53 protein-coding genes and 2 pseudogenes (2 of these 55 running past the window's edge) are annotated in these 55,557 nt (G+C 68.9%); 28 read left to right on the top strand and 27 right to left on the bottom strand.

Annotated features, from left to right (window positions below):
- Together AC1RQF_RS12000 and AC1RQF_RS11995 are read right to left on the bottom strand one after the other, a co-directional pair.
- On the bottom strand, window positions 1-153 hold the beginning of the coding sequence (locus AC1RQF_RS12000) for a pyridoxal phosphate-dependent decarboxylase family protein (protein ID WP_273997981.1). It extends 1,254 nt beyond the left edge of the window; the window shows 153 of its 1,407 coding nt (coding positions 1-153); its start codon is at window positions 151-153; its stop codon lies off the left edge, out of view.
- A gap of 128 nt (window positions 154-281) precedes the next feature.
- The gene (locus AC1RQF_RS11995) at window positions 282-1,136 is read right to left on the bottom strand and encodes a helix-turn-helix transcriptional regulator (RefSeq protein WP_273997983.1); all 855 of its coding nucleotides are present in this window, start codon (window positions 1,134-1,136) and stop codon (window positions 282-284) included.
- Between the two features lie 160 nt (window positions 1,137-1,296).
- On the opposite strand from AC1RQF_RS11995, the gene AC1RQF_RS11990 reads away from it, so the two are divergent.
- Together AC1RQF_RS11990 and asnB are read left to right on the top strand one after the other, a co-directional pair.
- Window positions 1,297-2,130, top strand: a complete 834-nt coding sequence (locus tag AC1RQF_RS11990; RefSeq protein WP_273997985.1) for an autoinducer binding domain-containing protein — start codon at window positions 1,297-1,299, stop codon at window positions 2,128-2,130.
- Window positions 2,131-2,348: 218 nt separating this feature from the next.
- Window positions 2,349-4,316, top strand: a complete 1,968-nt coding sequence (gene asnB / locus AC1RQF_RS11985; RefSeq protein WP_492872121.1) for an asparagine synthase (glutamine-hydrolyzing) — start codon at window positions 2,349-2,351, stop codon at window positions 4,314-4,316.
- Between the two features lie 250 nt (window positions 4,317-4,566).
- Here asnB and AC1RQF_RS11980 read toward each other — a convergent pair whose 3' ends face one another.
- The 4 genes from AC1RQF_RS11980 to AC1RQF_RS11965 all read right to left on the bottom strand — a co-directional run bounded on the left by AC1RQF_RS11980 (window position 4,567) and on the right by AC1RQF_RS11965 (window position 11,328).
- Complete coding sequence (locus tag AC1RQF_RS11980) at window positions 4,567-5,874, bottom strand: carbohydrate-binding protein (protein ID WP_273997987.1); 1,308 nt, start codon at window positions 5,872-5,874, stop codon at window positions 4,567-4,569.
- 2,091 nt (window positions 5,875-7,965) lie between these two features.
- Complete coding sequence (locus AC1RQF_RS11975; protein ID WP_273997988.1) at window positions 7,966-8,364, bottom strand: winged helix-turn-helix domain-containing protein; 399 nt, start codon at window positions 8,362-8,364, stop codon at window positions 7,966-7,968.
- Window positions 8,365-8,673: 309 nt separating this feature from the next.
- Window positions 8,674-10,863 (bottom strand): xanthine dehydrogenase family protein molybdopterin-binding subunit, encoded by a 2,190-nt coding sequence (locus AC1RQF_RS11970; RefSeq protein ID WP_492872120.1) that lies wholly within the window; start codon window positions 10,861-10,863, stop codon window positions 8,674-8,676.
- Window positions 10,864-10,866: 3 nt separating this feature from the next.
- Window positions 10,867-11,328 (bottom strand): (2Fe-2S)-binding protein, encoded by a 462-nt coding sequence (locus AC1RQF_RS11965; RefSeq protein WP_273997990.1) that lies wholly within the window; start codon window positions 11,326-11,328, stop codon window positions 10,867-10,869.
- Window positions 11,329-11,513: 185 nt separating this feature from the next.
- Here AC1RQF_RS11965 and AC1RQF_RS11960 point away from each other — a divergent pair, with 185 nt between their 5' ends.
- Together AC1RQF_RS11960 and AC1RQF_RS11955 are read left to right on the top strand one after the other, a co-directional pair.
- The gene (locus AC1RQF_RS11960) at window positions 11,514-12,455 is read left to right on the top strand and encodes an AraC family transcriptional regulator (RefSeq protein WP_273997992.1); all 942 of its coding nucleotides are present in this window, start codon (window positions 11,514-11,516) and stop codon (window positions 12,453-12,455) included.
- Between the two features lie 4 nt (window positions 12,456-12,459).
- Complete coding sequence (locus AC1RQF_RS11955; RefSeq protein WP_492872119.1) at window positions 12,460-13,026, top strand: GNAT family N-acetyltransferase; 567 nt, start codon at window positions 12,460-12,462, stop codon at window positions 13,024-13,026.
- Window positions 13,027-13,051: 25 nt separating this feature from the next.
- Here AC1RQF_RS11955 and AC1RQF_RS11950 read toward each other — a convergent pair whose 3' ends face one another.
- On the bottom strand, window positions 13,052-13,591 hold the full coding sequence (locus AC1RQF_RS11950) for an RICIN domain-containing protein (RefSeq protein ID WP_492872136.1): 540 nt from the start codon (window positions 13,589-13,591) through the stop codon (window positions 13,052-13,054).
- On the opposite strand from AC1RQF_RS11950, the pseudogene AC1RQF_RS11945 reads away from it, so the two are divergent.
- Window positions 13,496-13,708 (top strand): annotated as a pseudogene (locus tag AC1RQF_RS11945) (VOC family protein); the annotation flags it as partial. The gene AC1RQF_RS11950 and the pseudogene AC1RQF_RS11945 sit on opposite strands and share 96 nt — an antisense overlap.
- 201 nt (window positions 13,709-13,909) lie before the next feature.
- Here the strand turns inward: AC1RQF_RS11945 and AC1RQF_RS11940 are convergent.
- Window positions 13,910-14,329 (bottom strand): cupin domain-containing protein, encoded by a 420-nt coding sequence (locus AC1RQF_RS11940; RefSeq protein ID WP_492872118.1) that lies wholly within the window; start codon window positions 14,327-14,329, stop codon window positions 13,910-13,912.
- A gap of 564 nt (window positions 14,330-14,893) precedes the next feature.
- Window positions 14,894-15,250, bottom strand: a complete 357-nt coding sequence (locus AC1RQF_RS11935) for a DUF3564 family protein (RefSeq protein ID WP_273997997.1) — start codon at window positions 15,248-15,250, stop codon at window positions 14,894-14,896.
- 192 nt (window positions 15,251-15,442) lie between these two features.
- Here AC1RQF_RS11935 and AC1RQF_RS11930 point away from each other — a divergent pair, with 192 nt between their 5' ends.
- Window positions 15,443-16,924 carry a sugar ABC transporter ATP-binding protein gene (locus tag AC1RQF_RS11930; RefSeq protein ID WP_273997999.1) on the top strand — a complete coding sequence of 494 codons (1,482 nt, stop codon included), beginning with the start codon at window positions 15,443-15,445 and terminating at the stop codon, window positions 16,922-16,924.
- Between the two features lie 120 nt (window positions 16,925-17,044).
- A complete protein-coding gene (locus tag AC1RQF_RS11925; protein WP_273998000.1) occupies window positions 17,045-17,191 on the top strand; it encodes a hypothetical protein in 147 nt (48 codons plus the stop codon).
- A gap of 332 nt (window positions 17,192-17,523) precedes the next feature.
- Here the strand turns inward: AC1RQF_RS11925 and AC1RQF_RS11920 are convergent, their stop codons facing one another.
- Entirely contained in the window at window positions 17,524-17,904 is a 381-nt protein-coding gene (locus tag AC1RQF_RS11920) for a hypothetical protein (RefSeq protein WP_273998001.1), read from the bottom strand.
- A gap of 477 nt (window positions 17,905-18,381) precedes the next feature.
- On the opposite strand from AC1RQF_RS11920, the gene AC1RQF_RS11915 reads away from it, so the two are divergent.
- Window positions 18,382-18,519, top strand: a complete 138-nt coding sequence (locus tag AC1RQF_RS11915; RefSeq protein WP_273998003.1) for an HHHH-motif protein — start codon at window positions 18,382-18,384, stop codon at window positions 18,517-18,519.
- Window positions 18,520-18,524: 5 nt separating this feature from the next.
- Here AC1RQF_RS11915 and AC1RQF_RS11910 read toward each other — a convergent pair whose 3' ends face one another.
- Both AC1RQF_RS11910 and AC1RQF_RS11905 read right to left on the bottom strand, forming a co-directional pair.
- Window positions 18,525-18,854, bottom strand: a complete 330-nt coding sequence (locus AC1RQF_RS11910; protein WP_492872117.1) for a hypothetical protein — start codon at window positions 18,852-18,854, stop codon at window positions 18,525-18,527.
- On the bottom strand, window positions 18,833-19,855 hold the full coding sequence (locus tag AC1RQF_RS11905; protein ID WP_273998007.1) for a fatty acid desaturase: 1,023 nt from the start codon (window positions 19,853-19,855) through the stop codon (window positions 18,833-18,835). The genes AC1RQF_RS11910 and AC1RQF_RS11905 overlap by 22 nt, the downstream gene beginning before the upstream one ends.
- Window positions 19,856-20,655: 800 nt before the next feature.
- On the opposite strand from AC1RQF_RS11905, the gene AC1RQF_RS11900 reads away from it, so the two are divergent.
- The 6 genes from AC1RQF_RS11900 (at window position 20,656) to AC1RQF_RS11875 (ending at window position 27,731) form a co-directional block, all read left to right on the top strand.
- Complete coding sequence (locus AC1RQF_RS11900) at window positions 20,656-21,480, top strand: phosphate/phosphite/phosphonate ABC transporter substrate-binding protein (protein WP_273998008.1); 825 nt, start codon at window positions 20,656-20,658, stop codon at window positions 21,478-21,480.
- A gap of 112 nt (window positions 21,481-21,592) precedes the next feature.
- On the top strand, window positions 21,593-22,633 hold the full coding sequence (locus AC1RQF_RS11895) for an ABC transporter permease (RefSeq protein WP_492872115.1): 1,041 nt from the start codon (window positions 21,593-21,595) through the stop codon (window positions 22,631-22,633).
- A 116-nt stretch (window positions 22,634-22,749) separates the two neighbouring features.
- A complete protein-coding gene (locus AC1RQF_RS11890; RefSeq protein ID WP_273998012.1) occupies window positions 22,750-23,982 on the top strand; it encodes an SfnB family sulfur acquisition oxidoreductase in 1,233 nt (410 codons plus the stop codon).
- Between the two features lie 4 nt (window positions 23,983-23,986).
- Window positions 23,987-25,201: an SfnB family sulfur acquisition oxidoreductase gene (locus AC1RQF_RS11885; RefSeq protein ID WP_492872114.1), complete on the top strand. Its 1,215-nt coding sequence runs from the start codon at window positions 23,987-23,989 to the stop codon at window positions 25,199-25,201.
- 34 nt (window positions 25,202-25,235) lie between these two features.
- The gene (locus tag AC1RQF_RS11880; protein WP_492872113.1) at window positions 25,236-26,633 is read left to right on the top strand and encodes an LLM class flavin-dependent oxidoreductase; all 1,398 of its coding nucleotides are present in this window, start codon (window positions 25,236-25,238) and stop codon (window positions 26,631-26,633) included.
- A gap of 51 nt (window positions 26,634-26,684) precedes the next feature.
- A complete protein-coding gene (locus tag AC1RQF_RS11875; protein ID WP_273998014.1) occupies window positions 26,685-27,731 on the top strand; it encodes a substrate-binding domain-containing protein in 1,047 nt (348 codons plus the stop codon).
- Window positions 27,732-27,785: 54 nt separating this feature from the next.
- Here AC1RQF_RS11875 and AC1RQF_RS11870 read toward each other — a convergent pair whose 3' ends face one another.
- The gene (locus AC1RQF_RS11870) at window positions 27,786-29,117 is read right to left on the bottom strand and encodes an ATP-binding protein (protein WP_492872112.1); all 1,332 of its coding nucleotides are present in this window, start codon (window positions 29,115-29,117) and stop codon (window positions 27,786-27,788) included.
- On the bottom strand, window positions 29,118-29,846 hold the full coding sequence (locus AC1RQF_RS11865) for a response regulator (RefSeq protein WP_273998018.1): 729 nt from the start codon (window positions 29,844-29,846) through the stop codon (window positions 29,118-29,120).
- A gap of 257 nt (window positions 29,847-30,103) precedes the next feature.
- On the opposite strand from AC1RQF_RS11865, the gene AC1RQF_RS11860 reads away from it, so the two are divergent.
- Both AC1RQF_RS11860 and AC1RQF_RS11855 read left to right on the top strand, forming a co-directional pair.
- Window positions 30,104-30,832, top strand: a complete 729-nt coding sequence (locus tag AC1RQF_RS11860; RefSeq protein WP_492872111.1) for a MipA/OmpV family protein — start codon at window positions 30,104-30,106, stop codon at window positions 30,830-30,832.
- Window positions 30,833-30,851: 19 nt separating this feature from the next.
- Window positions 30,852-32,033, top strand: a complete 1,182-nt coding sequence (locus AC1RQF_RS11855) for an SDR family oxidoreductase (protein WP_492872110.1) — start codon at window positions 30,852-30,854, stop codon at window positions 32,031-32,033.
- A gap of 19 nt (window positions 32,034-32,052) precedes the next feature.
- Here the strand turns inward: AC1RQF_RS11855 and hpaR are convergent, their stop codons facing one another.
- On the bottom strand, window positions 32,053-32,496 hold the full coding sequence (gene hpaR / locus AC1RQF_RS11850) for a homoprotocatechuate degradation operon regulator HpaR (RefSeq protein WP_273998021.1): 444 nt from the start codon (window positions 32,494-32,496) through the stop codon (window positions 32,053-32,055).
- A 160-nt stretch (window positions 32,497-32,656) separates the two neighbouring features.
- On the opposite strand from hpaR, the gene AC1RQF_RS11845 reads away from it, so the two are divergent.
- The 7 genes from AC1RQF_RS11845 to hpaI all read left to right on the top strand — a co-directional run bounded on the left by AC1RQF_RS11845 (window position 32,657) and on the right by hpaI (window position 38,564).
- Window positions 32,657-33,346 (top strand): fumarylacetoacetate hydrolase family protein, encoded by a 690-nt coding sequence (locus AC1RQF_RS11845; protein WP_273998022.1) that lies wholly within the window; start codon window positions 32,657-32,659, stop codon window positions 33,344-33,346.
- A complete protein-coding gene (locus AC1RQF_RS11840) occupies window positions 33,343-34,107 on the top strand; it encodes a fumarylacetoacetate hydrolase family protein (protein WP_492872109.1) in 765 nt (254 codons plus the stop codon). The genes AC1RQF_RS11845 and AC1RQF_RS11840 overlap by 4 nt, the downstream gene beginning before the upstream one ends.
- A 23-nt stretch (window positions 34,108-34,130) precedes the next feature.
- The gene (gene hpaE, locus AC1RQF_RS11835) at window positions 34,131-35,594 is read left to right on the top strand and encodes a 5-carboxymethyl-2-hydroxymuconate semialdehyde dehydrogenase (RefSeq protein WP_273998024.1); all 1,464 of its coding nucleotides are present in this window, start codon (window positions 34,131-34,133) and stop codon (window positions 35,592-35,594) included.
- 65 nt (window positions 35,595-35,659) lie between these two features.
- Entirely contained in the window at window positions 35,660-36,508 is an 849-nt protein-coding gene (hpaD, locus tag AC1RQF_RS11830) for a 3,4-dihydroxyphenylacetate 2,3-dioxygenase (protein WP_273998025.1), read from the top strand.
- A gap of 27 nt (window positions 36,509-36,535) precedes the next feature.
- A complete protein-coding gene (locus AC1RQF_RS11825; RefSeq protein WP_273998026.1) occupies window positions 36,536-36,928 on the top strand; it encodes a 5-carboxymethyl-2-hydroxymuconate Delta-isomerase in 393 nt (130 codons plus the stop codon).
- A gap of 18 nt (window positions 36,929-36,946) precedes the next feature.
- Complete coding sequence (hpaH, locus tag AC1RQF_RS11820; RefSeq protein ID WP_273998027.1) at window positions 36,947-37,750, top strand: 2-oxo-hept-4-ene-1,7-dioate hydratase; 804 nt, start codon at window positions 36,947-36,949, stop codon at window positions 37,748-37,750.
- 10 nt (window positions 37,751-37,760) lie between these two features.
- Window positions 37,761-38,564: a 4-hydroxy-2-oxoheptanedioate aldolase gene (gene hpaI, locus AC1RQF_RS11815; protein ID WP_273998028.1), complete on the top strand. Its 804-nt coding sequence runs from the start codon at window positions 37,761-37,763 to the stop codon at window positions 38,562-38,564.
- Between the two features lie 413 nt (window positions 38,565-38,977).
- Here the strand turns inward: hpaI and AC1RQF_RS11810 are convergent, their stop codons facing one another.
- The 3 genes from AC1RQF_RS11810 to AC1RQF_RS11800 all read right to left on the bottom strand — a co-directional run bounded on the left by AC1RQF_RS11810 (window position 38,978) and on the right by AC1RQF_RS11800 (window position 41,813).
- Window positions 38,978-40,396: an MFS transporter gene (locus AC1RQF_RS11810; RefSeq protein WP_492872108.1), complete on the bottom strand. Its 1,419-nt coding sequence runs from the start codon at window positions 40,394-40,396 to the stop codon at window positions 38,978-38,980.
- A gap of 219 nt (window positions 40,397-40,615) precedes the next feature.
- Entirely contained in the window at window positions 40,616-41,581 is a 966-nt protein-coding gene (locus AC1RQF_RS11805) for an alpha/beta hydrolase (RefSeq protein ID WP_492872107.1), read from the bottom strand.
- A gap of 58 nt (window positions 41,582-41,639) precedes the next feature.
- Window positions 41,640-41,813, bottom strand: coding sequence for a hypothetical protein (locus AC1RQF_RS11800; RefSeq protein ID WP_273998033.1), 174 nt, complete (start codon window positions 41,811-41,813; stop codon window positions 41,640-41,642).
- Between the two features lie 451 nt (window positions 41,814-42,264).
- Here AC1RQF_RS11800 and AC1RQF_RS11795 point away from each other — a divergent pair, with 451 nt between their 5' ends.
- Together AC1RQF_RS11795 and AC1RQF_RS11790 are read left to right on the top strand one after the other, a co-directional pair.
- Complete coding sequence (locus AC1RQF_RS11795) at window positions 42,265-43,383, top strand: branched-chain amino acid ABC transporter substrate-binding protein (RefSeq protein WP_443111499.1); 1,119 nt, start codon at window positions 42,265-42,267, stop codon at window positions 43,381-43,383.
- Between the two features lie 94 nt (window positions 43,384-43,477).
- Complete coding sequence (locus AC1RQF_RS11790) at window positions 43,478-43,981, top strand: hypothetical protein (RefSeq protein ID WP_492872106.1); 504 nt, start codon at window positions 43,478-43,480, stop codon at window positions 43,979-43,981.
- Between the two features lie 57 nt (window positions 43,982-44,038).
- Here the strand turns inward: AC1RQF_RS11790 and AC1RQF_RS11785 are convergent, their stop codons facing one another.
- On the bottom strand, window positions 44,039-44,809 hold the full coding sequence (locus tag AC1RQF_RS11785; protein ID WP_273998037.1) for a class I SAM-dependent methyltransferase: 771 nt from the start codon (window positions 44,807-44,809) through the stop codon (window positions 44,039-44,041).
- A 294-nt stretch (window positions 44,810-45,103) separates the two neighbouring features.
- Here AC1RQF_RS11785 and AC1RQF_RS11780 point away from each other — a divergent pair, with 294 nt between their 5' ends.
- The gene (locus AC1RQF_RS11780; protein WP_492872105.1) at window positions 45,104-45,433 is read left to right on the top strand and encodes a hypothetical protein; all 330 of its coding nucleotides are present in this window, start codon (window positions 45,104-45,106) and stop codon (window positions 45,431-45,433) included.
- Window positions 45,434-45,442: 9 nt separating this feature from the next.
- On the opposite strand, the gene AC1RQF_RS11775 is transcribed toward AC1RQF_RS11780, so the two are convergent.
- From AC1RQF_RS11775 to AC1RQF_RS11755, 5 genes are all read right to left on the bottom strand, one after another.
- Window positions 45,443-46,366, bottom strand: coding sequence for an SAM-dependent methyltransferase (locus tag AC1RQF_RS11775; RefSeq protein ID WP_492872104.1), 924 nt, complete (start codon window positions 46,364-46,366; stop codon window positions 45,443-45,445).
- Between the two features lie 266 nt (window positions 46,367-46,632).
- A complete protein-coding gene (locus tag AC1RQF_RS11770; RefSeq protein ID WP_492872103.1) occupies window positions 46,633-47,706 on the bottom strand; it encodes a porin in 1,074 nt (357 codons plus the stop codon).
- Window positions 47,707-47,804: 98 nt separating this feature from the next.
- A complete protein-coding gene (locus AC1RQF_RS11765; protein WP_273998041.1) occupies window positions 47,805-48,872 on the bottom strand; it encodes an ABC transporter ATP-binding protein in 1,068 nt (355 codons plus the stop codon).
- Complete coding sequence (locus AC1RQF_RS11760; protein ID WP_273998042.1) at window positions 48,865-50,631, bottom strand: ABC transporter permease; 1,767 nt, start codon at window positions 50,629-50,631, stop codon at window positions 48,865-48,867. The genes AC1RQF_RS11765 and AC1RQF_RS11760 overlap by 8 nt, the downstream gene beginning before the upstream one ends.
- An 86-nt stretch (window positions 50,632-50,717) precedes the next feature.
- Window positions 50,718-51,806 (bottom strand): ABC transporter substrate-binding protein, encoded by a 1,089-nt coding sequence (locus AC1RQF_RS11755; protein ID WP_273998043.1) that lies wholly within the window; start codon window positions 51,804-51,806, stop codon window positions 50,718-50,720.
- 125 nt (window positions 51,807-51,931) lie between these two features.
- Between AC1RQF_RS11755 and AC1RQF_RS11750 the strand changes: the two genes are divergently transcribed.
- On the top strand, window positions 51,932-52,603 hold the full coding sequence (locus AC1RQF_RS11750) for a response regulator (RefSeq protein WP_273998044.1): 672 nt from the start codon (window positions 51,932-51,934) through the stop codon (window positions 52,601-52,603).
- Window positions 52,600-54,021: a sensor histidine kinase gene (locus tag AC1RQF_RS11745; protein WP_492872102.1), complete on the top strand. Its 1,422-nt coding sequence runs from the start codon at window positions 52,600-52,602 to the stop codon at window positions 54,019-54,021. The genes AC1RQF_RS11750 and AC1RQF_RS11745 overlap by 4 nt, the downstream gene beginning before the upstream one ends.
- Before the next feature lie 91 nt (window positions 54,022-54,112).
- Here the strand turns inward: AC1RQF_RS11745 and AC1RQF_RS11740 are convergent, their stop codons facing one another.
- The 3 genes and pseudogenes from AC1RQF_RS11740 to AC1RQF_RS11730 form a co-directional block, all read right to left on the bottom strand.
- Window positions 54,113-54,982 (bottom strand): MOSC domain-containing protein, encoded by an 870-nt coding sequence (locus tag AC1RQF_RS11740; RefSeq protein WP_273998046.1) that lies wholly within the window; start codon window positions 54,980-54,982, stop codon window positions 54,113-54,115.
- A gap of 139 nt (window positions 54,983-55,121) precedes the next feature.
- Window positions 55,122-55,484: a glyoxalase superfamily protein gene (locus AC1RQF_RS11735; RefSeq protein WP_273998320.1), complete on the bottom strand. Its 363-nt coding sequence runs from the start codon at window positions 55,482-55,484 to the stop codon at window positions 55,122-55,124.
- An 18-nt stretch (window positions 55,485-55,502) separates the two neighbouring features.
- A pseudogene (locus AC1RQF_RS11730) lies at window positions 55,503-55,557 on the bottom strand (glyoxalase superfamily protein) (its annotated part continues 140 nt past the right edge of the window); the annotation flags it as partial.

Here is a 55,557-nt window from a genome sequence, read left to right as displayed (position 1 = left end):
GCCCTGTTCGGGGAGCGGCGCGGGTTGCGCGGCCGGCGGCGCGAGCGCCGCGGGGCGGCGGTCGAGCCCCGCGAGCGTGGCGAGCGCGTGCGCGCGCACCTGCTCAAGCAGCGTATCGAGGTCGGCGAGATCGGAAGCGAGTGTCGGGTGCATGTCGGGAGCCGGAGGTGACGGAGGAGTGGGCGCGTGCAGCAGGCGCGTGCGACGGCGCGCGCTCGCCGGATCCGCCAGCTTAGATCGTGTGGTTGCAAATTGCAACTTGATGCCGCGAGAGGCGCCGCTCAGATCAGGCCGAGCTTCGAGGTCAGGTAGGTCAGCTGGATCCGGTTCGCGACGCCGAAGCGTTTGCGCAGCTTGCGCAGGTGGTAGTCGACGTTGTGCGCGCTGGTGTCGAGCCGCCGACCGATCTCCTTGTCGGACGCGCCCTCGGCGATGCCGAGCAACAGTTCGCGCTCGAATGCGCTCAGGCGGTCGGCGGCTCGCGTGCGCGAGGCGGCGATCAGGTGCGAGGACGCGAAGCGATGCACGGAGAGACCGATCGACAGCGTCTGTTCGAGCGTCGCCGGCGAGATCCAGTCGCGCGAGCGGCGCGGCGCGGTGAAGCTCATGAAGGCATGCAGGCGCGTGCCGGGCACCGGCATCGCATACATCACGCCGCTGCACAGCGCGTCGTCGCGCAGGGTGCGCAGGAAGCCGTCGACGCATTCCGCGTCGGCCTGCGCCGCATGGCGCAGCTGTTGCAGATCCCAGACGATCGGGACGTTCGACAGGCGCGCGAGCGCGGTGCGTGGATCGACGTCATGATGCCGGTGCCGCACGTAGTCGCCGCGATAGGTGGCCGGCGTGAACGCTTCATGCAGATACAGCCCGTCGACGCGCTCCTGCGCGTATTCGAGCGCGAAGTACGCGAAGGTCGCGAAGCCGGTCAGGTGCAGCAGGCTGGTGACGATCCGGCCGCGCTCCGCCGCGCCCTGCGCGCGCGCGAGCATGTCGGCGACGCCGAGCCGGGGGGCGTGGCAGGGCGCGGGTTCGGGCGCCGGCTCGCGCTCGCGCGCGTCGCGGCACCAGACGACTTCGATCGGCGCGGCGGCGGCGGGCGCGGCCGTGGCGGGTTCACGCAGGACGACATCGGACATCGGAGGCAGCCTCTGGGTGCGGCAGGGTTGTACAAACACGCGGGCTTGCGCGTAATATCCGGTAATACTAACTGCGCACGCCGCCGCCGCGAAGCGTGCGCCAAAAACCATGCGCATGACGGGGTTCTTGAACACATTGGTATCGGGAACGCACTCGTCCATGACTGCTCCAGACAGCCTGCCTGTTGTCGAATGGTTTTCCCTGGCCGATCTCGCGGCGTGCCGCGCGCCGGCCGCCGGGCCCGCCTCGGAGGCGCCGGCCGTTCTTACCGGGCCCCGTTCCGTCTTCGGTCAATCCGACTGCTTCGGCTATGCGCTCGCCGACACGCCCGACCGGCTGCGCCGCGCAGGCTTCGCCACGCTCGGCTACAGCGCCTACGACATGATCGGCCGGCGCGTGCTCGGCGCCTACGTGCTGAGCGCGTTCGCGCCGGCGTCGTTTGCGCGCGCCTACCTGGCGCAAGGGCTCCACGACGCGGATGCGCGCTTCGCCGAGTTGCGGCGCAGCGGTTTTCCGGTTGCCTGGCGGCTCGACGCGCTCGAGGCCGAGGCGCGGCGCGAGGCGGACCCGCGCGCGCGTTCGCTCGCCGCGCTGCTGCGCGCGCATGCGATGCACAGCGGCGTGATGTTCAGCCTGGCCGAGCCGCGCCTCGGCCTGCGCATCGTCGTGAACCTCGATTCGCCCCTGCCCGACGCCGACTGGATCGACGATCGCGTGGTCGGCGGCGCGCTCGCCTTGAGCCTCGGCGTGCATCGCGCGGCGCAGCCCTGGCTCGACGCGCGGATCGGCGCGCGCCGGCCGGCCGCGCTCGAGGCGGAGCAGGCGGGCGTGCTCGAACGGCTGGTGCGCGGCCTGTCCGATCAGGAGATCGCCGACGCGATGCGCATGTCCACGCATCGCGTCGGCGCGCAGATCCGCATGCTCGAAAAGCTGTTCAACGCGCGCAACCGCGCGCAGCTTGCCTATCTCGCCGCACGGCGGATGCATGGGTGAACGGTGCGCGCGCAGCGTAATAGTCGCGGGCTTTGTGTCTCTCGGCGGGCTGGATGCGAATATTTTTCAGGTAAAAAAAGGGGGGCTGGCCGACCCGAATAATTGACGATTATTTTCTTCTTACCATGCTGTCAGCCTGCGGGCCTCGGCCCGTCCGCGTGGCCGACGCCTGCTTCCCCGACCAGAACGACGCATACCAACCGAACGGGATATTCGTCATGTGCGGAATCAGCGGCTTTCTGAGCCCTGTGGCATTCGACCCGGAGACAGCGCGCGCGACCCTCGCGCGGATGACGGACAGCCTCGCGCACCGTGGGCCCGACGATGCGGGCGCGTGGCTCGACGCGGACGCGGGCATCGCGCTCGGCCATCGGCGCCTGTCGATCGTCGATCTGTCCGCGCACGGACACCAGCCGATGGTGTCGGCGTGCGGGCGCTATGTGATGATCTTCAACGGCGAGATCTACAACTTCGATGCGCTGCGCGAGGAGCTGGTGCACGCGGGCGCGGCCCCGGACTGGCGCGGTCATTCGGATAGCGAAGTGTTGCTCGCGGCCTTTTCCGCGTGGGGCGTCGAGCCGACCCTGACGCGCGCGCTCGGGATGTTCGCGCTCGCCCTGTGGGACCGGCGCGCGCGCGTGTTGACGCTCGCGCGCGATCGCATCGGCGAGAAGCCGCTGTACTACGGCAGGATCGGCGGCGCGCTCGCGTTCGGCTCGGAGCTGAAGGCGCTGCGCGGCATGCCCGGCTTCGAGCGCGTCGGGATCGATCGCGACGCGCTGTGCCTGTACCTGCGGCACGCGAGCGTGCCCGCGCCCCACACCATCTACGAGGGCGTGCGCAAGCTGCCGCCCGGCGCGTATCTGCAATTCGAGCACGCGGCGCACGATCCCGCGCCGCGCGAATACTGGTCGCTCGACCAGGTGATCGCGGCAGGCCGCGCGGCGCCGTTCGACGGCGACGCCAACGCGGCGGTCACGCGCCTCGACCGCGTATTGCGCGACGCGCTGACCGGGCAGATGCGCGCCGATGTGCCGTTGGGCGCGTTCCTGTCGGGCGGCGTCGATTCGTCGGTGATCGTCGCGCTGATGCAGACCCAGGCCGCGCAGCCGGTGCAGACCTTCACGATCGGCTTCCACGAGTCGGGCTACGACGAGGCGGGCTATGCGAAGGCGGTCGCGCGTCATCTCGGCACGCGCCATACCGAGCTGTACGTGACGCCCGCGCATGCGCTCGAGATCGTGCCGCGCCTGCCCACGATCTACGACGAGCCGTTCGCGGACGCCTCGCAGATCCCGACTTTCCTGGTCGCCGAGATGACGCGGCGGCACGTGACGGTGAGCCTGTCCGGCGACGGCGGCGACGAACTGTTCGGCGGCTACCCGCGCTATTACCTGACGCCGCGCCTGTGGCAGCGGCTGCGCCGCGTGCCGGTGGCCGTGCGCGCGCGGATCGCGGCGGCGCTGCATGCCTTGCGTCCCGACCACGCGGACCAGCTCGCCGCGCTCGCGCAGGGCGCGTGGAGCGGGGCGGCGCGCCGCGAACTCGCGCCGCGCGTCGGCGACCGCCTGCACAAGCTCGCGAACGTGATGACCGCGGACAGCCCGATCGCGCTGTACCGGATGCTGATGTCGTCGGTGCATCACCCCGAGCGTCTCACGCTCGCGGGCCGCGAGCCGCCGACGCTGCTCGACACGCCGTCCGCATGGCCCGGCGGGCTCACGTTCGCCGAGCAGGCGATGGCGGTCGATACGCGCACCTATCTGCCGAGCGACATCCTCGCGAAGGTCGATCGCGCGGCGATGGCCGTGAGCCTGGAGACGCGCATGCCGTTCCTCGACCGCCACGTGATCGAATTCGTCTGGCGCCTGCCGCCCGCGCTGCGCATGCCGGACGGCGAGAGCAAGGGCTTGCTGAAGAAGCTGCTGTACCGCTACGTGCCGCGCCCGCTGATCGAGCGGCCGAAGCAGGGCTTCTGCGCGCCGGTGGGCGATTGGCTGCGCGGCGAATTGCGCGACTGGGCGGCGGAACTGCTGCGGCCGGGGCGTTTGCGCGAGGAGGGCTTCTTCGACGCGGCGCGGGTCGAGCGCCTGTGGCGGCAGCATCAGGCGGGCTTGATGAATCGCCAGCATCCGTTGTGGACGGTGCTGATGTTCCAGGCGTGGCTCGACGCGCAGCGCGCGTAGCAGGGAGCGCCTCGGGAAGCGGAGTGGATGGTCGGCAAGGCGCCGCACGCGGTCTCGCGAGACGCGGCCCGGGCGCTGGGATGGCGGGCCGCGAGCGAAGCACGGTCGTCTTCGCCGGATTTGCGTCGGCGCCGGCCCCGCATGCGCGACGATCGGCGCGCCGTCGAGGCGGGCCGGGGCGTCACCCCCGGCCCGCGGACGAACGTACCGGATGCGTCAGGCCCGGCCCGGCCGCATCCGGCGCGCGACGTCAGTTGGTGCTGCTGCTGAGACCCGTGGCGAACCGGAGGCTGTAGCCCAGCGCGCCCACGCCGCCGATCGAATTGCAGGTCGGCGAGGCCGCGCCGGGTCCGCAATCGGCGTCGCGATCGAACGACCAGAAGTGCACGCCGGCCAGCTTGTTCTGGTTCACGAACGCGGACAGCGCATCCGCATCCGAGAGCGTGAACGACTCGCCCGCCGTGTCGTTGCCGCCGATCATCGGCGTGACCTCGATCTGGTTGTACGGCACGCCCCAGTGATCATGCAGGTTCATCGCGGCCTGGATCGCCGATTGGCCCATCTGGCAGGTGCCGCCCGAGACCACGCAGTTGCCCGGCGTGGCCGAACCGTAATCCATCGTCATCAGGTTGATGGTGTAGTTCGTCAGCCCGTAGGTCTTGATCGCCGACATGACCCAGTCGCCGTACACGTTGAAGCTGTCCGGCGCGCTGGCCCCCCACGACGTTGCCTGCGTCGCCGAGCCCGGTGCGGGCGCGAGCGTCGCGAGCGTGAAGCTGAAGCGCAGGTTCGGGTATTGCTTCTGGGCCGCCACGACGCGCTGCACGAGGTCGTTGATGATCTGCTGGGTCTGGCCGCCCTCGATGTCGAAGTCGATGCCGACCAGGTTCTTCGACGCATAGCGATTGATGAAGGTCGAGAAGCCCGCGTCGCTGCCGCACGTGAACATCCCCGCCGCGCCGCCCGTCGAGATCACATAGTTGACGTTCGCCGCGCTGAACTGCGCGAGGTTGGCGGAGGCGAGCGCCGCGCCGCCGACGCCGGCCCAGTTCTCGCTGCCGCACTCGCCGGTCGCGAACGCGAGCGTGAGGGTGCGCACGCCCGACGGCAGCACGGAGAGCACGGGGCTCAGCGTACCGGTCACGTTCGTCGAGATCGCGTTGGTGTTCCAGTTCATCGAGATCGACGTGTCCTTGTACGGGCTGTAAATAAAGCCGGACGCTGTTCCGGTTCCGCTGCCCGGCGGGTTGGTGGGCGGATTCGTGGGCGGGTTGGTCGGCGGATTGCCGGGCGCGGAACCGATCAGTGTCCACAGTGTGGTCATGGTCGGATTCCAGCCGGTTGCGGAGTAGTCGGTCTGGCTGACGGTGGCCTGGTATTGGTTGCCGTTGTAGGTCACGACGGTGCCCGCGGCGTAGTAGGTATCGGGGGCCCAGGCGGCGACGGCGGCTGTCGCCGATTCACTGGTCATGCCGAGTACAAGCGAAATCGCGGTGACGCCCAAGACGGCTTGCAGCATGGTTGCAGCTTTTTTTTTCCAGTTCTTCTTGATATGCACGGTGCGCTCCATGTTGTTGGGTTTCTATGAGTGTGAACGTCTCGACCATTGTCGCGTGCCTCCTTCGCGCACGATCCGCGCGAAACGGCAGCGACCCATCCAATATCGAGGATTCCCGATCGATTCGAAAGCTGGAAGCGTTGTCAGGTCGGTTGCGTCGAGCGAAGCAATGCTCTGGCGCGGAGCAATGTGACGCGTGGCGGCGATGCGTCCGCGCGTGCGTCATATCGGTTGAACGACGAGGCGAAATCGCGCGCATTGTTGATGAACGGAAAATACCAAAGCGCGCGTGTGCGCGAGCCGGCCGTCATGTCGCGGGCATTTGTTCGCACATCGAGGCGTGCGATCGGATGAATGGAGCGGGACGTGATGCGTGGATCACGCTGCGTATGAGAGAGGCACGATGCAGACGACGGAGATCGCGATGCACGCTGTTGTCGGTCGCGCGCATCGTGATTGGATGGGAAGCGTCAAGACGCGTGTGTGCGAGCCGGACTTCATGTCGCGGGCATTTGTTCGCACATCGAGGCGTGCGGTCGGATGAATGGCGCGGGACGTGATGCGTGGACCACGCCGCGCGCGCGAGAGGTATGGCGCAGACGATGGAGATCGCAACGCACGCTGTTGCCGGTCGCACGTTCGGCATGTCGTGAGCGTTCGTCGAAGTTCGTCGTCCTGACGCGTAGGGCGAACGCATCGTAATCGAATGGGAGGCGCATGAAGGCCACATGGTGCGAGCCGGTCGTCATGTCGCGGGCATTTGCTCGCTCATCGAGGCGTGCGATCGGATGAATGGCGCGGGACGTGATGCGTTCACGCTTGCATACGCAAGAGGCGCGAAGCAGACGATGGAAATCGCAACGCACGTTGTTGTCGGTCGCATGTCACGACGTGTCGTGAGCGTTCGTTGAAGTTCGTTGTCCTTGCGCGTCGGGAGAACGCGCCGTAATTGAATGGAAAGCGCGCGAAGACGACGAGGTGCGAACCGGTCATCATGTCGTGGGCATTTGCTCGCGCGTCGAGGCGCGCGATCGGATGAATGGAGCAGGACAGGATGCGTGGATCGCGCTGCGCATGAAAAAGGAACGACGCAGACGATGGAGATCGCAACGCACGCTGTTGCCGATCCGCACGTTTTGCGTGCCTTGAGCGTGGCTCGAAGCCTGTCGCCCCGCATGTCGGGAGAGCGCATCGAGCTTGAAGGGAAAGCGCTCAAGCACGCGTGCGCGAGCCGGCCGTCATTTCACGCGTATTTGCACGCTTATCGAGGCGCGCGATCGGATGAATGGAGCAGGACGCGATACGTGGCTCACGTTGCGCACGCGAGAGGTATGACGCAGACGAAGGAGATCGCATCGCACGCCGTTGCCGGTCGCGCATTCGGCGCGCCGTGAACGTTGATCGGCGTGCGTCGTCCGCGCGTGTTGAGCGAGTGCATCGTGCTGGTCATGTGGGCTGGTCGCGCCGACGCAGCGAGTGCCGACGACCTCCGGAATCCGAAGCCGGCCCCAGTGCGCGCACGGCGTTCGCGCATGCCGGAAGCGTGCGGACTTGATGCAAGGGCACGCGCGACCGTGACGCGCATGGTCATCGCGACTGCTTCAAACGGAATTCGATCAATGCGCAGAAGGCCCGCTGCCGGTCAATGAACGACGCTGCGCCGGGGATGCGAATGCGAGCCGCGCCGCGCGCAACCGGTGACGACGACGCAGGCAGGCATGCGATATACCGGGCGGACTCCCCCCGACCATGCGCCGCACCGATGTCGCATGCGCGGCGGCGTCGATCCGCCGCGCGCGATTCCCGTCAACGCGACGGCTGCCCGTCGGACGGCGTGGCGATCGGGTGCCGCGGCGGGCTGATGCGCAGCGTGCGCGGCGAGGCCGCGGCGCGGGCGCGGGTCGGCCGTGCATGGCGCAGGCCGGCGGCGGGGCGGGTCGCTGCGTGCGGGCGACCCGGGCGGCGCGCGGCGCCGGGCTGACGGGCGGCGGGTCGGCCGTCCGGGCGGGCGATGCCCGCCAGAAGCGCGCGAAACGTCAATGGGCACATGATGTCCCTCCTCGTAGGTTGGCCGAGCGGTGGCCTTGCCGCTCAGTGCCATTCGGCGACCATCTCGTGATGGACGGTCGCGCGCGGCGTGCTGGTTTCGTCGTGATCCTCGGTATGGGTCATCGCCGCGCCGAACAGCACGAGGCGGTAGCCGACCGAGTAGATCGGGATGATGCGCATGTTCTTGTCGTTGTCGAGTTCGAGCTTGGCGCGGATCCGCGAGATGTGCGTGTCGAGCGTGCGTGACGACACGCCCAGCTCGCGCCCCCAGACCGCTTCCTGGATCGCCGCGCGCGGCACGATCTTGTTCATGTTGTCGAGCAGGAATTCAACGACGTCGAATTCGCGCGGCGTCATGCAGATCAACTGGCCGTCGATCTCGATACAGCGGCGCACGAAGTTGATTTTTATGTTGTCGATGTACAGGTATTTGCAATCCATGATGGTCCTCGCGACACGTAGATTGATTTGCGATTGGTACGAGGAACTCTGTGCAATTGTTGGGCCAGCTCGCGGGGAGTAGAGGGAATGTCCGAATCGGCAGGCCAGGGCCCTTGAATTGAAAGGCTTTGGAATAGGTGGGGAGGGATGTAAAGGGACGGCGCCGTAATAATTCGAAACGAATTGAAGGTGTGTTACGTAGCATGAACGGCGGCGTTACGTCGACGTAACGGGGGGACGTAACGTGCGCGCAGCACGCGGCGCCACGCACGCCGGGCAGGGCTGCCCGGCGTGCGTGGCGCGGGCGGATCAGGCCCGCTTGAGGTCGGCCGCGGAGAACGGCAGCGCGTGGATGCGCCGGCCGGTGGCGGCGAACACCGCGTTCGCGACGGCCGGGCCGATCGGCGCGACGCCGGGTTCGCCGACGCCCGTGGGCGCTTCGCCGGACGGCACGATATGCACCTCGACGCGCGGCATCTCGTTGAAGCGCAGCACCTGGTAGCCGTCGAAGTTGTTCTGCTCGACCTTGCCGTCCTTCAGCGTGATCGCGCCGTGCAGCGCCGCGCCGAGGCCGAAACCGATCCCACCCTCCATCTGCGCGGCGATGATGTCGGGATTGATCGCCGTGCCGCAGTCGACCGCGCACACCACGCGTTCGACTTTCACATTGCCTTCGGCGTCGACCGACACCTCGGCGACCTGCGCGACGAAGCTGTTGAATGCCTCGGCGACCGCGATGCCGCGCCCCCGCCCGGCCGGGAGCGGGTGGGCCGGGTCCCAGCCGGCCTCGCGCGCGGCGAGATCGAGCACCGCCCGCATGCGCGGTTCCTGCGCGAGCAGGTCGCGGCGGAACGCGTAGGGATCCTTGGCCGCGGCGTGAGCGGCTTCGTCGATGAAGGCCTCGACCGCGAACGCGGTGTGCGAGCTGCCGACCACGCGCCACCACAGCACGGGCACCGGGCTGCGGGTCGTCGTCAGCTCGACCGACAGGTTCGGAATCGCGTAGCGCAGGTTCGCCGCGCCCTCGACCGAGGTCGGATCGACGCCGTCCTTGATCCGCCCCGCGAACGGCGTGCCCGCCATGATCGACTGGCCGACGATGCGGTGCCGCCATGCGCTCAGCTTGCCGTCGGCCGTCAGCCCCGCCTCGATCCGATGGACGTACATCGGCCGGTACAGGCCGCCGTGCAGGTCGTCCTCGCGGGTCCATTGCAGCTTGACGGGCGTGCCGTCCGCGCCGAGCGCCTTCGCGATCGACACCGCCTCGACGATGTAGTCGGACCACGCGTTCGCGCGCCGGCCGAAGCTGCCGCCCGCGTACAGCGTGTGGATCTGCACCTGCTCCGGCTTGAGCCCGGCGACGCGCGCGGCGTTCGCCTGGTCGATGGTCTGGAACTGGTCGCCGGCCCAGATCTCGCAGTGTTCCGCGCTGAGCTTGACGACGGCGTCGAGCGGCTCCATCGGCGCGTGCGCGAGATACGGGAACGTGTAGGTCGCCGAGATCCGCCGCGCGGCGCCCGCCAGCGCCTGCGCCGAGTCGCCCTCGCGACGCGCGGACGCGCCGGGCTGCGCGGCGAGCCGGCGATACTCGGCGGCGATCGCGTCCGAGCTGCGCGTTTCCGCCTGCGTCTCGTCCCATTCGACCTTGAGCGCGTCGCGGCCCTGCTTGGCGGCCCAGAAGCCCGTCGCCACCACCGCGACGCCGCGCGGCACCTGGACCACGGCGACGACGCCCGGCACCGCGCGGGCGGCGGCCGGGTCGAACGACTTCACGGTCGCGCCGAAGCGCGGCGGCCGCTGCAGCAGCGCGACGCGCATGCCGGGGAAGGTGACGTCGAGCGTGAACTGCGCGGTGCCGTCGGTTTTCGCGGGGACGTCGACGCGCGGCGGGCGTCGGCCGATCAGCCGGAACGCGTCGGGCGACTTCAGCGTCACGTGCGCGGGCACGGGCAGCCGCGCGGCCGCCGTCGCGAGCGAACCGTAGGTGGCCTCGCGCTGGTGGACGGCGTCGATCACGCGGCCGTCGCGGGTGCTCAGCGTGGTCGGATCGACGCCCCATTGCGCGGCCGCGGCGGCCACCAGCATCGCGCGGGCCTTGGCGCCGGCCTCGCGCAGCTGGGTCCAGGAGTTGGCCATCGATGAACTGCCGCCGGTGCCCTGGACCGTGCCGAACTGCAGGTTGGCGTAGCGGCTCGCATCGGCGGGCGCGCTTTCGACGCCCACGTCGCGCCAGTCCGCGTCCAGTTCCTCCGCGACGATCGTCGCGAGGCCGGTATAGGCGCCCTGGCCCATTTCCACGTGCTTGGCGATGACGGTGACGCGGTTGTCGGGCGTCACGCGCAGGAAGGCGTTCGGCGCGAACGCGGCGGCGGGCGCGTCCGCCGCGAGCGCGCGGCGGATCCCGACGGGCCAGTTGAATCCGATCGTGAGGCCGACCGCAGCGCTGGCGCCCGCGGCTTTCAGGAAGGTGCGGCGCGAAGGAGTGAGTTGACTGGACATGGCTCAGGCCCTCAGCGTGGCGGCGGCGTCGTGGATCGCGGCGCGGATCCGCGCGTAGGTCGCGCAGCGGCACAGATTGCCGTTCATCGCGGCATCGATGTCGGCGTCGGACGGCGCGGGATTCTGTTCGAGCAGCGCGGTGGCCGACATGATCTGGCCGGACTGGCAGTAGCCGCACTGCGGCACCTGCAGCTTGACCCAGGCGGCCTGGACGGCTTGCGCGGGGCGGCTCTTCAAGCCTTCGATGGTGGTGATGCGCTTGCCGGCGATCGCGGCGAGCGGCAGCACGCACGAGCGGGTCGCCTGGCCCTCCAGGTGCACCGTGCAGGCGCCGCACTGCGCGGCGCCGCAACCGAACTTGGTGCCGTGCAGGCCGGCCTGCTCGCGGATCGCCCAGAGCAGCGGCATGGTGGGATCGGCATCGAGCGTGACGGACGTGCCGTTCAGGACAAACGTGGTGGCCATGGGTTCTCCAGGGGGACGAGGGCCGGTCGGACGCCGGCCGCTACGCGGCAGTGTGCGCGGCCGGCGTCGCGCGCGCGTACACAATCCTGCAAAAATATTGAACAATCCTGCAAATCACGGCGGCCGGCTTCGGCGCGGCGGCCGCGCTTCGGTATGCTCGGATCCGCTGATGCGGGGGGACTGCGATGGAACAAGCACTGTCGGTTATTGACATGATGGGGCGGCGCGAGGCGGCGCGCCGCGAACTGGCCGCGCTGATCGGCCGTTTCCTGCCGGTCGACGGCCGCTACCAGAGCGCGATTCCGGCGCTGTCGTTCTACCGCTGCTCGGCGCCCGTCGATCTCGGCTGCAGCGTGTCGCGCGCGGCCTTCGTGTTCGCCGCGCAGGGCGCGAAGGAGGTGACGGTGGCGGGGCAGGCGTACCGCTACGACCATCTGCGCTCGCTCGTCACCTCGGTCGACCTGCCGATGCTGTCGCGGGTCGTCGAGGCCTCGCCGGACGCGCCCTATCTGTGCCTGAAGCTGGCGCTCGATCCGCGCCGCATCGTCGAGCTGGCCGCCGAGCTGAGGCAGCCGGACCCGGACCTGGTGCCGGCGGGCGAAGGCATCTCGACGGGGGCGCTGTCGATGCCGCTGTTCGACGCCGCGCTGCGGCTCGTGCGCTTGCTCGATACTCCGCGCGACATACCCATTCTTGCACCGCTGATCGAAAAGGAGCTGCTCTACCGGCTGATGACGAGCGAGCAGGGCGAGCGGCTGCGCCACCTCGCGGTGGCGGGCAGCCAGTCGTACCGGATCGCGCGCGCGATCGAGTGGATCCGCGACCATTACGCCGAGCCGCTGCGCGTCGAGGCGCTCGCGCACACGGTCAACATGAGCGTGTCGTCGCTGCACCATCATTTCAAGAACTTCACGACGCTGAGCCCCTTGCAGTACCAGAAGCAGCTGCGTCTGCACGAGGCGCGCCGGCGCCTGCTCCAGCAAAGCGGGGATGTCGGCTCGATCGCGCTGCAGGTCGGCTACGACAGTCCCTCGCAGTTCAGCCGCGAGTACAGCCGGCTGTTCGGCGCGCCGCCGCTGCGCGACGTCGTGCAACTGCGGCGCCGCGAAGCGGTGATGGGCGAGTGAGCGCATGACGAACGCACCGGAGCGGGTCGAACTGCGCACCGAGCGGCTCGTGCTGCGCCGGGCGCGGGACGACGACGCCTTGCCCTTGTTTCTCGATTACACGGGCGATCCCGAATGCGCGCGCTTCCTGCGGCGCAAGCCGCACGCGCGGGTCGGGCAGACGGGCGCGATGCTGGCCGGCTGGTTCGACGCCGCGTGGCGCAATCCGGACGGGCCGTTCGGCTGGGTCGTCGCGCGCCGCGACGACGACGGCCCGATCGGCGTGTTCATCGCGATGCCGGACGGGGCGCAGGCGGAGATCCACTATGGCCTCGCCCGCGCGTACTGGGGGCGGGGGCTCGCGACCGAGGCGGGGCGGGCGGTGGTGGGCGCGCTGTGGCGCCGCGCCGCGCTCGAACGCCTGTGGACCTTCTGCGACGTCGACAACCTCGGGTCGAGGCGCGTGCTCGAACGTCTCGGCTTCGTGCACGAGGGCGTGCGCCGGGGCTGGGTGACCCTGCCCGCCTACGGCGACGCGCCGCGCGATTGCGATGTGTTCGGGCGTTCGCGCCAGGCGGGCGAGGCGGCCTGACGCGAACGCGGCGGGCGGGACCGCCTCAATAGGCGAAGCGTCGGCCCGGGGTCGTCCAGATCTGGTTGGCGGCGTTGCATGGCTGCAGGCTCAGGTCGCCGTTCGCCGCGTGCGTCAGGCAGCGGCCGTTCTGATTCGACACCAACTGCGCGTTGCCATTCGCGCCGGCCGGCCGCACCACCTGCCATTGCTGCGCGCGTGCGCCGCTCACGCAGGTTTCGAGCACGATCTGGCCGCCGATCCGGGCCTGCGGCGCGGTCAGGCAATAGGTGTGCTTGGTCTGGACCGTACCGTCGCCCGCCCGCACCCACAGCGCGCGACTGAACGCGCCGCCGCCGGCGCGTTCAGTCGGGGCGAGCGTCGGGCAGGCCTCGGCGCGGACCGGATTCGGGCCGGCCGCGGTGCCGCCGACCAAGCCGTTGCGTGCGGCGAGACAGGCGCCGTTGGCCTTGAGCAGGCCCTCGGCGCTTTGCTGCGGCCCGCCGATCAGCGTCGCCTCCGCGCCCTGGGTCGCGACGAACGCGAGGAAGCCGCGATCGAACTGACCTACAACTGGGACAAGCACGCCTACGCGCGCGGCGATGCCTGCGGCGATGTGGCGATTGAAGTCGACGATGCGGCCGCGACGTGTCTCGACGCGAAGCGTCTTGGCCACCGCGTCGTCCGCGAGGCGGGGCCGATGCAACATGGCCGCACGGTGATCGCGTTTCTCGAGGACCCGGATGGTTATCGGATCGAACTCATCCAGAAGGGCACGCCGTTCGATAGAGCCGACGCCTCTGTCGAACGGCGCGGGCAGGGGCCTTGCGTGGCCTGTCCCGCCTCGCCGGAGATTCAACGGGTGGCTCCCGCCGTTCAGCCGCGCGCCCTCGCGCGGACCCGCTCAGTATTCCGGCTTCTCGCCGGCCGCCGGCACGGAGGTGGGCGTGCCGGGCGTGCCCGCGTAGGTCAGCCGCAGGACCGTCGGCTCGTCGCCCGATTCGCCGCGATGCTCGGCGTCGATCGACTCCGCGAACGCGTCGCCCTGGTGAAACACGCGCGTCGCGCCGCTCGCCCGGTCATGCAAGGTCAGTGTCCCGGACAGTACGTAACCTGCATTGATCACCGGATGCGTATGCCACGGCAACGCGGCATGCGGGGCGATCGTCAGACGGATCATCGTGATTTCGGGCCGGCCGGTCGGATAGTGCGGGCAGGTCAGGCCGTTCCAGGATTGCTGCGCCTGCAACAGGACTTCCCGCTTGCCGGTGGCAACGGCCGCGCCCGTTACGGCATGGGCGGACAGCGCCGCGGCCGCGCTCAACAGCCACGCACCTTCGATGATCTTCCTGAATATGCTCGTCAGGTCGGTTCACTCCCTGTGACAATGGATCCCGCGCCGGGATCGGCGGATCGCGCGGCCGGTCCTGGTCCGGCCCCGATGTACCGCAACAATCGCGACACCCACGAGCATAGAGAGACGCACGTCGCCTTAACAGCAACTTAATCAGACGATCATGCTGGCGAATTGTGATGCCGCGCGCGATGCACGGTGCCCGTCGGCGAACGATACTCGAATGGAGGCCCCACGTCGGCGTGTGTCGGGGACCGTCGGGCGCACAGGGACTTTCGCGCGAGGCGGTGCGATCGTGGACGAGAAGGAAGTCGCGGGAAACCGCGCACGCATGAAATGTTGCCACGTGCGGCCAGCCGCGGTGGCGTCATGCGATGGTTCATCGGGGAAGAACCCGCGCGGGCGGGAGCGTCGGCTTTGGATGGGCGAGTATCCCGCGACTGCCGCTCGGAACCGGTTCTATCGCGCCGTTTGCGTTTCGCGCGATGTATGGCGCGGGATCGAATGCGCGCCGCGTGGACGGCGCGCGGTGTTTCAGCGCACGACGGTGAAGCCGCGCGTTTCCGGCTGCACGGTGCCGGTTTCGACGGCTTGCAGCCGCCAGTCGCCATCGGCCTGCTGGCGAGCGAGGACGGCCTTGCCGCGCCCCTGCCACGCCACCGCCGCGATGTCGTCGAATGACAGGCCTTGCAGGCGGCAGACCGCTTCGCCGCTGTCCGCCGAGCACAGCGCGATCGCGCCCTCGACGTCCTTGACCTTGCCCCAGGTCGGGAGATCGATGCCCTGGTGGGCCTCCCTGGACCACAGTTGTTCTTCCGTATCCAGCCACAACACCGCGAACGATTGTTTCATCGCCTGATCGCGTCGATCGATCTTGATGGTGAGGCGCATTGCGTAGTCTCCTGTAGGAAAGACGTCATGGTGCCGATCCATTCAGTCTAGAAAGCTTCGGGCGGAACGCAAGATGCGCTGCGCAATAACGTCATGCGCATTTCGTCGCATATGCATATGAGCAACGCTTGGTTCGCCGGTCCCGCCGCGCTCGCTAGGATCGCGCTCTGCTTTCCGTCGCGAGGCTCGCCGATGTCGTCCGTCGTGTTTTCCGTCCGTGGGGTCGCGAAGCGTTTCGGGGCGACGGTCGCGCTCGCGCGCGTCGATTTGTCGCTGTGCGCGGGCGAGGCCGTCGCGCTGATGGGCGCGAACGGCGCAGGCAAGTCGACCTTCGTCAAGATCGCGAGCGGCGTGCTGGCCGCCGACGCGGGCGCGCTCGTCTTGCGCGGTGCACACTATGCGCCCGCTTCGCCGCGGCACGCGCAGCGCGCGGGCGTCGCCACCGTGCATCAATCGATCGCGGACACGGTCGTGCCGACGCTGTCGGTCGCCGACAATCTGCTGCTCGACAGCCTGTGCACGTCGCCGGCGGGCGGGTTCGTCACGCCCGCGGCGCGCCTGCGCGCCGCCGCGCCGCTCGCGCAGCGGGTCGGGCTCGCGGTGGATCTGCGCGCGCCGCTCGGGTCGCTGCCGCTGGCGGCGCAGCAGCGCGTGGTGATTGCGCGCGCGCTGGCGCATCAGCCGGCGCTGCTGATCCTCGACGAACCCACGGCGAGCCTGTCCGCGTCCGAGGCGGAGCGCCTGTTCGTCCTGGTCGACCGCCTGCGCGCCGATGGCGTCGCGATCCTGCTCGTGTCGCATCGCACACACGATGTGCGGCGCATCGCGGATCGCGTCGCGATCCTGCGCGACGGCCGGATCGTTTCGACCCCGTCGCCGCCGTTCGATTTCGATGCAGCCATCGATACGATGATCGGTCGTACGCTGCCGCGCGCGGCGAAACCCGGGCGCGACGATGAATCCGATCCGCGCGATGAGCGCGCGGCGCCCGGCGACGGTTTCCACGCGAGCGGGCTGCGCGTGTATCCGCACAGCGCGCCGTTCGATCTCGCGGTGCGGCGCGGCGAGATCGTCGCGCTCGTGGGGCCGGTGGGCGGGGGCAAGTCGCGGCTCGCGCACGCGATCTTCGGCGCGGGGCGGCTCGTCGAGGGCGACATGCGGCTCGACGGCGCGCCGTGGCGTCCGCGCTCGCCCGCCGACGCGATTCGCGGCGGCGTGTTCCTTGCCGGCGAGGATCGCTGGCGCGCGTCGCTGTTTCCGGACGGCACGCCGTGCGCGACGCTCGCGGGCACCTTGAGCCTGCCGTTCCTCGCGCGCTGGTTTCCGGCCGGACTCGTGCGCCGGTCCCGCGAACGCGCCGCCGCCCGCGCGGCGATCGCGCGTTTCGGGATTCGCTGCACGGGCCCCGACGATCGGCTCGGCACGCTGTCGGGCGGCAACCAGCAAAAGGCGGTGATCGCGCGCTGGCATCTGGAACCCGCGCGGTTGCTGCTGCTCGACGAACCGTTCCAGGGTATCGACATGGGCGCGCGCGCCGACCTGATCGCCTTGCTGCGCCGCGAAGCCGCCGCGCGCGCGACGCTCGTGTTCATGAGCGACCTGGAAGAGGCGCATGCGCTCGCCGATCGCGTCGTGCGCTTCGATCGCGGGACGCGCGAAAGCGTGGAGTCGTAACCCGGCGATCGGCATGTTTCGCGGGCGCTTCAGCCGATGGCTCGCCGGGGGGGCGAATTCAATCGGACGGTCGGGAAGGGCGCCGACCGTCGGCGACGCGGTCCGCGCCGGCCGCCGCGCATGAGCACGCCGATGATGCGCGATCCGTTCGCCTTCGCGGCCCCCGACGTCGGCTGTGTTCCGCTCATGTGCGTGCGGGCCGATACGCAGGAAGCCGGCTTCCTGCGGTGTGAGGCGGAGGTAGGCGCACGGCCGGCGCAGCGCTGACCGGTTGTGGTGATTCACAACCGGCTGCACGAAACCGATGGCGAGCCGGCTGCTGCGACATCAGGTGGTCCTGCTGCCGGATACGGATTCCGTGGCCTCCGACGCGACATCGAGATCATGCTCGACACGTGCGAGGGCGCCTGAATCGTGGCGTTCGCGCGTTTCCGCGCAAGATCGGGATGTGGGGGGCTGTAGTCGGTGCGTGCCGGACGCCAAGGGCATGAGCAGTTCCGGCCCGTCGCTATCGCTGAACGATGCCCCTGTCAGCGGGGGAACTTCCAGGCGCCTCGCCGCATGCCTGCCGGTATGGCAGGCATGCGGCACAGGTTCAGTTACTCGACCCACCAGTGAGCGTTGGGATTCTTTTCAAAAGTGTGGCAATCCATGTATCCACGGTCGACAACTTCGTTTTTCAGGTTGAAGGCGACATAGAAATTTTGCGTTTTGGTCGAGGAGTTTGATTGACCGCCGGCTTCTCTTGGGCTCAGGAGATAATCGTAGCAAATCAGCGAATTATTTCTTATTTTGCTGACGCGAAGCGGCTTCTGCGCCGCCAAAACATCCCTCGTGGTCGGCACCGGGCCGCCACGTACCTGGACGGACGCCTTCTCGACAGGCTGACCTCCGAATACACGCATCGTCGAGATGCGATCGGATATGCCGAAGCATCCCGCCAGGGATGCCGCCAAAAGTATCGACAGAATTCGCTTCATTGACATTCAATAAGTTTGAGTTGCACGAATGTTATTGAATAATTTCAATGTGTTTGTTTTGATTTGTGTGCGTTTCGTGTTGTTGATCGTTTTATTTTCAGATCATCGATCAATGACAATTGTTCAGAATTTCGATTGGAACGATGTGTTCATGCCGGTCGATGAGGTGCAAGGCGCGGCGTTTCGAGAGTGGACGGCATTCTGGATTCCACAGTCCCGCTGCCCAAGGTCGACGCGTCCCCGGGAAAGCAAGCCGCTTCTCCGGGGCTTTATGAACGGACTGCTTACGTTTCGCTGTACGTCACCGCCGATACCGTCAGGCTTTCGTCAAGCATTGAGATTTTCCGCGCCTCGGAGACTGTGGCGACCATTAAGCATCGTTAAAACAGGCGTTGCGAGGTACACGCATCGCGCGGCCCGTGCGTTAACGAGACAGCAGCTGGATGGCAGGCTGCCCAACCTTCACGGAGAATTGTCATGATTCGCATCGCAAGAACGCTGGCCGCGACGATCGTCGCGCTTGTCGTGCTCACGCCGGCGCTCGCCGAAGCCCATTCGCACCGCGAGTGTCATGTCGACCATCATCACCATCGCAGCTGCCACTGGGTGAAATAAGGTCGTCACGCATGCGGGGACGGCAGCGTATCGATCGAATCGGCGCGATGTCGCGGCAAGAAGTCAGCCTGCGCCTGCTCGCGGTCGCGACCTGATCGACGGCTTGCCCCGCAACCGGGCCGCCCGTGCTTGGGCGCCGCCTCGTCGTTGAGGCATGCGGACCGCGCGGAAGCTTCGCGCGCGGTCCGCTGATTTTTCGTTTGGCGATCTGCCGCGCGATTCGCCGCACGAATCTCTCCGCCGTGCCCGCTCGCGTCCCGGACGTGACCGGGATGCGCCGTCGTTGCATCCCGCGCATCGACGCGGCGGATCATCAACTGCTGATCTGCAGACATTCGTCGACCGCGGCGACTTTCCCCCTCCCCATCGACAGCGGCACGCTGCCATGCCGCAGCGGATGCACCAGCGCGTCGGTCGGTCGCCACGCATGGCGGCGCAGCAGCTCCGCATAGCCGCCGCGGATCACGAATCCCCCGCATTTCACGGCATACGCATCGCGCCGCATCCGGTACGCCGCCGGCAGGTGGAACCACGGCAGGCGGGGCAGGTCGTGGTGCACGAGGTGGTAGTTGTTGTTCAGGAACAGCAGGCGCATCACGAAGCCGGCTTCGTTGATGGCGATGCGCGCTTTCGAATGCGGGGCGGCGCGGTGCTCGTACAGCGAACGGATCGCCGCGAGCGACAGCGCGGGCCACGTCACGGCCAGCAGGTAGTACCACCAGGGGATGCCGATCAGACGATGCACGCCCGCGAGCAGCGCGCTCACGCAGGCGGCATGCGCGAGCCACATCGGCACGGCGCGCAGATCGCCGCGCGCGATACGGCGGGCGGCCGCCGCGAGCATCGTGACGACGTCGAGCGGCGGCCCGACGACGAGCCGACCGACGAAGGTCTTGCGCGCGAGCCACAGCCGACGCTGCCAGCCCGGCAACGTCGCCCAGCGTTCGTGCGACAGGTAATTGCTTTCCGGATCGACGCCGGGCCGGGTCAGATCCTCGTCGCGATGGTGTTCGAGGTGCGAGTCGCGATACAGCGCGTACGGATACCAGATCGCGAGCGGCGGATAGCCGAGCAACTGGTTGAACCATGCGAAGCGGGTCGGGTGGCCATGCATCAGCTCGTGCTGCAACGACATGTGCCAGGCGCCCAGCACGATCAGCGGCGGCGTGGCGGCCGCGAGCGGCAGGCGGTGGGCGCGCACCAGCAGCAGGATGCCGATCCAGCCGCCGTAGATGACGGCGATCAGCAGCCAGGTGGGCCACTCGGTGCGCGCGGCGAGACGGGTGTCGAGCGCGCGGATCGCGTGCAGGTGATCGACGTCGAAGTATTCGGCCATGGTGCGAAGCGGGGCAGCCGGTCGCCATGCGCCGGCTGGAGGTGGGCGGGGATGTCGAGGAAGGCGATGTGCGGATGGGCCGCTAGCCGGGCGCGTCGGGTGTCGCGTCCGAGCAGGCGGGATCCGGCCTGCTCGGCGCGGTATCGATGGTCGTGCGCGGGCGGGAGAGCGAAGCGCCGCCGCGCGGATGGGCCGTCGGATCGCCTGCGCTTCGACGCGCATCGGGCCGGCGATCGAGGCGCGCGCCCCATGAATCGCACCCGGTCGAGCGCGGCGGCCAGACGGTGATCCAGCAGGGCGCGAGCGCCGTCGCCAGGGCCAGGGCCGCGGGCGACGCACAATCGGTCGGGCGAAGCGATCCGAGGGGGTTCATGGGCGACGGGTGTTCCAGTCCGATACATTGCAGTGCAGACGATCGCGACGGCTGGCGCGACGCGTCTGTTGGAACGGAAAATCTATCGAACCCTTCCCGGGCCGGCAAACAATCGATTCGCATTTGCTTATCTGCCCCGCGCGGCTTTTCGCCGGGGGCGGGAAACCAATGCTGAAATCATTGGTTGGCGCGCGCCTGCGCCGCGCCTATAGTCGGGCCTTCATCCGCGGTAGCGGATCGTCTCGTCTGCTTATTCCGATACGTCAATGAAAGGATCGCTGTTCGCCCCGACGAACGCCGCGCCGGACGCGGCTCATCCGCGAGACGCCGCCGGCGGCGCGGTGCGGTGCGGTGGCGCGCGGTCGACGGCTCGCGCGCCGCGCGCCGACCGCATACCCGGTTCCGCCGCGCGCCGGCGCACAGGCGCATGAGCCGCTGGGTCGCCGCGCTGCCGATGTACAACGTGAGCGCGCCGCTTGCCGCGCTGTGGCGCGCGTTGCTGGCCGATGCGCTCGACGCGTTCGCCCGCGCGGGCGGTCCCGCCGACGTTACCGTCCCGGACGAGCCCTTCGACGACCTGCGCTCGCTCTGGCGCCGTCCCGACCTGCTGCTGTCGCAAACCTGCGGCTATCCCTATCGAATGCTGGGGTTGGCCGACCACGTGCAGCCGATCGCGACGCCCATCTTCGCCGTCGACGGCTGCGTCGACGCGACCTATTCGAGCGTGCTCGTCGTCTCGGCGGCCGCGCATGAGGCGGGTGCGACCACGCTCGCCGCGTGCCGCGGCCTTCGCGCCGCATATAACGAAGACACCTCGCACAGCGGGATGAACGCCTTCCGGCACGCGGTCGCGCCGCACGCGCGCGGGGGCCGCTTCTTCGCGTCGGCGACGGCGCTGGGCTCGCATCTGAACGTGCTGCGCGCGCTGAGCGCGGGGCAGGCCGATTGCGCGTCGATCGACTGCGTGACCTGGGCCTATGCGCGCGATGCCGGGCTCGACGCGTTGCGCGACGTGCGCGTGATCGGCGCGACGGCGCGTGCGCCGGGCTTGCCGTTCGTCGCCTCGCGCGCGCTCGACGCGGCGTGGGCCGACGCCCTGCGCCGGGCGCTCGACGGCGCGCTGGCCGCCGATCCCGAGCGCGCCCGCGCGCTGAGGCTGCGCGGCTTCGACGCGCTCGGATGGAACGACTACGCGCCGATCGAACGCTTCGAACGCGAAGCGGCGGCGCAAGGTTATCCCGTGCTGGGTTGACGGGCGTGCGCCGGTTCTTGTCCGCTCGCGGCGCCACGCGCGCGTGACGGCCGCGTACGCGATTCGTACCGCACCATCCTGTCCACCGCTTGATTCCCGGGCCGCCGCTCGCATGAAACGTTCAGCTGCTTCCGCCGCCGCGCCCGATGCGCCGCCCCTCGACGTCCGGCCCGGCCTGCGCGCCCGGGCCGAGCGGCTCGGCATCGTGCTCGTGCTCGCCGCGCTGATCGTCGGCTTCGCGCTGCGCGAGCCCGCGTTCCTGCAGGTGGACAACCTGTTCAGCATCCTGCAGGCGGTATCGATCGTCGCGCTGCTCGGCATCGGCGTGACCATCACGCTCGCCGTCGGCGGTTTCGACCTGTCGGTCGGCAGCGTGGCCGCCTGCGCGCAGATGGCGGCGAGCTACGTGCTGGTGGTCTGGCACGGCAGCGCGGCGCTGGCGGTGGCCGCCTGCCTCGTGCTCGGCGTGGCCGCGGGCCTCTTCAACGGCGTCCTGATCGCGCGGCTGCGGGTGCCGGACCCGCTCGCGACGCTCGGCACGCTGTTCCTGCTGGCCGGCCTGCAATTGATTCCGACGGGCGGGCGCTCGCTGTCGACCGGCGCGGTGCTGCCCGACGGCACGGAGGCGACCGGCGTGTTCCCGGACGCCTTCCTCGCGCTTGGCCGCCTGCGGCTGTTCGACCTCGTGCCGCTGCCGGTGCTCGCGCTCGCCGCCGTGACGGTGGTCGCCTGCGTCGCGACGGAGGCGACCCGTTTCGGCCGCGTGCTGTATGCGATCGGCGGCAACGAGACGGCCGCGCGTCTCGCGGGCGCGCCGACCACGCGTTACCGGCTGATCGCGTACGCGGCCTCGGGCGCGCTCGCGGCGTTCGGCGGCGTGCTGATCGCCGCACGCGTCGGGCGCGGCGACGCGAGCGCGGGCCATGCGCTGCTGCTCGATGCCGTCGCGGCGTCGCTGATCGGCTATGCGGCCTGGGGCGCGAAGCGGCCGAACGTCGCGGGCACGGTGCTCGGCGCGGTCTTCGTCGGCGTGCTGCTGAACGGGCTGACGATGCTGAATGCGCCGTACTACATGCAGGATTTCATCAAGGGCCTGCTGCTCGTGTGCGCGCTCGCGTTCACGTTCGGCATCGGCGCGCGCCCGACGCGCTGACGGCGGGGCGCCGACGCGCAATTTCCAGGCGGGAATAAGGTTCGCACAATCCATCGGTTTGGCCTGCCGCGCGCGGTTGATAGATTGATCCTTTGTGCCAGCCACGGGAGAAAGGGATGCCTGCAACGCTCGAAGCGGCGCGCGCGCCGCATGCAGTGACGGAGGACGCGCGCGTGATCGGCAGCGACGCCGAGGCGCTCGCGGTCGCGCGCGACCTCGCCGCGCGCCTCGCGGCGGGCGCGATCGAGCGCGACCGCGAGCGCCGCCTGCCATACGTGGAAATCGACTGGTTCTCGCAAGCGGGGCTGTGGGGCATCACGGTGCCGAAGGCTCATGGCGGCGCGGGCGCATCGTACGCGACCCTCGTCGAGGTCGTGAAGATCATTTCGGCGGCCGACCCCTCGCTCGGGCAGCTGCCGCAGAATCACTTCGGCCTGGTCGACGTGATCGCGCTGACGGGCAGCGCGGCGCAGCAGCGCTTTTTCTTCGGCGAGATCCTGAAGGGCAAGCGTTTCGGCAACGGCTTCTCGGAGAAGGGCACCCGCAACGTGCTCGACCTGAAGACGACGGTGACGCGCGACGGCGACGATTACCGGGTCGACGGCGCGAAGTTCTACTCGACGGGCGCGCTGTTCGCGCACTACGTGCCGGTGCTCGGGCTCGATGCGGATCGCAAGGGCTGGCTCGCCTATATTCCGGCCGGCACGCCGGGCTTGAGCGTGATCGACGACTGGTCGGGCTTCGGCCAGCGCACCACGGCGAGCGGCACGGTGCGGCTCGACGCGGTGCGCGTGCCGGCGTCGCACGTGTTTCCCGCGCATCGCGTGTCGGACCTGCCGACCTTGAACGGGCCGATCTCGCAGATCATCCAGGCCGCCATCGACGCGGGCATCGCGCACGCCGCGCTGGACGATACGCTGCGCTTCGTGCGCGAGCGGTCGCGGCCGTGGATCGACAGCGGGGTCGAGCGCGCGAGCGACGATCCGCTCACGATCCGCGAGACCGGGCGCCTGTTCATCCAGCTGCACGCGGCCGACGCCCTGCTCGAACGCGCGGCGCGCACGCTCGATGCGATCGCCGCGCAGCCGGCGATCGACGAGGACGACGTCGCGCGCGCGTCGGTGGCGGTCGGCGAGGCGAAGGTGTTGACGACCGAGATCGCGCTGCTCGCGAGCGAGAAGCTGCTCGAACTGGCCGGCACCCAGGCGACGCTCGCGGAGCACGGCCTCGACCGGCACTGGCGCAACGCGCGCACGCATACGCTGCACGACCCGGTGCGCTGGAAGTATCACCTGGTCGGCAACTACTACCTGAACGGCGTGAAGCCCGCGCGTCACCCCTGGAACTGAATCGATGAATGCTTTTGTCCATGCGCCCGCCGCGGCGGGCGCGCACCGCATCGCATCGGATCAGGAGGCCCTCGACGCGGCGCGCGCCTTCGCCGATTCGATCGCGGACGGCGCGGCGGAGCGCGACCGGACGCGCCGCCTGCCGCACGACGAGCTGGACGCCTATTCCGCGACCGGCCTGTGGGGTATCGCGGTGCCGCGCGCATTCGGCGGCGCGGGCGTGTCGGCGGCCACGCTCGCGGAAGTGACGGCGCGCGTGTCGGCCGCCGATCCCGCGATTGGCCAGATTCCGCAGAATCATTTCTACATGCTCGAAGTGCTGCGCGTGAACGGCACGCCCGAGCAGCAGCGCTTCTATTTCGAACGCGCGCTGGCCGGCGAGCGTTTCGGCAACGCGCTGTCCGAGCGCGGCACGAAGACCGTGCGCGACTACCGCACGACGATCACGCCGGACGGTGAGGGCTTCCGCCTGAATGGGCAGAAGTTCTATTCGACGGGCGCGCTGTTCGCGCACTGGATTCCGGTGGTCGCGAAGGACGCGCACGATGCGCTGCATGTCGCGTTCGCCTCGGCGCGCGCCCCCGGGCTCACGGTCGAGGACGACTGGAGCGGCTTCGGCCAGCGCACCACGGGCAGCGGCACCACGCGGATCGACAACGTCTACGTGGATGCCTCGGCGGTCGTGCCGTACAGCGCGGCCTTCGATCAGAAGCCGACGCCCGTCGGTCCGCTCGGCCAGCTGCTGCACGCGGCCGTCGATCTCGGCATCGCGCGCGCGGCGTTCGCCGATGCGCGGCGCTTCGTGCGCGAGCGCTCGCGGCCGTGGATCGACAGCGGCGTCGAGCGCGCGAGCGACGACCCGCTCACGCTTGAGCTGTTCGGCAAGCTCGCGCTGGATCTCGACGCGGCGGATGCGCTCACGGAGCGCGCGGGCCGGCGGGTCGACGCGGCGATCGCCGACGCGACCGCGGACACGGTCGCGGCCGCGTCGATCGCAGTCGCCAAGGCGCGCGCGGCGACCACCGGGATCGCGCTGCAGGCGTCGTCGCGGCTGCTCGAACTCGCGGGCACGCAGGCCGTGCTCGCGGAGCACGCGCTCGACCGCCACTGGCGCAACGCGCGCACGCACACGCTGCACGATCCGGTGCGCTGGAAGTACGTCGCGATCGCCAACTACTACCTGAACGACGCCTTGCCGCCGCGTCACGGCGCGCTGTAGGCGCAGCGCGGCCGCCGCCGGGAGAACCCAGAAGATGACCCGTCCGATCCGTTTCAACGCCTTCGACATGAACTGCGTCGGGCACCAGTCGCCCGGCCTGTGGGTGCATCCGCGCGACCAGTCATGGCGCTACCGGCAGCTCGGCTATTGGACCGAGCTCGCGCAGCTGCTCGAGCGCGGCAGGTTCGACGGCCTGTTCATCGCCGACGTGCTCGGTATCTACGACGTCTACCAGGGCAGGGGCGAAGCGGCGCTCCGGCAGGGCGCGCAGGTGCCCGTCAACGATCCGATCCTGCTCGTCTCGGCGATGGCGGCGGTCACCCGGGATCTCGGCTTTGGCATCACCTGCTCGCTGTCGTACGAGCATCCGTATCCGTTCGCGCGGCGCATGTCCACGCTCGACCACCTGACCGACGGGCGGGTGGGCTGGAACGTCGTGACGTCCTATCTCGACAGCGCGGCGCGCAACCTCGGGCTGCCGAGCCAGGTCGACCATGACGCGCGCTACGCGCTCGCCGAGGAGTATCTGGACGTCTGCTACAAGCTGTGGGAAGGCTCGTGGGAGGACGACGCCGTGGTGCGCGATCCCGTGCGCCGCCAGTTCATCGAACCGTCGAAGGTGCATCCGATCGGCCATCACGGCGTGCATTTCGACGTGCCCGGCATCCATCTGTGCGAGCCGTCGCCGCAGCGCACGCCGGTGCTTTATCAGGCGGGCGCATCCCGGCGCGGCAAGGATTTCGCCGCCCAGCACGCGGAATGCATCTTCGTCGCCGCGCCGTCGCGCACGATCCTGAAGGCGTTCGTGGCCGACATCCGCGAGCGCGTGCGGCGCTTCGGCCGCGATCCGCACGACGTGCTGATCTTCAACCTGCACACGCTGATCACCGCGCCCACCTCGACCGAGGCGCACGCGAAGCACGCCGACTATCGCCGCTACGCGAGCGACGAGGGCGCGCTCGCGCTGATGTCGGGCTGGACCGGGATCGACCTGTCGAAGTACGCGCTCGACGAGCCGCTGCGGCATGTCGACAGCAATGCGATCCAGTCGGCCGTCGAGGCGCTGTCGAGCGCCGATCCGACCCGCACCTGGACGGTGCGCGAGATCGCGCGCTGGGGCGGCATCGGCGGGCTGGGCCCGGTGTCGGTCGGCGATCCGCGCGAGATCGCCGACGATCTCCAGTCGTGGGTCGACGAAACCGGCGTCGACGGGTTCAACCTCGCGTATGCGGTGACGCCCGAGACCTTCGTCGACGTGGTCGAGCTCGTCGTGCCGGAGTTGCAGCGGCGCGGCGTCTACCAGACCGAATACGCGCCGGGCACGCTGCGCGAGAAGCTGCACGGTGCGGGCGCGCGGCTCGCCGCGACCCATCCGGGCGCGCGCCGCCGCGTGCACGGCGAGCCCGCGGCGCGCGTCGACGCGCGCGGCTGACGCCGCGCCGCGCATCCGCGGACCGTTCTCTTCGACCAGGAAGGAGTTGCCATGAATTCGCCGGCACGAGTCGGGCGTCGCATCGCGGTCGCGGTCGCCGGATTCGCGTGCGCCGCCGCGCTCGCGGGACCGCTGAAGGAAGCGCCGCCGCCGTTCGACAAGGGCGGCGTGAAGATCGCGCTCGTCAATTATCTGTCGACCGGCGATTTCTTCCAGGCCTACGCGGCGGGCGCGCAGCGCCAGGCGAAGGCGCTCGGCGTCGACCTGCGCGTCTACGAGGGCCGCCAGGACGCCGCCGAGCAGCGCGAGCAGATCCAGCAGGCGATCAGCCTCGGGGTCGCGGCGATCATCGTCAACCACGGCCTGCCGGAAGCGCTGAAGGACGTCGTGCAGCGCGCGCTCGACAAGGGCGTCAAGGTGGTGGCGTTCGACGTCGACCTCGACAATCCGCGCGTGCCGCAGATCGAGCAGAGCGACCGCGATCTCGCGACGCTCGTGCTCGATCAGGCGGTGAAGGACAACGGGCCGGCGTTCGACGCGGGTTATGTGTATGTCGCGGGGTTCGCGCCGCTCGATCGCCGCGACGCGGTGTGGCGCGCCTTCAAGGCGGCGCGGCCGGGCATCCGCGAGCAGGCGCGCTGGGGCACGGTCGACAATCCGATCGCGCAGTCGGTCGCGAATCAGGCCGCCGCCGTGTATCGCGCCCATCCGGAGATCCGGGTCGTGTTCGCGCCGTACGACGAATTCGCGCGCGGAGCGCTGCTGGCCGCGAACGAGGCGAAGCTCGGCGGCAAGCTGCGGATCTACAGCGCGGACATCTCGACCGCCGACATCGCCGCGATCCGCGCGCCCGACAGCGCCTGGGTCGCGACGGCGGCGACCAATCCGGCCGTGGTGGGCGCGGTGTCGGTGCGGGCGGCGGCGCTGCTCCTGGCCGGACAGGACCCCGGCGCGCGCATCGTCGTGAAGCCGAGCCTGATCACGCGCGACGACCTGATTCGCCACGACATCCGCACGGTGGCCGAGCTGGGCGCGAGATTTCCCGCGTTCCGCGCGAGCGCCGCCGCGCGGGCCCGCTGGATTCCCGACGCGGATTGACGCGCGGCGCGGCGCGGGAGGGCGGCTCGCGCAGGGCGCGCGGGCCGCGCGCCCTCAGCCCGCGTAGCTGCCCACGCGTCCGTCGGGCTCGGCCGACAGTTCCTTCGCCGGCAGCGTCATGACGAAGCGCGCGCCGCCGAGCGGGGTTTCCTCCAGGCGCACCTCGCCGCCGTGCACGAGCGCGACGCGGCGCACGATCGTGAGCCCCAGGCCATAGCCGCCGGTCTGCCGGTCGCGGCTCGAATCGAGCCGCTGGAACGGCTCGAACACGCGTTCGCGGTCGACGGGCGGAATGCCCGGGCCGTCGTCCTCGACCGTCAGCACGAGCGCGCCCGCGTCGCCGAGCATGGCTTTCACCGTGATGGTGGTCGCGGCGTAGCGCGAGCTGTTGCGGATCAGGTTCAGCAGCGCGCGGGCGACCAGCTTCGGATCGCAGATGTGGCGCGCGGGCGCGCCGAGCGTCGACACCACGAGCGTGAGGTTCAGGTCGGCGACGTCGTCCGCGACGCTCGCGGCGACGCTGTCGATCAGTTCGCTGACCATCACCTGCATCGGCACGAGATGCGCCTCGCCCTGCTCCAGGCGGCCGATCGTCAGCAGCTCGGTGACCAGCTCGTCGAGTTCGCGCACGTCGCGGCGCAGCGCTTCCTGACGCTCGCGCAGGCGCACCGTCTCGTCGGACGAGGACAGCAGCGCCAGCCCGAATTCCAGCCGCGCGAGCGGTGTCTTCAGCTCGTGCGAGATCCCGTGCATCATGTCGCGCTGCTGCTGGATCGAGGCTTCGATCCGCTGCGCCATGTCGTTGAACTGCTGCGACAGCTCGTAGATGTTGGATTTCTTCGGCAGATTCACGCGGGTCGACAGCTTGCCGGAGCCGAACGAGCGCGCGGCCGCCTGCAGCTTGTCGAGATCGCGCCAGTGATAGCTGGCCCAGAACACGACGGCGATCAGCAGCATGAACGCGATCGTCGAGTAGGCGTAGATACGGAGGTCGAGGTCGCCGGGCGAGGTCGGATGCGCGTGCACGACGTAGCCGTCGGGTAGCGGCATGTAGTAATCCTTGGCGTCGTAGCTGATGACGATTTCGCCGTGGAGCAGGTCGCGCCACTGCACGTCGCTCATCAGCGGCTTCACGGCATCGAGGCTGGTCAGGCTGAAGCCGTCGCTGCCGTGCTCGTTCAGCGCATCGAGCGCGGCGGTGCGCGCTTCGCCCGGATGGCGCTCCAGGTAGTCGGACAGCACGAACTTGTAGGTGTGCAGCGACGCGCGCTCGCTCTCCGCGAAGCGTTCATAGAACACGCGCTTGAACGAGTTGTTGACGAAGAAGACGCCGGCGGTGGCGAAGACGAGCAGCACGAGATACAGCTTGATGAGCGAGCGGAACATTCATTCGTCCCAGGCGGAAGGGCTGAACAGGTAACCGCGACCCCAGATGGTCTTGATCTTGTGCGGCTCCGACGATGCATCCTCGAAGCGCCGCCGCAGCTTGGAGATGCCCGAGTCGACCGAGCGGTCGATGCCGTCGAATTCGATGCCGCGCAGCTGCTTGAGGATATCGTCGCGGCTCAGCACGGTGCCGGCCGAGCGGGCGAGGATCAGCAGCAGGTTGAATTCGGTGGTCTTGAGGTCGACCGGTTCGCCGCGCCAGGTCACGGTGCGGTTCGGCGGCGAAATCACCAGTTCGCCGAACACCAGGCCCTCGGCCCCGACGGGCGGCGCCTCGGCGGGCGCGGGCGGCTGGATCCGGCGCAGCAGCGCGCGGGCGCGCGCAACCAGCACGCGCGGCTCGATCGGCTTCGTCACGTAGTCGTCCGCACCCGTCTCCAGGCCCGCGACCTGATCGTAGACGTCCGCGCGCGCGGTCAGGATCAGCACCGGCACATTCGAGAAGCCGCGGATCCGGCGGCAGACCTCCATGCCGTCGAGGTTCGGCAGCATCAGGTCGAGAATCACGAGCGCGGGCTGGTGCTCGCGCACCGCCGCGACCGCGAGGTCGCCGCGCCGCACGACGGTCACGGCGAATTCATAGCTGTCGAGATATTCGCGGATCAACTGCGCGAGACGATCGTCGTCTTCGATGAGCAACACACGGTATTTGAGCGGAACTTCGTTCATGGTCTCCTCGGATGACGGCGAGCCGCCCCCACGCCGGGCGGGGGGCGGAGCAGCCGGATTTTAGCCGCGCACCCGCCACGGGGCGAGCGGGCGAGACAATCGCCGACAATCGAACACAATTTCGCACATATTCCCGCAACTTTAGGGACAGTTTGGAAACGCAGGTGCTTCTAGACTGCGAACTCCCTGACTTATATCTCAAAATTGTGCGCGCCAGCCTCAACTCCCTGCGTTACTGCCTGCCCGCGATTGGTTTGATGGCGGCCTTGCCCGCCCAAGCGGAAAACACCTACACCTTCTCGCTCGGCGGCGGCTTCTCGCCCCGCTACCAGGGCAGCAAGGATTATCGCGGCGTGATCGGGCCCGGCTTCTCCGCCGAGTTCGGCAACGGCTTGTTCATCAGCACGACGGACGGGGCGGGCTACCGGCGCGATCTGCCGCACGGCTTCTTCGTCTCGGCCGCCGTCAATTATGCGTTGGGCCGCAAGGACAGCAATCATTTCGGCCTGGACGGCTCCGACTACCTGAAGGGGATGGGCAATGTCCTGGGCTCGGTGATCGTGTCGCTGCAGGGCGGCGTCAAGTTCCTCGGCGAGAACCAGCTGAGCGTGACGCTCGACACGCCGATCACGCATACGTCGCGCGGCCTGTCCGGCCACGTCGATCTCGCGGTGCCGTTCTTCAAGTCGGCGCAGCACCTGCTCGTCGCGACGGGCACCGTGCACGCGGGCTCGGGCCGCTACATGCAGACGTTCTACGGCGTGACCGAGGCGCAGTCGATGACGAGCCAGTTCCGGCCGTATTCGACCAAGGGCGGCATCGACAGCGCATCGATGGCGCTCATGTGGACGTATGACATCTCGAAACGCTGGTCGGTGACGAGCACCACCGGCGTCACCCGATTGTTCGGCGAGTACGGCAACAGCCCGATCGTGCAGTCGAAAACCAATTACTACGGCTTCTCGGCGGTGTCGTACCGATTCTGAGGGGCTGGAAGGAGGTAACGTGTTGATCTGGAAAACCGCTTTGTCGCTGAACTGGCGCACGAGTCTCGTGTCGCCGTCCAGCGCGCCCGCGGCCGCGGCGAATGTCGAGCGGCTGGTGTTGACGGGAGCGACGGGTTTTATCGGCAGCGCGGTGCTGGTCGCGCTCGTCAACGCGGGGCTGGTCGACCGCGTGCGCTGCCTGGTGCGCGCGCGCGACCGGGCCCACGGGCTCGAGCGGCTGCGCGCCGCCGCGCTGCGCGGCGGGCTCGCGCCGTACTGGGTCGAGCGGCTCACCGAGGCGAACGTGATCGTCGGCGAGCTGGGCGGCGTGCTTTCCGCGAACGATCACGCGCAGCTGCGCGCGGCGTCGCACGTGATCAACTGCGCGGGCCTCACGACGCTGTCGCCGAAGACGGCCGAGGCGGCCGCGCACGTCGACGACAGCCTGCGCTTTGCCGAGCGCTTCGCCGGCAGCGCGCGCCTGCAGCGTTTCCTGCACGTGAGCGCGGCGTTCGTCAGCGACGGCGACGGCAGCGGCACGGTGTTCGAGCACGACGACGCGGGCGCGGACGGCGCCGAGCTGACGCCTTACGCAGGCAGCAAGCGCAAGGTCGAGGAACGGCTGCGCGGGCTCGACCTGCCGCTCGTGCTGGCGCGGCCGTCGAGCGTGGTCGGGCATACGATGCTTGGCACCCAGCCTTCGTCGAGCACCTTCTGGATGTTCCGGATCATCCACGCGGCGCGGCGTTTCACCGCGCGCCCGATGACGCGCGTCGACGTGATCTCGGTCGACGACTGCGCGCGTGCGCTGATGCTGCTCGCGGTCAAGCCGGCGCTCGCGCACGACCTGTACCACGTCTCGGTGGGCGACGAGGCGCCGACGGTCACGCAGATCGTGCGCGCGATGGACGAGGCGGAGGGGGTGGAGGGCGTGCCGCGCTATGCGCTGTGCGGGAGCGCGGAATTTCCGCTGATCGCGCGCGGCCTGATCGGCCGGCGCGACCGCGCGCGCGAGCGGCTGGTCGAGCAGGCGCTGCACCTGTACGCGGGCTACGCGGAACTCGACCATATCTTCGACAATGGTCGCGCGCGCGACGAGATCGACTTCGAACCGCTGCCGTTCGTCGATTACGTGAACGAGTGCATGCGCACCTCGCGCGGCATCGGCGTGCTCGACCAGATGCGCGCCGATCTGCCGTGACGCGCGCCGGCCGGCGCGTCTACGACGACGCGCCGCCGACTTCGATCAGCTTGTCGAGCGCGGCGTAGACCTCGCCGAGCGCCTCGGCGCCGAAGCGCTGTTCGAGCAGCCGGTACTGCTCGTCGATGCGCGGCGCGATTTCCGCGACGAGCTGCTGGCTCTGCGGGGTCAGGCTGACGATCAGCCGGCGCTGATCCTCCTGCGCGCGCGTGCGCAGGATCAGGCCGTCGCGCTCCATTCTCTCCAGCACGCCCGTGAGGCTCGGGCTCAGGATGCAGCATCGCTTGGCGATCTGCCCGGCCTCCAGTTCGTGCGAGGCCTCGCTGTCGAGCACCCGGATGATCCGCCATTGCTGCTCGGTCAGCGCGAATTCCTTGAGGATCGGCCGGAACCGGCCCATCAGGGATTCACGCGCCTCGAGCAGCAGCATGGCCAGGTTGCGGTGGTCCAACTTACGGTTCATGGGGATCCGGGGAAGACGTATGATGTCCTTATCTTAGCAGGGCGGATTAGGGGGCGGCATGGTCCCGGCGTCTACGGGTTATCGCGGTTGTACTTTTTCCGGCGTATAGTTAATATATTAACTAATGACATCGAGCCGCGTCGCGGCAAGGAAAGCTGGCATGGAGCTGTCTTGTGTTCATGAAGCCGGGCCGCCCGAGGCGGTGCGCATCGGCACGGTCTACGGCGCGTTGCTGAACGACCGGAGCGCGCTCGCCGCGCTCGGCGACGCGGTCCACCAGCCGCCTTACGGCAAGCCGCCGCAGGCGCCGGTGCTGTATCTCAAGCCCGCGAACACGCATGCGCCCGACGGCGCGGCCGTGATCGTGCCGGCGGGCGTCGAGGCGCTCGAGATCGGCGCGGCGTTCGGCGTCGTGTTCGGGCGGCGCGCGACGCGGGTGTCGCCCGATGCGGCGCTCGCGCACGTGAAGGGGCTGACGCTCGCGAGCGATGTATCGGTTCCGCATCCCGACTATTACCGGCCGGCCGTGCGCCACAAGTGTCGCGACGGCTTCTGTCCGCTCGGCCCGGCGATCGTGCCGCTCGCGCGTCTCGGCGATCCCGGCCGGCTCGCGCTGGGCGTGCGCATCGACGGCGCGCCCGTGTTCGAGGCGAACACCGCGAACCTGGTGCGGCCGATCGCGCAGCTGATCGCCGAGGTGTCGGCGTTCATGTCGTTCGACGCGGGCGACGTGCTGCTGCTCGGCGTCGCGGCGCTCGCGCCGCGCGCCCGCGCGGGCAGCGTGGTCGAGATCGACGCGCCGGGGCTCGGCGTGTTGCGGCATACCCTGGTGGCGGAGGACGCGCGATGAGAACGGCGCGAGTGATCCACAACGGCGCGCTGCATGCGGCCGAACCCGCGGCCGACGGCCGGATCCGCCTCGACACCGGGCGCGTGCTCGACGAAACCGAGGTCGTCTGGCTGCCGCCCGTCGCGCCGCGCACGACCTTCGCGCTCGGCCTCAACTACGCGGACCACGCGAAGGAACTGGCGTTCAAGGCGCCGAGCGAGCCGCTGATCTTCCTGAAGGGGCCGAACACCTTCGTCGGCCATCGCGCGCAGACCGTGCGCCCGGGCGACGCGACCCACATGCATTACGAGTGCGAGCTGGCGGTGGTGATCGGCCGCGCGGCGCGCAACGTGAAGCGCGCGCAGGCGCTCGATCACGTGCTCGGCTACACGGTCGCGAACGACTACGCGATCCGCGACTATCTCGAGAACTACTACCGTCCGAACCTGCGCGTGAAGAACCGCGACACCTGCACGCCGCTCGGGCCGTGGCTCGTGAGCCGGGACGAGATCGACGATCCGCTGAACCTCACGCTGCGCACCACGGTCAACGGCCGCGAGACGCAGCGCGGCAGCACGCGCGACATGATTTTCGACGTCGCCGCGCTGATCGAGTACATCAGCGGCTTCATGACGCTCGCGCCGGGCGACCTGATCCTGACCGGCACGCCCGAGGGGCTGGCCGACACGCAGCCGGGCGACGAGGTCGTGACCGAGATCGAGGGCGTCGGCCGGCTCGTCAACACGATCGTCGCCGAGGCGGATTATCATCGCGCGGGCTGAACCCGTCGCACAAGGAGAGTCAGATGAGCATCAAGCACTGGATCGACGGCCGCGAGGTGGCGAGCCGCGAGACCTTCACGACGACCAATCCCGCGACGGGCGAGGTGATCGCCGAGGTGGCGGCGGGCGGCGAGGCCGAGATCGACGCGGCGGTGCGCGCGGCGAAGGACGCGTTTCCGAAATGGGCGAACACGCCGGCCAAGGAGCGGGCGAAGCTGATGCGCCGCCTGGGCGAGCTGATCGAGCGCAACGTGCCGATGCTCGCCGAACTGGAGACGCAGGACACCGGCCTGCCGATCGCGCAGACCAGGAAGCAGCTGATTCCGCGCGCCTCGGAGAATTTCCATTTCTTCGCCGAGGTGTGCACGCAGATGAACGGGCGCACCTATCCGGTCGACGACCAGATGCTGAACTACACGCTGTACCAGCCGGTCGGCGTGTGCGCGCTGATCTCGCCGTGGAACGTGCCGTTCATGACGGCGACCTGGAAGACCGCGCCGTGCCTCGCGCTCGGCAATACGGCGGTGCTCAAGATGTCCGAGCTGTCGCCGCTGACCGCCGACCAGCTCGGCCGCCTCGCGCTCGAGGCCGGGATCCCGGCCGGCGTGCTCAACGTCGTGCAGGGCTACGGCGCGACGGCCGGCGATGCGCTGGTGCGCCATCCCGATGTGCGCGCCGTGTCGTTTACGGGCGGCACGGTGACCGGCAAGAAGATCATGGAGCGCGCGGGCCTCAAGAAGTACTCGATGGAGCTGGGCGGCAAGTCGCCGGTGCTGGTGTTCGCGGACGCCGACCTCGAACGCGCGCTCGACGCCGCGCTGTTCACGATCTTCTCGATCAACGGCGAGCGCTGCACGGCCGGCTCGCGGATCTTCGTGCAGCGCTCGATCTACGATGCGTTCGTCGCCGAGTTCGCGCGCCGCGCCAACAAGCTGATCGTCGGCGATCCGTCGGACGAGGCGACCCAACTGGGCGCGATGATCACGCGCGCGCACTGGGACAAGGTGACGGGCTACATCCGGATCGGCGAGCAGGAGGGCGCGCGCCTCGTCGCGGGCGGCGCGGACAAGCCCGCGAACCTGCCCGGCCATCTGCGCGACGGCAACTTCGTGCGGCCGACGGTGTTCGCCGACGTCGACAACCGGATGCGGATCGCGCAGGAGGAAATCTTCGGGCCGGTCGCGTGCCTGATCCCGTTCGACGACGAGGACGACGGCCTGCGGCTCGCGAACGACACCGCCTACGGGCTCGCGTCGTACATCTGGACCCAGGACGTCGGCAAGGTGCACCGGCTCGCGCGCGGGATCCAGGCGGGCATGGTGTTCGTCAACAGCCAGAATGTGCGCGACCTGCGCCAGCCGTTCGGCGGCGTGAAGGAATCGGGCACCGGGCGCGAAGGCGGCGAGTACAGCTTCGAGGTGTTCGCCGAGATCAAGAACGTGTGCATTTCGATGGGCAGCCACCACATCCCCCACTGGGGCGCGTGAGGGGCTGAAGACGAACCGCAAGGCCGCCGCCGCGCGATCCGCCGGCAGGCGGCAGGAGACTCACGATGGGCAAGCTGTCCCTCGCCGCGAAGATCACGCACGTGCCGTCGATGTACCTGTCCGAGCTTCCCGGCAGGCATCACGGCTGCCGGGAAGCGGCGATCCGCGGCCACCGGCTGATCGGCGAGCGCTGCCGCGCGCTCGGCGTCGACACGATCGTCGTGTCGGACGTGCACTGGCTCGTCAACGCCGGTTATCACATCAACTGCAACCGGCAGTTCTCGGGCATCTACACCAGCAACGAACTGCCGCATTTCATCCGCGACATGCAGTATGCGTACCCGGGCAACCCGGAACTCGGGCGGCTCATCGCGGCGACCGCGAACGAGCACGGCATCGGCACCCGCGCGCACGAGATCGACAGCCTCGAACTCGAATACGGCACGCTCGTGCCCATGCGCTACATGAACGCCGACCAGCACTTCAAGGTCGTGTCGATCGCGGGCTGGTGCATGTGGCACACGCTCGACGAAAGCCGCCGCTTCGGCGTCGCGCTCAAGGAGGCGATCGAGGCCAGCGGCGCGAACGTCGCGTTCCTCGCGAGCGGCTCGCTGTCGCACCGCTTCAACGACAACGGCAGCCCCGAGGAATCGATCCACGAGATCAGCCGCGAGTTCTTCCGGCAGGTCGACCTGCGGGTCGTCGAGCTGTGGAAGCAGGGCGATTTCGCGACCTTCTGCAAGATGCTGCCCGAGTACAACCAGCATTGCTTCGGCGAGGGCGGCATGCACGACACCGCGATGCTGCTCGGGCTGCTCGGCTGGGATCGCTACGACAAGCCGGTCGAGATCGTCACCGACTATTTCGCCAGCTCGGGCACGGGGCAGATCAACGCGATCTTCCCGCTGCCTTGAGCCTGCGCGACGCAACGGAGGTTTTCTATGCCGCACATCGTGGTCGAGTACACCGACAACATCCGCGACGACGCGCGGATTCCCGCGCTGCTGAAGACGATCAACGACACGCTGATCGCGCAGGGCGGCGCGTTTCCCATCGGCGGGATCCGCTCGCGCGCGCTCGAACTGCATGACTACCGCGTGGCCGACGGCAGCGAGGACGACGCCTTCGTGCACGTCACGCTGAAGATCGGCGCGGGGCGCGACGAGGCGGTGAAGCAGGCCGCATGCGACGCGCTGTTCGACGCGATCAAGGCGCATTTCGCCGAGCTGTACGCGCGCCGCTATCTGGCGCTGTCGATGGAGCTGATCGAATTCAGCGAGGCCGGCACGTACAAGCACAACAACATCCATGCGCGCTACCGGCGCGCGCCCTGACTCCCGGGACTTCCCACCATGCTGGATACCGCCACCATCGACCAGCTCGCGCGCCGGCTGCACGCCGCGGAGCGCGAGCGCAAGCAGATCCGCCAGATCTCGCTCGACCATCCCGACATCACGATCGACGACGCCTATGCGATCCAGCGCAGCTGGGTCGATCTCAAGCTGGCCGAGGGCCGGGCGCTCAAGGGCCACAAGATCGGCCTGACCTCGAAGGCGATGCAGTCGTCGTCGCAGATCGACGAGCCCGACTACGGCGCGCTGCTCGACGACATGTTCTTCGACGACGGCGCGACGATCCCGACCGGGCGCTTCATCGTGCCGCGCGTCGAGGTCGAGCTGGCGTTCGTGCTCGGCAAGCCGCTCAAGGGGCCGGGCTGCACGCTGTTCGACGTTTACGACGCGGTCGACTACGTGGTGCCCGCGCTCGAGATCATCGACGCGCGCAGCCAGTCGATCGACCCCGCCACGCAGCGGCCGCGCAAGGTGTTCGACACGATCGCGGACAACGCGGCGAACGCGGGCGTCGTGCTCGGCGGCCGCCCGGTGCGGCCGATGGACGTCGACCTGCGCTGGGTCGCGGCGATCATGTCGCGCAACGGCGTGGTCGAGGAAACCGGGGTGGCGGCGGGCGTGCTCAATCACCCCGCGAACGGCGTCGCGTGGCTCGCGAACCGGCTCGCGCGCTTCGACGTCACGCTCGCGGCGGGCGAGATCATTCTCGGCGGGTCGTTCACGCGGCCGTGCGCGGCGCGGCCGGGCGACACCTTCAGCGTCGACTACGGTCCGCTCGGCGCGATTCACTGCCATTTCGACTGAGGAGGCGACGATGCGGATGCCGGTCAATCCATTCAAGGCGGCGCTCGCGCGCGGCGACGCGCAGATCGGGCTGTGGCTCGGGCTCGCGAGTCCGTACAGCGCGGAGGTGGTCGCGGGGGCGGGTTTCGATTGGTTGCTGATCGACGGCGAGCACGCGCCGAACCAGGTGCCCGGGATGCTCGCGCAATTGCAGGCGCTGGCCGCGTATCCGTCGCACCCGGTGGTGCGGGTGCCCTGGAACGACCCCGTCGTGATCAAGCAGGTGCTCGACATCGGCGCGCAGTCGCTGCTCGTGCCGATGGTGCAGAGCGCCGAGGAGGCGCGCGCGGCGGTGGCCGCGACCCGCTATCCGCCGCACGGCGTGCGCGGGGTCGGCAGCGCGCTCGCGCGCGCGTCGCGCTGGAATCGCGTCGAGGACTACCTGGCGCGCGCGAACGACGAAATGGCGGTGCTGGTGCAGGTGGAGACGCGCGCGGGGCTGGAGCGGATCGAGGCGATCGCGCGCGTCGAGGGTGTCGACGGGGTGTTCATCGGCCCGGCCGATCTCGCGGCCGATCTTGGCCACCTGGGGCAACCCGGGCATCCCGAGGTCCAGGCGGCGATCGACCGCGCGCTCGCGACGATCGTGGCGGCCGGCAAGGCGGCGGGCATCCTCAGCGCCGACGAGACGGCCGCGCGCCGCTATCTGGCGGCGGGCGCGACGTTTGTCGCGGTAGGCGTCGACACGACGCTGCTCGCGCGCAGCGCGGAGCAGCTTGCCGCGCGCTTCAAGGGCGAGACGCGCGGGTCGGCGCGCGGCGATGGTATTTACTGACTGAGCGGGCGCGGCCGCGGCGCGGCTCGCGTCTACGCGGTGTGACGCGTCGCGGGGCGGGATGCCGCGCCTGCATGTAACGCGGCACCGCGCGTCGCGCGTTTCAAGGGAGAGGCGCGCGACAATGGCACCCGCCGAGCGAGTGCGGCCGCCGCGCTGTGGCCTCGCGATTCACGGTCATGCGCGACGGCGCGCCTTCCGATAACGCGGTGCCGTTCGTTGGGCGTTTCAAGGGAGCCGCGCGCGACGATGCCGCCCGCCGAGCGTGGTGGTGCCGCGATTCACGGTCATGCGGCGTGACGCGTCGTGGGGCTGGACGGCGCGCCTGCATGTAGCGTGGAACCGCTCGGCGCATGTTTCAAGGTCGAGGCGCGGCGCAGGTGTTCGTCGCGCGAATATGGCCGCCGCGCGGCTCACGCCCGCGCGGCTCGCCGCGCCGCGGCGGCGAATGCGCCGATCGCAACCAGCAGCACCAGCGCGATCGCGACGAGCGCGAGGCTGAACGCGGCATAGCCCGTCGCGCCATGCGTCGGCGCGACAAAGCCGCCGAACACGGCAACCCCGAACGCACCGGCGATCTGCCGGAAGAAATTCACGAGGCCCGACACCATCCCGCCGCGCTCCGGCCCGACCGAGCGCATCGCGATCGCGGTGACGAGCGGCGGGATGAAGCCGATGCCGAAGGTGGTCAGCGCGAACGCGGGCAGCATCGCGAGATAGCCGTGGCGCAGCGCGGGCAGCGCGAGCAGCAGCAGGCCCGGGATCATCAGCATGAAGCCGGTGACGATCGCGCGTTCGGGGCCGCGGGCCCGCGCGATGCGCGCGCCGGCCTGATTGCCGAGCACGAGCGGCAGCGTGATCGGGATGAAGGCGAGCCCCGCGCGGGCCGCGCTCATGCCCAGCTGTCCGCGGAAGTACAGGCTCGCGAAGAACACGATGCCGAAGTACGCGAAGTTGATCAGGCCGCCGTATACGAGCCCCTGCTGCAGGCCCGGATTGCCGAAGATGCCGAGCGGGATCGCCGGATGCGCGTGCCGATGCTCGACGGCGAGAAATGCGCCGAAGGCGCCGAATGTCGCGGCGAGCAGCGCGAGCTGCGCGTCGCGGCTCAGCGCCGCGTGGTTGATGATCAGCACCAGCAGCGCCGTCGCGCACGCGAGCAGCAGCCCCTGGCCGAGCCAGTCCAGCGGCGCGGTGGTCCGGCGCGGCGCGGCGTCGACATGGCGCGCGGCGAGCAGCAGGCCCAGCGCGCAGATCGGCAGGTTGATCACGAAGATCCAGCGCCAGCTCGCGAACGCATTGATCAGGCCGCCGATCAGCGGGCCGCAGGTCAGCGCGACGCCCCCGAACGTCACCCAGCCGGATACCAGCGACACGCGTGTCGGTTCGTCGTCGACGAAGCGCTGATTGATCACGGCGAGCGAATTGGGCACCACGAGCGCCGCGCCGAGACCCTGCGCGACGCGTGCGGCGAGCATCAGCGGCGCATCGGGCGCGACCGCGCATGCGAGCGAGGCGAGCGCGAACAGCGCGTAGCCGAGCATCAGGAAGGCGCGGTTGCCATAGCGGTCGCCGAGCACGCCGGCCGACAGCAGCGCGACCGAGAATGCCAGCGTGTAGGTGTTGACGATCCACTGCAAGATCGGGATGCCGGCCTGGAATGCCTGCTGCAGCGCGGGCAGGCTCAGGTTCACGATCGAGACGTCGAGCTGCACGACGAAATAGCCGAGCGAGGTCGCGGCAATGAACGGCGTCAGGCGCGCGGCGCGCGTCGGGGCGGGCGGGGGCGCGTGCGGCAGCGGATCGGACAGGCCGGGGCGGATCGTGGGCATCGTGGGCGTCGCTCGATGAGGGCGGCCGACGGTGCGGCCGGGGCGATTGCGCTGCAAGGATGCGGGGCGCCGGGCCGGGTGTCCAATATATTATTGGGCCGCGATTGAGTCGGGGAAGATATGAGCGCGGGCGCGGGGTGGCGAGGCGGTGCGCGCCGCGCCGGGCGTTTTCGCCGGGCGGCGCGGCGAGTGCCGTCTCGTCCGGCCCGGGGTGTCGGTTCAGCGCCGGGGCGACGTGACGAAGCGCGCGATCGTCTCGGCGAGATCGGGCGCGAGCGGCAGATCCGGGGCGGCGTAGGTCGCGAGGTTCGCCGCGCGGTCGTCGGTGTGAACGGCCTTGAGCACGTGGTTGACGTCCGCGAAGACGGCGAGCGCCGCCGACGGCTGCGCGCGTTGCAGCGCCCGTGCATCGTCGACGCCGACTTGCAGGTCGCGTGCGCCCTGGACGATCAGGACCGGCTTGTCGATCCGCGCGATCAGTTGCGCGGGATCGCGCGCGAACGCGCTGATCAGGAAGCCCTGGATCGACGGATGAAACAGCGCGGCCAACGGCGCGGGCAGCCCGGCCGTGTCGACCCGGCGGCCGGCCGCGAGCGCGTCGAGCGCCCGATCCGCCGTATCGAGCAGCGGCGCGTTCGCGGGATTGGCGCGCAACTGCGTCTTGATCGTCTCGGCGAGCGGCCTGCCGGCCGTCGCGACCAGCACCACGCCGCACAGCGTGTCGGGATGGCGCGCGGCGGCGGCGAGCGCGATGAGTCCGCCCTCGCTGTGCCCGAGCAGCCAGACGCAGCGCGCGCCGGTGCGCTCGCGCAGCAGGCGCGCCCAGGCGAGCGTGTCGTCGACATAGTCGTCGATCGTCACCGCGTTGGGATCCGCGATCGCCTGCCGGCTCGCGAACAGGCCGCGCTTGTCGGTGCGCAGGGTGCTCACCCGTTCGCGCGCAAGCGCATCGGCGAGCAGCGCATAGGGACGCGCGCGCACGCCGAGCGGATTGTCGCCGTCGCGGTCGGTGGGCCCCGAGCCCGGAATGATGAGCACGGCCGCACGGCTGCCGGCGGGCGCGACGAGCGTTCCGGCCAGCCCGCCCCGAGGGCCGGGGAGGTGGAGATCGACGGATGGCGCGCCGCTCCACGCGGGCGAGGTCGCCATCATGGCGGCGGTGAGACCCAGGACGGCTTTCAGCATGTGTCGGCGGGGCTGTCGGTGAGGGAGGCTGCCGCGCGGCGCGGCATGCCCGCCATTATCACTCGCGGGATGCGCGGGCGGCAAAGTCGCGCGCGTCGGCGGCGCGTTGAAGGCGGCGAGTCGATTTCATGAGAAACCGATGCGCGGCATGACGCGATTTTTTGAGCGAATTCCATGAAAAAGCCGATTGGCCGCCATTCGATTTCAATACGAAAAGTGCCTGTCCGTTCATTGCGTCGTTTGTCGGGAAGCAAAGGACCGTGATGACGGCACGGTCACGCTGGATCTGGCATCGGCCTGCGCGTATCGTATGAGACACCGGGCGCATCGGCCGGCCGTATGCGGATTCGCTGCGCGATGTTTCCCCGATCGTTTTGCTTCGGCGTCGAATGAAGCGTTAAAACACGCGATCGCGCGTTTTTGAACGATTGAAGATTCCATGCGGGCGATGCGGGAATGGGTGGCAGTCGCCGCCATTCGTGATTAGAGGGTGACATGGGAGTCAGCCGGTTTTTTGTCGGGATACGATAGCCGATGCCCGGCATGCGGGCCGTGCTGCGGGGGGAAGCGCGCACGGCGGCGCATGCTGGGCGTAGGGCGGATCGACAGGCATCCGGGCCAGGATGCGGCGGTCTCTCACTTTTCAGGAGATACAGATGAAACAAAAGAATGCGCGCAAGTCCATGGTGGTGGGTACGGCAGCGATCCTGTGTTCCATTGCGGCGGCCGATGCGCTGGCCGATCAGGTCGTCAAGATCGGCAGCGTGGAGCCACTGACGGGCGGGATCGCTCACCTGGGCAAGGACAACGAAAACGGCGCGCGTCTCGCAGTCGAGGAAATCAACGCGAAGGGCCTGACGATCGGCGGCCAGAAGATCACGCTGCAACTCGACGGCCAGGACGACGCGGCCGATCCGCGCACGGCCACGCAGGTCGCGCAGAAGCTCGTGGACGACAAGGTCGTGGCGGTCATCGGCCACCTGAACTCGGGCACCTCGATCCCGGCGTCGAAGATCTACAGCGATGCAGGCATCGTGCAGATCTCGCCGTCGGCGACCAACCCGGCCTACACGCAGCAAGGCTTCAAGACCACCTATCGCGTGGTCGCGACCGATGCGCAGCAAGGCCCGGCGCTCGCGAGCTACGCGCAATCGAAGGGCATCAAGAGCGTGGCCGTGGTCGACGATTCGACCGCCTACGGCCAGGGTCTCGCGAACCAGTTCGAGAAGAAGGCGAAGGTGCTCGGCCTCAAGGTGCTGTCGCACGACGCGACCAACGACAAGGCGGTCGACTTCCGCGCGATCCTGACCAAGATCAAGGGCGAGAACCCGGACGCGATCATGTACGGCGGCATGGATGCGACGGGCGGCCCGTTCGCGAAGCAGGCGAGGCAACTGGGCCTGCGCGCGAAGATCTTCTCGGGCGACGGCGTGTGCACCGAGCAGCTGTCCGATCTCGCGGGCGAAGCGGTCGAGAACATCGTCTGCTCGCAGGCGGGCGCGGCGCTCGAGAAGATGCCGGGCGGCGCGGCGTTCCTCGCGAAGTATCAGAAGCGCTTCGGCCAGGCGATCAAGTTCGATGCGCCGTTCGCGTATGACGCGGTGTATATCGTCGTCGATGCGATGAAGCGCGCGAATTCGGTCGATCCGGCCAAGATTCTCGCGGCGATGCCGGCGACGGACTACAAGGGCGTGATCGGTCAGACGATGTTCGATGCGAAGGGCGACCTGAAGCAGAGCGTGATCTCGCTGTACAGCTACAAGAACCTCAAGAAGACCTTCCTCGACGAAGTGAAGATGTGATGAGCTTGCCCGCCCTGCTCTCATCGAGCCGGGCGGGCGGTCGCGGGCCGCGCCGGCAGCATGCGGCGCGGGTTCGCGGCAAGGGGAGACGAATGTGCTGGTATTGACGCGCGGCGCGCGGGCCGGCGTGCTGATCCGGCCGCGCTGGCCCGCGCGCCAGGTGGCGGTGGAGGCCGAGGTGCTCGGCAGGCTGCAGGCCGCGCAGGCGCAATTGCCCGCGACGATCGAACTCGTGCTCACGCGCGGTTTCGAGCCGAGGTCGTCTTCGCTGGGTTTCGCGCGCAACGGATTTCGCGCGGCGGGCAGGGCGATGTTCCGCCTGCTGTATCCGGCGCGGCGCGACGAGATCGCCGATATCTTCGGCGCGAACGGACATGACGTCGACGGCACGCACGTCGACGTATCGTTGCGGCTCGACGGCCGCCGCGTGCGGATGCTGCCGCTGGGCGTGTTCACGCCGCTGGGTTGGCAGCGCCGGCGCGCGCGCCGTTGCGGGCCGGCGCTTGCCTCGGTCAAGGCCGCGCTCGCGGCGCAGGGGTTTCGCATCCACCGCAACCCGACCGAGAGCCTGCAGATTCACTGCGACCTGATTCGCTGATTCTTCGATTCTTCGATGCGCCGGCGCGCATCCGCGCGCCGGTCGAGGCAGGCGCGATCAGGCCGGCTTGATGCCGGTCACGACCAGGATCGGAAACGAAAAGACGATGCCGTCGCCGGTGCGGCGCACGTCGAGGCCCAGGTGATCCTCTTCGAGTTCCGCCGCGAACAGGTCGCGGATTTTCGCTTCATCGCCCGGGTTCGGGAACGAGGCCGCCAGGTGCGGGTCGAGCGGCGTGTCGATCTTGTAGCGTGCGGTGCGGATGTCCGCGAGCCCCGAGCCGGCGATCAGCGCGTCCATCTCGGCGAACGTCAGTGCATGCACATGCGACGGATCGCGCAGGAGTTCGAGGTGGTCGTAGGCTGCTGCCTTGTCCGGCTGTTGGACGATGTCGGCGATCAGGATCCGGCCGCCCGGCCGGCAGACGCGCATCATCTCGCGCAGCGCCGCCTGCGGATCGAGAAAATGGTGGAACGTGTAGCGGGTCAGGACGACCGAGAAGCTTGCGTCCGCGAACGGCAGCGCGCGGATGTCGCCGACCCGCCAGTCGAGATTGTCGAGCGTGGCGGGCTGGCGTCGGCGGGCTTCCTCGATCATGTCCGGCGTGAGGTCGAGGCCCGTGACGTGCGCCGCGTGCTCGGCGAATGCATTGGCCACGAGGCCGGGGCCGCAAGCGACGTCGAGCACGGTTTCCGTGCCGTTCAATTCGCACAGGTCGATCAGCGTCCGGATCGACGTGGAATGGCCCGGCAGTGCGGCGAACGGAACGGCCTGGCGGGAGAACTGGGAGATGATGGTCTGGTTGTGCTGGCTGGCGTTTGGGTTCATGGCGTATTCGCGAGCGTGTGACAACGTGGAGGGGAGGCGGCGCGGTGCGCGTCGCCGGATCACACTATACGACGGATGGGGCGCGCGGCGCATGGGCGATGCATCCGCGCAGCCTGTGCTTCGTGCTTCGCGACCCGGCTTCCGATTCGCCTCGCAGCGGTTTTCCGGACCGGCAATATTGCTCATGCCGTACCCGATGCGAGAAATACAATTAAACAGAATCTGACGGGGCTGGCGCAAGGCGGGACGCGCCCCGTCAAGCTCACCGGGCCGGGCAGTACGATGAGACGGCCGTTGAACTCCTCTATACCGGGGGAGCGCGTCGCAGCCTTGAAGATGGAGCGGGCGCAGTTGAAAAGTCAGGTTCTCGCGTTCGCGGATAAATACGGCGTGGATGCGTCGGGTGTCGAGGGGGCCGGGCACGATCAGGCCGGGCACGAAATCAATAAATCCCATCCGTCCATCCAGCACTGGGAGACGCTGCGCGAGCAGATCCGCGGGCGGATTGGCGAACTGTCCGGCGATGACCTGGAGGGGCGTTTGCTCGACAGTGCGCGGGACGCGGACATGCATTGGCTCTGGCGGGCAAAGAAAGCCGCCGGCGATGGCACGGTCGTAGCCTAGACCTGCGACTCAGCACCGCTTGCGCGCGGTCACGGTCGGGTACATGCGCGCGCGGTCGTCGATGAAGCGGATGTCGACGAAGCCCGCATGCTGCAATTGCTCGCGCATCTGCGCATAGGTATGGTAGTTGCGCCACTTGACGCCGATGACCTGCGCGAACAGCAGATGCTGTAACGCGAGCGCGTCCGGGTCGATGGCGGCGGCGTCCCACGGCGATGCGGCCGAGCGGCCGGGCGGCGGCGTCAGGAAGCTCGCGACCAGCAGACCGTCCGGCTTGAGGGCGTCGTGAAACTTGCGGTACAGCACGGCCACGCGCGCGTCGTCCGATTCATAGACGTCGAGGCCGTTGCTCGTCAGCGTATCGGCCACCGCATACAGGTCCAGCTTCCATGCATCGGCGAGATGCAGGCTCAATTGCGCGCCGAGGCCGCGCTCCGCCGCGAGTGCGCGCGCGCCGTCGAGCGCCTGCGGGTCGAGATCGATGCCCATCAGCCTGACGTCGGGGCAGTGTGCGTAATCGAGCAGCAGCAAGTCGCCCATCCATCCGCACGGCACCGATGCGAGCGTACTGCCCGGCGTGATCCGCTCCTGCAGGAGGGTCTGGAAGATCCCGAAGCGTTCGCGCGTCGCGCGCATCAGCGGCAGATTCTCGAACACCTGGTATTCGAGATCGGGAACGGCGCCCGCGCGCAGGCTGCCGGGCCGGTAAGTCACGATGCGATGTATCCACTGCGCATCGAGCCCGCGATTGACCAGCATGAATCTGCCCAGCTCGAATTCGGCCAGTTGGTCGACCAGGCTCAGCACCTTCTCCAGCGTCGCAGCGGGAAGATCGCTGCCGGCGCGCAGCCGCGCCTTGATGGAGGCGATGGCGCGTGGGCTCGACGCATCGGTCTCGCCGCCGTGGGAGATCAGGCCCGCTGACTTGTCCATGTCCGCTCCGCTGTATGCATGCCTCATCGGCCGACCGTTTGATCATAGGTCGCGTCGCGTGATTTGCGTAGGAGCGGTAGGCACGGTGGACGAAATCGTCAACGCGGCAGGCCACTGTTGCGATCCGGTCCGCCCCGGTGCCGCCGCGTGGCGCCGCGCCGAGAAAAAAAGCGCGACAGCGTTTCACTGTTGCGCCAACCCAGCGAACGCGGATGTGCCCGCGCTCCCGTTTCACCGCTGCGGGGCGCCGCTTGCGCCCCGTTACATCAGAACCGTTGTTGGATACCCGCCGTGACCCCGACCTGCGTGCTCGCATACCCGGCCACGTCGCGCGACACGCTCACGTTCCGGCCATGCTTGGCCAGCGCGAATGCACCCGCCGCGTACAGCACGGTGCGCTTCGACAGCGCATATTGCGCGCGCAACGAAACGAGCGTCGGGTCGGCGTCGGTGCCGCCCTTGAGGTCCTGGTGATAGACCGCGCCGATCAGCGAGAAGGTCGGCGTGAACTGATACGAGCCGCCGACCCAGTACATGTCGCTGAGTTGCGTCGCCGCCGTGGTGTGGTACGTGCGCCGATAGTTGCGATAGCCCGCCATCGTCTTCAGATTGCCGAAGTCGTAGCTGAGGCCCGCGTGGATGCCCTGGATGTAGTCGACCGGATCGGCCGGCGTGACGTTGTCGCCCGCGCCGTTCTGGCGATCGAACGTGACGACGGCGGCGAACCGGCCGCTTTCGTAGCCCAGCGCGACGTCGTATTTCGAACTGGCCTTGACGCTGCCGGCGATATTGCCGAAGCCGTACATCGCGCCGAACTTGAAGCCGCCGTATTCGCCGTCATAGCGCACCGCATTCGACGAGCGCGTGAACAGGCCGTCCTTGCGGCCGCCGGTCGCGGTCGAGGCCGTGGCCCACGAGTAGTTCTGCGCGTAGCCCATCGGGTCGAACTGCAGCATGTAGTCGTAGGTGGTCGTGAAGTTGCGCCCGAGCGTCAGTTCGCCCCAGCGGCCTTTGAGCCCGATCGTCGCGCGCCGCCCGAAGATCGAGTCGGGGCCGTCGTCGAGGCCGCCGTTCGCGAGGTCGATGCCGCTTTCGAGCCGGAACACGGCCTTCAGGCCACCGCCGAGATCCTCGACGCCGCGCAGGCCCCAGCGCGAGGTGTTCTTGTTGCCCGATTTCAGGCGGACCGCGTTGCCGCCTTCCGGCGCGGCGTGGTTCGTGAACTCGAGGCCGGCATCCATGATCCCGTAGAGCGTGACGCTCGATTGTGCGTGGGCGGCCGACGCGGCGATCGAGAGTCCGGCGGCCGCCGAGGCGGCCAGCAGGTGCTGCTTGTTCATTGACGCTGTCTCCTGTTGTGGTCGTGCTTGTTGTCGCGCACGGCGCATGACCGCGCACGGGGTGCGCCGCGCGCCCGGCGGGGCGGCGGCGCGATGCTTCAGCCCGCCTTCGCGAACGCCCAGCAGTCGTTCGCCGGGAACTCGATCCAGTGGCGGCCCGCCGCGCGCGGCACCTGCCCGAACGCGCGCAGGCGCAGCGCGCCGCAGTGGAACAGGTATTCCCAGCGATCGCCGAGATACATCGAGGTCACGAGTTCCGCCTGCAGGCGGTTCGCGCCGGGCCCGTCCGCGACCTGCACGCGTTCGAGCCGGATCACGGCCTGCGCGTCCTGGCCCGGTTGCAAGGTGTCGCGCGCGAGCGCCTGCAGTTGCCAGCCGTCGCCCGCGAGCGTCACGCGCTCGCCGTCGATCGACGCGACGCGCGCATCGATGCGGTTGTTGCTGCCCATGAATTCGGCCGTGTAGAGCGAGCGCGGCGCGCCGTACAACTCGGCGGGCGTGCCTTCCTGCTCGATGCGGCCGTTGCGCAGCAGCAGGATGCGATCCGACATCGCCATCGCTTCCGATTGATCGTGCGTCACGCACAGCGCGGACAGCCCGAGCGACACGATCAGCTCGCGCAGCCACGCGCGCGCCTCCTCGCGCAGCTTCGCATCGAGATTCGACAGCGGTTCGTCGAGCAGGATCACGGGCGGGTTGTAGACCAGTGCGCGCGCGATCGCGACGCGCTGTTGCTGGCCGCCGGACAGCTGGTGCGGATAGCGTTGCGCGAGGTGGCCGAGCCCGAGTTGATCGAGCGCGCCTTGTACGCGGCGCTGCCGCTCGTCGGACGCGACGCGGCGCAGCTTGAGCCCGTAGCCGACGTTGTCCGCGACCGTGCGGTGCGGCCACAGCGCGTAGGACTGGAACACGAGGCCGAGCGCGCGCCGCTCGACCGGCAGGTCGATGCGGTTCGCGCCGTCGAAGAAGACGTTGCCGTCGAGCTGGATGCGGCCGTCCGACGGCTGTTCGAGGCCGGCCACCGCGCGCAGCAGCGTGGTCTTGCCGCTGCCCGACGCGCCGAGCAGGCAGACCACTTCGCCCGCCTTCAGTTCGAACGACACGCCCTTGAGGATCGGGTTCGCGCCGTAGCTGAGAAAGAGGTTGTCGACGGTCAGCTTATCCATGAAGTTTCACTCCGAAACGCAGGGCCACGCCGAGTCCGACGCCGACCATCGCGATGTTGATGACAGAAAGGGCGGCGACCTGATCGACGGCGCCCGTCGCCCACAGCGACACCAGCAGCGCGCCGATCACCTCGGTGCCCGGCGACAGCAGGTAGACGGCCGTCGAGTACTCGCGCTCGAAGATCATGAAGATCAGCAGCCACGAGGCGAGCAGGCCGAAGCGCACGAGCGGCAGCGTCACGTCGAGCGAGACCCGCGCGCGCGTCGCGCCGACGCTGCGGCCCGCTTCCTCGAGTTCCGGCCCGACCTGCAGCAGCGCGCTCTGGATCAAGCGCATCCCGTAGGCGAGCCACACGACCGTGTAGGCGATCCAGATGCTCCACATCGAGTTCTTGATCTCGCGCAGCCCGGGCACGAACAGGAAGATCCACAGGAACGCGAGGCCGGCGAGCAGCCCCGGCACCGCGCGCGGCAGCAGCACGAGATAGTCGAGCAGCTTGGTGGCCCAGTCGTGGCGGCGGTGGCCGGCGAAGGCGACGAGCGTGTAGAAGCCGATCGCGAGCGCGCCGCCGAGCACGCCGATGCCGAGCGTGTTGACGATCGCGCGCACGAGGTTGTCCTGCTCGAACAGCTCGACGAAGTTGGACAGCGTCAGCACCTCGGCGAGCGGCACGCCTTCGCCCCAGTTGGTGACGAACGCGCGCAGCACGATCCCGGAGAGCGGCACGAACACCGTCAGCAAGAGCCACAGCGCGACGATCGCGAGCGCGACCCAGCGCCAGCCGCCGAGCGGCAGCACGGTGGCGCGGCCCGCCTTGCCCTTGACCGTGACGAAGCGGTTCGCGGTGCGCAGCAGCCGGCGCTGCAGCAGCACGAGCGGGAACGTGATCGCGACGATGCAGACCGCGACGGCCGCCATCAGGTGATACGAGGGCACGCCGAGCTTGTTGGTGAGCTTGTACAGGTAGGTCGCGAGCACCAGGTGGCCTTCCGGATCGCCGAGCACGAGCGGTAGGCCGAACACCTCGAAGCCGAGGAAGAACACGAGCACGCCGGCGAACAGCAGCGCGGGCATGGTCATCGGCAGGCTCACGTCGAGCGCGACGCGGAACGGCCGCGCGCCGGCCACGCGCGCCGCTTCCTCGACGTCCGAGCCGAGGTTGCGCAGCGCGGCGGAGGCGTACAGGTACACGTGCGGCACGTGGGTGAGCCCGACGATCACCGTGATCGCGAAGATCGAGTAGACGTTCCACGGCACCTCGTGGAGGCCGAGCAGCGACTTGAACCACACCGAGTAGAAGCCGACCGGCCCCGTCGCGACGACGTAGCCGAACGCGAGCACCATCGGCGACACGAACACCGGCGTGAGCAGCAGTGGTTCGAGCCAGCGGCGGCCGGGGAGGTCGGTGCGCGCCATCAGGAACGCGAGGATGCCGCCGAACGGGATCGAGATGAACAGCATGCCGCTGGCGATCACGAACGAATTGCGGGTGGCGGACCAGAAGTCGGGATCGCTGAAGATGAAGCGGAAACCGTCGAGGCCGAGCGCGCGATTCGCGTCGAAGAACGGCGCGGTCAACACGCTCTGAAACAGGATGAAGCCGAGCGGCAGCGCGACCGCGATCGTCAGCGTCGCGATCACGAGCCAGCGGAACAGGCCCGCGAGCGGCCCCAGGGTGGGCGCGGGCAGCGCGGGCACACGGCCGTCGCGCTCGCGCGGAAGAGCGGGAGGTGTCCCGCCGGTGCTGGTGGTAAGCATGAGTTCGCCCCTGCGGCCCGCGGGCCGCCTGTCAGGAAATAGGGAGGAGGGAGCGCGCGCGAGACGGCGCGCTCAGGCGCGCCGGATCAGCGCTTGACGGCCTGCTGCCACTGCTTGAGGAAGGCGAGGCGCTTCGATTGGTCGAGGTAGACGAGCAGCCCGGTGCCGATCGGGATCGGCTTCAGCGCGTCGCCGAGTTCCTTGGTCAGCCCGGCCATCGACGTTTCGCCCGAGACGTCCGCGCGGATCGAATACAGGTTCGCCTGGTTCGCGATCAGCGTCTGGCCGCGCTTCGACAGCAGGTAGTCGATCCACAGCTTCGCCGCGTTCGGGTTCTTCGCCTGCTTGGACACCGTCGCGAGCCGGCTCGACACGAGCGTGTAGTCTTTCGGGAACACATAGCCGATCGACTTGTCCTTCTTGGCCTTCGCGTACGCATACGAGCCGATGATGTTGTAGCCGATCAGGTTCTCGCCGGACGAGATCCGCTCCATCATCGCGCCGGTGCTCGACTGCAGCTTCGGCCCGGTCGCGCCGATCGCGCGCACGAGTTCCCAGGTGACCTGCTCGTTGACGTGCGCATCCTGCGTGATGAAGTTGAAGCCGACGCCCGATTTCTCGATGTCGTAGGTGGTGACCTTGCCCTTGAAGCGCTCGGGCTGCGACTGCAGCAGCTTGATCAGGTCGGCGCGCGTCTTCGGCACTTCGTTCTCGGCGATCAGCCGCTTGTTGTAGACGATCGACACGGGCTCGAAGGTGGTGCCGTAGGCCTGCTTCTGGTACTGCGCCCATTGCGGCAGGTTGCCCGCTTCCGGCGATTCGTAGGTCTGCATCAGGCCGTCGTTGACGAGCTTCACCTGGAGATCCATCGACGCGCTCCACAAGACGTCGGCGCTCGTGCTCTTCGCGGCGCTCTCGCTGACGAAGCGGTTGTACAGCTCGGTGCTGTTCATGTCGTTGTACTCGACCTTCACGCCGTACAGGCCTTCGAAGTCCTTGATCAGCGGGCGCACGAGGCCCGTGTCGGTGGTCGAGTAGACGATCAGCTTGCCTTCCTTCTTGGCGGCATCGATGATGCCCTGGTAGTTACCCGGATAGCCGGCCGGCGCCTGCGCGAATGCGGTACCTGCGGCGAGCGCCAGCAGCGCGGCGATACCTTTCGATGCAAACTGCATGTCTTCCTCCAAGATGGACTGCTTTGGTATGAGTGAGGCGGATGGTAAGTGTGAGGCACTTTCAGCCTGCTTTCATTTCGCGTAACAATAGCGGTCTTTAGGTCATGGATTTCCCGAGGTGATGCATGCGCGTCCTGCTGGTCGAAGACAATCCCCTGCTCGCACAATCGCTGACGGCCGCGCTCACGGCCGCGCGTTTCGCGGTCGACCACATGGCGGACGGCGAGGCGGCCGACCACGTGCTGCACACGCAGGACTACGCACTGGTGATCCTCGATCTCGGCTTGCCGAAGCTCGACGGGCTGGAGGTGCTGCGGCGCCTGCGCGCGCGGCGCAACCCGGTGCCGGTGCTGATCCTGACCGCGCACGGCTCGGTCGAGGATCGCGTGAAGGGACTCGACCTCGGCGCGGACGACTATCTTGCGAAGCCGTTCGACCTGACCGAACTGGAGGCGCGCGCCCGCGCGCTGATCCGCCGCAGCCTCGGCCACGAGCACACGCGCGTCGAGTGCGGGCCGCTCGAATACGACAGCGTCGATCGCAGTTTTCGTCTGAACAATGAGGTGGTGGCGCTGACGCCGCGCGAGCGTTCGGTGCTCGAAGTGCTGATCCTGCGCAACGGCCGCGCGATCAACAAGGAGACGCTGTCGGAGAAGATCTTCGGCCTCGACGAACTGGTCAACGCCGACGCGATCGAGATCTACGTGTACCGGCTGCGCAAGAAGCTCGAACACAGCGGGGTCGCGATCGTCACGCTGCGCGGCCTCGGCTACCTGCTCGAGGCGAAGGCGTCATGACGCGCGTCAACCTGCGCATGCAGGTCGGGTTGTGGCTGTTGCTGCCGCTGCTCGGGCTGCTCGCGCTCGATTCCTGGCTCACCTACCAGCGCGCGATGAGCGCCGCGCACACGGCGTTCGACCGCACGCTCGCGTCGTCGCTGAAATCGATCCGCGAAGGCGTGCGCCTCAGCAACGGAGAGATCGAGGTCGACCTGCCGTATCTCGCGCTCGAGATGTTCGAATCGAACGACGGCGGCAAGATCTACTACCTGATCCGCGAGGACGGCGGGCGCGCGGTGACGGGCTATCCCGACTTGCCGAGGCCGCGCGAGGCCAGCGTGGCGCTGTTCGAGACGCGCTTCTACGACGCGCTCTATCGCGGTGAGCAGCTGCGCATGGCCGCGCTGCGGCTGCCCGTGCACGACGTGCCGAGCGCGCAGACGCGGGTTGTGTGGGTGATGGTCGGCGAGACGATCGAGGCGCGCCAGGCGCTCGCGCGCGAGATCCTGGTCGGCTCGCTGCAGCAGGAAGGGCTGCTGGTGGTGCTCGCGCTCGGCATCGTGTGGTTCGGCGTGGCGCGCGGCCTGCGGCCGCTCAGGCGTTTGTCCGGGACGGTCGCCGCGCGCGCCGACGGCGATCTCGCGCCGCTCGACACGGCCGGCATGCCGAGCGAACTGGCGCCGCTCGTCGACGCGCTCAACCAGTACATCGCGCGCACCCAGCGCATGCAGGGCGCGCGCCGGCGCTTCTTCGCCGACGCCGCGCACCAGCTGAAGACGCCGCTCGCCGCGGTGCAGGCGGGCGTCGAGCTGGCGCGGCGGCCGGATGAAGCGCCGCGCGCGCAGGCGCACCTGGGCCGCGCGGACGACGCGGTGCGGCAGGCCGCGAAGATCGTGCAGCAGCTGCTGTCGCTGTCGCGGCTGGAGTCGGACAGCGGCTATGCGATCGAGCGCAAGCCGATCGCGCTGCACGAGATCGCGCGCGGCGTGACGCTCGATTGGTCGCCCGTCGCGCGCGCGCGCTCGATCGATCTCGGCTTCGAGCACGACGCGGACGTCACGGTCACGGGGCGCGCGGACCTGCTGGCGGAGCTGGTCGGCAACCTGATCGACAACGCGATCCGCTATGCGGGCGATGAGGCGGTGATCACGGTGAGGGTCGCGCGCGCGGGCGCGCAGGCGGTGCTGGAGGTCATCGACAACGGGCCGGGCATCGCGGCGGACGAACGCGATGCGGTGTTCGACCGCTTCTATCGCAGCGCGGCGACGCAGGCGGTGGAGGGGACGGGGCTGGGGCTGTCGATCGTGCGCGAGATCGTGCGCGTGCATCAGGGCGAGATCGCGCTGCTGGACGCGTCGGGCGGCGGTCCGTCGGGCGGCGTTTGCTCGGGGCGAGGTCTGGTCGTGCGCTTGAGCTTGCCGGTGTGGGGGGAGTGAACCATCGCGCGGATGGGGGCCGGGTGCGCGGCGTTTGGCGTCCTGTACCCGGTGCCGCACACCGCGCACCCCCATGCGGCGTCGTGCGCGGCTAGTCGCCGAAACCGAGTTCCGCGCCGACGGTTTGTCCGACCTCGAGGTGCGCGCCTTCGCCGCGCACGACGATGCCGTTCTTGCCGAATGTCAACGCGCCGTCGAACTGCGGGCTGCCGCGGTAGCCGCTCATCGTGTCGGTCGGTTCATGCGGCCATGCAGGGTCGGGCGCGCCGGTCTGTTGGTCGATGTTCGGCACCGGGCAGCGCGTGCACAGCTTGACGAGGCGGATCAATACCTCGTGCGCGTCGGCGCGGCACGTGAGTTCCTCGACGTAGTCTTCCTCGTAGGCGTCGAGCGTATCCAGCACGAGGTTCGGCCGGAAGCGGTCGATCGGAATCGCGGGCGCGCCCTTCGCGCGCAGCCGCGCATTGAGATCGTCGAGCGAGGACTGGCCGATCACGAGCAGGGGGAAGCCGTCGGCGAACTGCGTGTGCGAGGCCACCGATCCGGTCCATTTGCTGCTGACCGCGCGGCGCGCCGCGGGCGCGAAACGCGCGAGACGGGCAGGTTCGCCCAGGAATTCGCTGAACCAGGACGCGGCCTGTGCGCCGCAGTCGAGCGCGCCCACGGTGTCGCGCCAGACGGTCGCGGCGAGCGGTTCGGCATCGGCGAGCGCCGCCGCCGAGAGCGGCGTGCGCAGCTCGGGCATGTCGGGCGCGCGGATCACGAGGTGCCCGGTGTCGAACGCGGTTTTCACGCGCGCCAGCTGCGCATGCGTGCGCTGCGTGAACATGTTCCCGGCGGCGTTGACCACCATCCAGTTGCGGTCGTATTCGAGCCCGGTGGAGAGCAGTTGCGCGCGCGACAGCGCGATGCCGCCGCACGATTTGATCGGGTAGGTAAAAAGGGCGCTGATGGAAGGCATGACGCTGGCTCGGATGAATCGGGAGGGAGGAGGGCGGCCCGCGACGGACCGCTCCTGATTGTGCCAGATAGTGGCGCGTCCCGGCGGATGGCCGGGACGATGCCGGTGCGCGCGGACGCATGCCGGCAGGGCGGAATGCCTAGTCGCGTTCCTCGCAGAAGCGCAGCCGGTTGCCGAACGGGTCGTGCACTTCCAGCACGTCGCCCCAGGGCTGCGATTCGAGGCCGGGGCGGCCGTAACTGTAGTGCTTGTCGATCAGTTCGCGGTGGTAGGCCTGCACGCCTTGCATCGGCACGTACACGGTCGAGCCGGGGCTCGCGTCGCCGTGGTGTTCGGACAGGTGCAGCGTCATGCCGGCGCGCGCGACGGACAGGTAGAGCGGCAGGTCGGCCTCGAAGCGATGCTCGAACTGCACCGCGAAGCCGAGGAAGCCGCAATAGAATTCGCGCGCCTTGGCTTCGTCGAAGATCCGCAGGATCGGCACCGCACGCAGGAACCGGATGCCGTCGGCCGGGTCCGGATCGAGCCGGGCGGACGCGGTGTTCCAGTCGGCGTAGCCGAGTTGGGCGGCGATC

The sequence above is a fragment of the Burkholderia sp. GW821-FHT14F03 genome (assembly GCF_058803765.1).
The sequence above is the reverse complement of the archived record's forward strand: the minus strand, read 5'-3'. Positions and strand labels throughout refer to the sequence as shown.

Coding starts and splice junctions, on each gene's coding strand:
- AC1RQF_RS11995 (WP_273997983.1), bottom strand. CDS start 1,136: ATGTCCGATGTCGTCCTGCGTGAACCCGCCACGGCCGCGCCCGCCGCC.
- AC1RQF_RS11990 (WP_273997985.1), top strand. CDS start 1,297: ATGACTGCTCCAGACAGCCTGCCTGTTGTCGAATGGTTTTCCCTGGCC.
- asnB (WP_492872121.1), top strand. CDS start 2,349: ATGTGCGGAATCAGCGGCTTTCTGAGCCCTGTGGCATTCGACCCGGAG.
- AC1RQF_RS11975 (WP_273997988.1), bottom strand. CDS start 8,364: ATGGATTGCAAATACCTGTACATCGACAACATAAAAATCAACTTCGTG.
- AC1RQF_RS11970 (WP_492872120.1), bottom strand. CDS start 10,863: ATGTCCAGTCAACTCACTCCTTCGCGCCGCACCTTCCTGAAAGCCGCG.
- AC1RQF_RS11965 (WP_273997990.1), bottom strand. CDS start 11,328: ATGGCCACCACGTTTGTCCTGAACGGCACGTCCGTCACGCTCGATGCC.
- AC1RQF_RS11960 (WP_273997992.1), top strand. CDS start 11,514: ATGGAACAAGCACTGTCGGTTATTGACATGATGGGGCGGCGCGAGGCG.
- AC1RQF_RS11955 (WP_492872119.1), top strand. CDS start 12,460: ATGACGAACGCACCGGAGCGGGTCGAACTGCGCACCGAGCGGCTCGTG.
- AC1RQF_RS11935 (WP_273997997.1), bottom strand. CDS start 15,250: ATGCGCCTCACCATCAAGATCGATCGACGCGATCAGGCGATGAAACAA.
- AC1RQF_RS11930 (WP_273997999.1), top strand. CDS start 15,443: ATGTCGTCCGTCGTGTTTTCCGTCCGTGGGGTCGCGAAGCGTTTCGGG.
- AC1RQF_RS11925 (WP_273998000.1), top strand. CDS start 17,045: ATGAGCACGCCGATGATGCGCGATCCGTTCGCCTTCGCGGCCCCCGAC.
- AC1RQF_RS11920 (WP_273998001.1), bottom strand. CDS start 17,904: ATGAAGCGAATTCTGTCGATACTTTTGGCGGCATCCCTGGCGGGATGC.
- AC1RQF_RS11915 (WP_273998003.1), top strand. CDS start 18,382: ATGATTCGCATCGCAAGAACGCTGGCCGCGACGATCGTCGCGCTTGTC.
- AC1RQF_RS11910 (WP_492872117.1), bottom strand. CDS start 18,854: ATGTCTGCAGATCAGCAGTTGATGATCCGCCGCGTCGATGCGCGGGAT.
- AC1RQF_RS11905 (WP_273998007.1), bottom strand. CDS start 19,855: ATGGCCGAATACTTCGACGTCGATCACCTGCACGCGATCCGCGCGCTC.
- AC1RQF_RS11900 (WP_273998008.1), top strand. CDS start 20,656: ATGAGCCGCTGGGTCGCCGCGCTGCCGATGTACAACGTGAGCGCGCCG.
- AC1RQF_RS11895 (WP_492872115.1), top strand. CDS start 21,593: ATGAAACGTTCAGCTGCTTCCGCCGCCGCGCCCGATGCGCCGCCCCTC.
- AC1RQF_RS11890 (WP_273998012.1), top strand. CDS start 22,750: ATGCCTGCAACGCTCGAAGCGGCGCGCGCGCCGCATGCAGTGACGGAG.
- AC1RQF_RS11885 (WP_492872114.1), top strand. CDS start 23,987: ATGAATGCTTTTGTCCATGCGCCCGCCGCGGCGGGCGCGCACCGCATC.
- AC1RQF_RS11880 (WP_492872113.1), top strand. CDS start 25,236: ATGACCCGTCCGATCCGTTTCAACGCCTTCGACATGAACTGCGTCGGG.
- AC1RQF_RS11875 (WP_273998014.1), top strand. CDS start 26,685: ATGAATTCGCCGGCACGAGTCGGGCGTCGCATCGCGGTCGCGGTCGCC.
- AC1RQF_RS11870 (WP_492872112.1), bottom strand. CDS start 29,117: ATGTTCCGCTCGCTCATCAAGCTGTATCTCGTGCTGCTCGTCTTCGCC.
- AC1RQF_RS11865 (WP_273998018.1), bottom strand. CDS start 29,846: ATGAACGAAGTTCCGCTCAAATACCGTGTGTTGCTCATCGAAGACGAC.
- AC1RQF_RS11860 (WP_492872111.1), top strand. CDS start 30,104: ATGGCGGCCTTGCCCGCCCAAGCGGAAAACACCTACACCTTCTCGCTC.
- hpaR (WP_273998021.1), bottom strand. CDS start 32,496: ATGAACCGTAAGTTGGACCACCGCAACCTGGCCATGCTGCTGCTCGAG.
- AC1RQF_RS11845 (WP_273998022.1), top strand. CDS start 32,657: ATGGAGCTGTCTTGTGTTCATGAAGCCGGGCCGCCCGAGGCGGTGCGC.
- AC1RQF_RS11840 (WP_492872109.1), top strand. CDS start 33,343: ATGAGAACGGCGCGAGTGATCCACAACGGCGCGCTGCATGCGGCCGAA.
- hpaE (WP_273998024.1), top strand. CDS start 34,131: ATGAGCATCAAGCACTGGATCGACGGCCGCGAGGTGGCGAGCCGCGAG.
- hpaD (WP_273998025.1), top strand. CDS start 35,660: ATGGGCAAGCTGTCCCTCGCCGCGAAGATCACGCACGTGCCGTCGATG.
- AC1RQF_RS11825 (WP_273998026.1), top strand. CDS start 36,536: ATGCCGCACATCGTGGTCGAGTACACCGACAACATCCGCGACGACGCG.
- hpaH (WP_273998027.1), top strand. CDS start 36,947: ATGCTGGATACCGCCACCATCGACCAGCTCGCGCGCCGGCTGCACGCC.
- hpaI (WP_273998028.1), top strand. CDS start 37,761: ATGCGGATGCCGGTCAATCCATTCAAGGCGGCGCTCGCGCGCGGCGAC.
- AC1RQF_RS11810 (WP_492872108.1), bottom strand. CDS start 40,396: ATGCCCACGATCCGCCCCGGCCTGTCCGATCCGCTGCCGCACGCGCCC.
- AC1RQF_RS11805 (WP_492872107.1), bottom strand. CDS start 41,581: ATGCTGAAAGCCGTCCTGGGTCTCACCGCCGCCATGATGGCGACCTCG.
- AC1RQF_RS11800 (WP_273998033.1), bottom strand. CDS start 41,813: ATGAACGGACAGGCACTTTTCGTATTGAAATCGAATGGCGGCCAATCG.
- AC1RQF_RS11795 (WP_443111499.1), top strand. CDS start 42,265: ATGGTGGTGGGTACGGCAGCGATCCTGTGTTCCATTGCGGCGGCCGAT.
- AC1RQF_RS11785 (WP_273998037.1), bottom strand. CDS start 44,809: ATGAACCCAAACGCCAGCCAGCACAACCAGACCATCATCTCCCAGTTC.
- AC1RQF_RS11775 (WP_492872104.1), bottom strand. CDS start 46,366: ATGGACAAGTCAGCGGGCCTGATCTCCCACGGCGGCGAGACCGATGCG.
- AC1RQF_RS11770 (WP_492872103.1), bottom strand. CDS start 47,706: ATGAACAAGCAGCACCTGCTGGCCGCCTCGGCGGCCGCCGGACTCTCG.
- AC1RQF_RS11765 (WP_273998041.1), bottom strand. CDS start 48,872: ATGGATAAGCTGACCGTCGACAACCTCTTTCTCAGCTACGGCGCGAAC.
- AC1RQF_RS11760 (WP_273998042.1), bottom strand. CDS start 50,631: ATGCTTACCACCAGCACCGGCGGGACACCTCCCGCTCTTCCGCGCGAG.
- AC1RQF_RS11755 (WP_273998043.1), bottom strand. CDS start 51,806: ATGCAGTTTGCATCGAAAGGTATCGCCGCGCTGCTGGCGCTCGCCGCA.
- AC1RQF_RS11750 (WP_273998044.1), top strand. CDS start 51,932: ATGCGCGTCCTGCTGGTCGAAGACAATCCCCTGCTCGCACAATCGCTG.
- AC1RQF_RS11745 (WP_492872102.1), top strand. CDS start 52,600: ATGACGCGCGTCAACCTGCGCATGCAGGTCGGGTTGTGGCTGTTGCTG.
- AC1RQF_RS11740 (WP_273998046.1), bottom strand. CDS start 54,982: ATGCCTTCCATCAGCGCCCTTTTTACCTACCCGATCAAATCGTGCGGC.